Source organism: Comamonas humi (assembly GCF_054782535.1).
In genome coordinates this window covers 282504-338259 of the sequence record NZ_BAAGSH010000016.1, presented here as the reverse complement: position 1 = coordinate 338259, position 55756 = coordinate 282504, and the positions used below count along the sequence as shown (strand labels likewise).

Annotated in this window: 51 protein-coding genes (2 of these 51 only partly in view); 25 read left to right on the top strand and 26 right to left on the bottom strand. The window is 69.4% G+C overall.

The genetic code is table 11. The features are described from left to right. Positions 1-36: the end of a DMT family transporter gene (locus ACYVKR_RS17400; RefSeq protein WP_460482201.1), read on the top strand. Its footprint begins 828 nt before the window's first position; only the last 36 of its 864 coding nucleotides appear in the window; its start codon lies off the left edge, out of view; the stop codon is at positions 34-36. A 6-nt stretch (positions 37-42) separates the two neighbouring features. On the opposite strand, the gene ACYVKR_RS17395 is transcribed toward ACYVKR_RS17400, so the two are convergent. From ACYVKR_RS17395 to ACYVKR_RS17385, 3 genes are all read right to left on the bottom strand, one after another. Continuing rightward, positions 43-2112 carry a bifunctional 2',3'-cyclic-nucleotide 2'-phosphodiesterase/3'-nucleotidase gene (locus tag ACYVKR_RS17395; protein ID WP_460482200.1) on the bottom strand — a complete coding sequence of 690 codons (2070 nt, stop codon included), beginning with the start codon at positions 2110-2112 and terminating at the stop codon, positions 43-45. A 135-nt stretch (positions 2113-2247) separates the two neighbouring features. Further along, on the bottom strand, positions 2248-2937 hold the full coding sequence (locus ACYVKR_RS17390) for a dienelactone hydrolase family protein (protein WP_460482199.1): 690 nt from the start codon (positions 2935-2937) through the stop codon (positions 2248-2250). Between the two features lie 49 nt (positions 2938-2986). Then, on the bottom strand, positions 2987-4204 hold the full coding sequence (locus ACYVKR_RS17385) for an MFS transporter (protein WP_460482198.1): 1218 nt from the start codon (positions 4202-4204) through the stop codon (positions 2987-2989). Between the two features lie 129 nt (positions 4205-4333). On the opposite strand from ACYVKR_RS17385, the gene ACYVKR_RS17380 reads away from it, so the two are divergent. The 9 genes from ACYVKR_RS17380 (at position 4334) to ACYVKR_RS17340 (ending at position 12817) form a co-directional block, all read left to right on the top strand. Continuing rightward, positions 4334-5215 (top strand): helix-turn-helix transcriptional regulator, encoded by an 882-nt coding sequence (locus ACYVKR_RS17380; protein ID WP_460482197.1) that lies wholly within the window; start codon positions 4334-4336, stop codon positions 5213-5215. Between the two features lie 36 nt (positions 5216-5251). Further along, positions 5252-5998 (top strand): Rossmann-fold NAD(P)-binding domain-containing protein, encoded by a 747-nt coding sequence (locus ACYVKR_RS17375; protein WP_460482196.1) that lies wholly within the window; start codon positions 5252-5254, stop codon positions 5996-5998. An 11-nt stretch (positions 5999-6009) separates the two neighbouring features. Next, positions 6010-6726, top strand: a complete 717-nt coding sequence (gene creB, locus ACYVKR_RS17370; protein WP_460482195.1) for a two-component system response regulator CreB — start codon at positions 6010-6012, stop codon at positions 6724-6726. A gap of 3 nt (positions 6727-6729) precedes the next feature. Next, positions 6730-8181 (top strand): sensor histidine kinase, encoded by a 1452-nt coding sequence (gene creC, locus ACYVKR_RS17365; RefSeq protein WP_460482194.1) that lies wholly within the window; start codon positions 6730-6732, stop codon positions 8179-8181. Positions 8182-9034: 853 nt separating this feature from the next. Further along, on the top strand, positions 9035-10462 hold the full coding sequence (creD, locus tag ACYVKR_RS17360; RefSeq protein ID WP_460482193.1) for a cell envelope integrity protein CreD: 1428 nt from the start codon (positions 9035-9037) through the stop codon (positions 10460-10462). A gap of 2 nt (positions 10463-10464) precedes the next feature. Continuing rightward, positions 10465-10653: a hypothetical protein gene (locus tag ACYVKR_RS17355; RefSeq protein ID WP_460482192.1), complete on the top strand. Its 189-nt coding sequence runs from the start codon at positions 10465-10467 to the stop codon at positions 10651-10653. A 98-nt stretch (positions 10654-10751) separates the two neighbouring features. Then, on the top strand, positions 10752-11150 hold the full coding sequence (locus tag ACYVKR_RS17350; RefSeq protein WP_460482191.1) for a hypothetical protein: 399 nt from the start codon (positions 10752-10754) through the stop codon (positions 11148-11150). 129 nt (positions 11151-11279) lie between these two features. After that, positions 11280-11840 carry a cysteine hydrolase family protein gene (locus ACYVKR_RS17345; RefSeq protein WP_460482190.1) on the top strand — a complete coding sequence of 187 codons (561 nt, stop codon included), beginning with the start codon at positions 11280-11282 and terminating at the stop codon, positions 11838-11840. Further along, a complete protein-coding gene (locus ACYVKR_RS17340; RefSeq protein WP_460482189.1) occupies positions 11837-12817 on the top strand; it encodes a GlxA family transcriptional regulator in 981 nt (326 codons plus the stop codon). The genes ACYVKR_RS17345 and ACYVKR_RS17340 overlap by 4 nt, the downstream gene beginning before the upstream one ends. Positions 12818-12830: 13 nt before the next feature. On the opposite strand, the gene ACYVKR_RS17335 is transcribed toward ACYVKR_RS17340, so the two are convergent. From ACYVKR_RS17335 to ACYVKR_RS17310, 6 genes are all read right to left on the bottom strand, one after another. After that, positions 12831-13442, bottom strand: coding sequence for a hypothetical protein (locus ACYVKR_RS17335; protein WP_460482188.1), 612 nt, complete (start codon positions 13440-13442; stop codon positions 12831-12833). Between the two features lie 5 nt (positions 13443-13447). After that, complete coding sequence (locus ACYVKR_RS17330) at positions 13448-14098, bottom strand: ABC-type transport auxiliary lipoprotein family protein (RefSeq protein ID WP_460482187.1); 651 nt, start codon at positions 14096-14098, stop codon at positions 13448-13450. After that, complete coding sequence (locus ACYVKR_RS17325) at positions 14095-15069, bottom strand: MlaD family protein (RefSeq protein WP_460482186.1); 975 nt, start codon at positions 15067-15069, stop codon at positions 14095-14097. Before ACYVKR_RS17325 ends, ACYVKR_RS17330 begins: the two co-directional genes overlap by 4 nt. A gap of 3 nt (positions 15070-15072) precedes the next feature. Continuing rightward, positions 15073-15882, bottom strand: coding sequence for an ABC transporter ATP-binding protein (locus tag ACYVKR_RS17320; protein ID WP_460482185.1), 810 nt, complete (start codon positions 15880-15882; stop codon positions 15073-15075). Continuing rightward, entirely contained in the window at positions 15882-17006 is a 1125-nt protein-coding gene (locus ACYVKR_RS17315) for an MlaE family ABC transporter permease (protein WP_460482184.1), read from the bottom strand. Before ACYVKR_RS17315 ends, ACYVKR_RS17320 begins: the two co-directional genes overlap by 1 nt. A gap of 66 nt (positions 17007-17072) precedes the next feature. Beyond that, positions 17073-18242: an MFS transporter gene (locus ACYVKR_RS17310; protein ID WP_460482224.1), complete on the bottom strand. Its 1170-nt coding sequence runs from the start codon at positions 18240-18242 to the stop codon at positions 17073-17075. A 332-nt stretch (positions 18243-18574) separates the two neighbouring features. Between ACYVKR_RS17310 and uvrA the strand changes: the two genes are divergently transcribed. Both uvrA and ACYVKR_RS17300 read left to right on the top strand, forming a co-directional pair. Further along, positions 18575-21640: an excinuclease ABC subunit UvrA gene (gene uvrA, locus ACYVKR_RS17305; RefSeq protein ID WP_460482183.1), complete on the top strand. Its 3066-nt coding sequence runs from the start codon at positions 18575-18577 to the stop codon at positions 21638-21640. A 130-nt stretch (positions 21641-21770) separates the two neighbouring features. Continuing rightward, a complete protein-coding gene (locus ACYVKR_RS17300) occupies positions 21771-22928 on the top strand; it encodes an NAD(P)/FAD-dependent oxidoreductase (RefSeq protein WP_460482182.1) in 1158 nt (385 codons plus the stop codon). On the opposite strand, the gene ACYVKR_RS17295 is transcribed toward ACYVKR_RS17300, so the two are convergent. From ACYVKR_RS17295 to ACYVKR_RS17240, 12 genes are all read right to left on the bottom strand, one after another. After that, positions 22923-24458 carry a class I adenylate-forming enzyme family protein gene (locus tag ACYVKR_RS17295; RefSeq protein ID WP_460482181.1) on the bottom strand — a complete coding sequence of 512 codons (1536 nt, stop codon included), beginning with the start codon at positions 24456-24458 and terminating at the stop codon, positions 22923-22925. The genes ACYVKR_RS17300 and ACYVKR_RS17295 overlap by 6 nt on opposite strands. A gap of 26 nt (positions 24459-24484) precedes the next feature. After that, the gene (locus ACYVKR_RS17290; protein WP_460482180.1) at positions 24485-25444 is read right to left on the bottom strand and encodes a tripartite tricarboxylate transporter substrate binding protein; all 960 of its coding nucleotides are present in this window, start codon (positions 25442-25444) and stop codon (positions 24485-24487) included. Positions 25445-25539: 95 nt separating this feature from the next. After that, positions 25540-26508, bottom strand: coding sequence for a tripartite tricarboxylate transporter substrate binding protein (locus ACYVKR_RS17285; RefSeq protein WP_460482179.1), 969 nt, complete (start codon positions 26506-26508; stop codon positions 25540-25542). Between the two features lie 28 nt (positions 26509-26536). Further along, positions 26537-27511: an NAD(P)H-dependent flavin oxidoreductase gene (locus ACYVKR_RS17280; protein WP_460482178.1), complete on the bottom strand. Its 975-nt coding sequence runs from the start codon at positions 27509-27511 to the stop codon at positions 26537-26539. 27 nt (positions 27512-27538) lie between these two features. Beyond that, the gene (locus tag ACYVKR_RS17275) at positions 27539-28531 is read right to left on the bottom strand and encodes a Bug family tripartite tricarboxylate transporter substrate binding protein (protein WP_460482177.1); all 993 of its coding nucleotides are present in this window, start codon (positions 28529-28531) and stop codon (positions 27539-27541) included. Positions 28532-28643: 112 nt separating this feature from the next. Then, positions 28644-29651, bottom strand: a complete 1008-nt coding sequence (locus ACYVKR_RS17270; RefSeq protein ID WP_460482176.1) for a Bug family tripartite tricarboxylate transporter substrate binding protein — start codon at positions 29649-29651, stop codon at positions 28644-28646. A 71-nt stretch (positions 29652-29722) separates the two neighbouring features. Continuing rightward, positions 29723-30979 (bottom strand): CaiB/BaiF CoA transferase family protein, encoded by a 1257-nt coding sequence (locus tag ACYVKR_RS17265; RefSeq protein WP_460482175.1) that lies wholly within the window; start codon positions 30977-30979, stop codon positions 29723-29725. A 22-nt stretch (positions 30980-31001) separates the two neighbouring features. Further along, positions 31002-31793 carry an enoyl-CoA hydratase gene (locus ACYVKR_RS17260; protein WP_460482174.1) on the bottom strand — a complete coding sequence of 264 codons (792 nt, stop codon included), beginning with the start codon at positions 31791-31793 and terminating at the stop codon, positions 31002-31004. An 80-nt stretch (positions 31794-31873) separates the two neighbouring features. After that, positions 31874-33007, bottom strand: a complete 1134-nt coding sequence (locus ACYVKR_RS17255; RefSeq protein ID WP_460482173.1) for an acyl-CoA dehydrogenase family protein — start codon at positions 33005-33007, stop codon at positions 31874-31876. A gap of 10 nt (positions 33008-33017) precedes the next feature. Beyond that, positions 33018-34214 carry an acyl-CoA dehydrogenase family protein gene (locus ACYVKR_RS17250; protein WP_460482172.1) on the bottom strand — a complete coding sequence of 399 codons (1197 nt, stop codon included), beginning with the start codon at positions 34212-34214 and terminating at the stop codon, positions 33018-33020. Between the two features lie 10 nt (positions 34215-34224). After that, on the bottom strand, positions 34225-35409 hold the full coding sequence (locus ACYVKR_RS17245) for a thiolase family protein (RefSeq protein ID WP_460482171.1): 1185 nt from the start codon (positions 35407-35409) through the stop codon (positions 34225-34227). Between the two features lie 121 nt (positions 35410-35530). Next, positions 35531-37639, bottom strand: coding sequence for a fatty acid beta-oxidation multifunctional protein (locus ACYVKR_RS17240; protein ID WP_460482170.1), 2109 nt, complete (start codon positions 37637-37639; stop codon positions 35531-35533). Between the two features lie 115 nt (positions 37640-37754). On the opposite strand from ACYVKR_RS17240, the gene ACYVKR_RS17235 reads away from it, so the two are divergent. The 4 genes from ACYVKR_RS17235 (at position 37755) to ACYVKR_RS17220 (ending at position 41534) form a co-directional block, all read left to right on the top strand. After that, complete coding sequence (locus tag ACYVKR_RS17235; RefSeq protein WP_460482169.1) at positions 37755-38666, top strand: LysR family transcriptional regulator; 912 nt, start codon at positions 37755-37757, stop codon at positions 38664-38666. Between the two features lie 46 nt (positions 38667-38712). Further along, positions 38713-39654: a DMT family transporter gene (locus ACYVKR_RS17230; protein WP_460482168.1), complete on the top strand. Its 942-nt coding sequence runs from the start codon at positions 38713-38715 to the stop codon at positions 39652-39654. A gap of 7 nt (positions 39655-39661) precedes the next feature. Continuing rightward, the gene (locus ACYVKR_RS17225) at positions 39662-40483 is read left to right on the top strand and encodes a M48 family metallopeptidase (protein ID WP_460482167.1); all 822 of its coding nucleotides are present in this window, start codon (positions 39662-39664) and stop codon (positions 40481-40483) included. Between the two features lie 193 nt (positions 40484-40676). Next, on the top strand, positions 40677-41534 hold the full coding sequence (locus tag ACYVKR_RS17220; protein ID WP_460482166.1) for a hypothetical protein: 858 nt from the start codon (positions 40677-40679) through the stop codon (positions 41532-41534). Between the two features lie 46 nt (positions 41535-41580). Here ACYVKR_RS17220 and ACYVKR_RS17215 read toward each other — a convergent pair whose 3' ends face one another. Further along, positions 41581-42219, bottom strand: a complete 639-nt coding sequence (locus ACYVKR_RS17215) for an MBL fold metallo-hydrolase (RefSeq protein WP_460482165.1) — start codon at positions 42217-42219, stop codon at positions 41581-41583. 206 nt (positions 42220-42425) lie between these two features. On the opposite strand from ACYVKR_RS17215, the gene ACYVKR_RS17210 reads away from it, so the two are divergent. The 6 genes from ACYVKR_RS17210 to ACYVKR_RS17185 all read left to right on the top strand — a co-directional run bounded on the left by ACYVKR_RS17210 (position 42426) and on the right by ACYVKR_RS17185 (position 51227). Beyond that, the gene (locus ACYVKR_RS17210; RefSeq protein ID WP_460482164.1) at positions 42426-44063 is read left to right on the top strand and encodes an NAD(P) transhydrogenase subunit alpha; all 1638 of its coding nucleotides are present in this window, start codon (positions 42426-42428) and stop codon (positions 44061-44063) included. Between the two features lie 32 nt (positions 44064-44095). After that, positions 44096-45511, top strand: coding sequence for an NAD(P)(+) transhydrogenase (Re/Si-specific) subunit beta (gene pntB / locus ACYVKR_RS17205; protein WP_460482163.1), 1416 nt, complete (start codon positions 44096-44098; stop codon positions 45509-45511). A gap of 406 nt (positions 45512-45917) precedes the next feature. Beyond that, positions 45918-48734 carry a xanthine dehydrogenase family protein molybdopterin-binding subunit gene (locus tag ACYVKR_RS17200; protein ID WP_460482162.1) on the top strand — a complete coding sequence of 939 codons (2817 nt, stop codon included), beginning with the start codon at positions 45918-45920 and terminating at the stop codon, positions 48732-48734. Beyond that, entirely contained in the window at positions 48734-49303 is a 570-nt protein-coding gene (locus ACYVKR_RS17195; protein ID WP_460482161.1) for a (2Fe-2S)-binding protein, read from the top strand. Before ACYVKR_RS17200 ends, ACYVKR_RS17195 begins: the two co-directional genes overlap by 1 nt. Next, positions 49296-50582 carry a c-type cytochrome gene (locus ACYVKR_RS17190; protein ID WP_460482160.1) on the top strand — a complete coding sequence of 429 codons (1287 nt, stop codon included), beginning with the start codon at positions 49296-49298 and terminating at the stop codon, positions 50580-50582. The genes ACYVKR_RS17195 and ACYVKR_RS17190 overlap by 8 nt, the downstream gene beginning before the upstream one ends. 108 nt (positions 50583-50690) lie before the next feature. Further along, positions 50691-51227, top strand: coding sequence for a dihydrofolate reductase family protein (locus ACYVKR_RS17185; RefSeq protein WP_460482159.1), 537 nt, complete (start codon positions 50691-50693; stop codon positions 51225-51227). A gap of 10 nt (positions 51228-51237) precedes the next feature. Here the strand turns inward: ACYVKR_RS17185 and ACYVKR_RS17180 are convergent, their stop codons facing one another. Both ACYVKR_RS17180 and ACYVKR_RS17175 read right to left on the bottom strand, forming a co-directional pair. Then, positions 51238-52050 (bottom strand): class I SAM-dependent methyltransferase, encoded by an 813-nt coding sequence (locus ACYVKR_RS17180; RefSeq protein WP_460482158.1) that lies wholly within the window; start codon positions 52048-52050, stop codon positions 51238-51240. A gap of 204 nt (positions 52051-52254) precedes the next feature. Then, positions 52255-53058 carry an exodeoxyribonuclease III gene (locus ACYVKR_RS17175; protein ID WP_460482223.1) on the bottom strand — a complete coding sequence of 268 codons (804 nt, stop codon included), beginning with the start codon at positions 53056-53058 and terminating at the stop codon, positions 52255-52257. 10 nt (positions 53059-53068) lie between these two features. Here ACYVKR_RS17175 and pyrE point away from each other — a divergent pair, with 10 nt between their 5' ends. From pyrE to ACYVKR_RS17160, 3 genes are read left to right on the top strand one after another with little or no spacing between them, the layout of a single operon-like run. Then, positions 53069-53749 carry an orotate phosphoribosyltransferase gene (gene pyrE, locus ACYVKR_RS17170; RefSeq protein ID WP_460482157.1) on the top strand — a complete coding sequence of 227 codons (681 nt, stop codon included), beginning with the start codon at positions 53069-53071 and terminating at the stop codon, positions 53747-53749. A 34-nt stretch (positions 53750-53783) separates the two neighbouring features. Further along, positions 53784-54428: a DUF4124 domain-containing protein gene (locus ACYVKR_RS17165; RefSeq protein ID WP_460482156.1), complete on the top strand. Its 645-nt coding sequence runs from the start codon at positions 53784-53786 to the stop codon at positions 54426-54428. Then, positions 54425-55042, top strand: a complete 618-nt coding sequence (locus ACYVKR_RS17160) for a DNA-3-methyladenine glycosylase I (protein WP_460482155.1) — start codon at positions 54425-54427, stop codon at positions 55040-55042. Before ACYVKR_RS17165 ends, ACYVKR_RS17160 begins: the two co-directional genes overlap by 4 nt. Here the strand turns inward: ACYVKR_RS17160 and ACYVKR_RS17155 are convergent, their stop codons facing one another. Together ACYVKR_RS17155 and ACYVKR_RS17150 are read right to left on the bottom strand one after the other, a co-directional pair. Next, a complete protein-coding gene (locus ACYVKR_RS17155) occupies positions 55043-55591 on the bottom strand; it encodes a GNAT family N-acetyltransferase (protein WP_460482154.1) in 549 nt (182 codons plus the stop codon). Positions 55592-55649: 58 nt separating this feature from the next. Beyond that, positions 55650-55756, bottom strand: the final stretch of a protein-coding gene (locus tag ACYVKR_RS17150) for a hypothetical protein (protein WP_460482153.1). It continues 148 nt past the right edge of the window; 107 of the gene's 255 nt are visible here — the last part of the coding sequence; its start codon lies off the right edge, out of view; its stop codon occupies positions 55650-55652.

Here is a 55756-nt window from a genome sequence, read left to right as displayed (position 1 = left end):
ATTGCGCTGGTGTTCCGCCGGCGCGATGCCGCCTGACGGCCTTCACTGCCCCAGGTCGATGCGGTAGACGGCGCGCTGCGTGCCGCTGCCATCGTCGGCCTGGTCCAGCGACACATTGGCCAGCTGCGCGGCCTGGGCCACCGGCAATGCGTTGGCAGCCGAGGTGAACAGCACCTTGCCCGCTGTCGGCGTCTTGGCGAAGCGCCAGCTGCGGGCCGCGCCGTTGGCGGCGCGCGTGACCTGCGGGTGCGCCTTGATGTAGGCGATCACCACGTCGCGGTTCGCGTCGGGCGAGGCGTAGATGGTGGCGCGGCCGTCCAGCTCGGGCAGGAAGCTCTTGCCGCTGGTGGCGCGGTAGTTGTTGGTGGCGATGACGAAGTCCTGCGCAGGAGCTATGGGCTTGCCCAGGTAGGTCAGCGACTTGATGCGGCTGCCCACCGGCTGGGTCACGTCGATCTCGTACTGCATGTCGGGCGTGGTGAACATGTCGAAGTTGTAGCCCGGAAAGCTGCCGATGAGCTGCTGGTCGGCGGTGGCGGCCGGGTCGATGCGGTTGAAGCGCTGCGCGGCCGCCTCCAGCCAGCGCCTGACCTGGTCGCCGTTGACCTTCACCGCGTACACCGTGTTCGGGTACAGGTACAGGTCGGCGGCGTTGGAGATGGCCAGCGGCCCCGCGGCCACGTCGGTGTAGTCGCCGCCGCCCTGGAAGCCCGACTTGAACGGCGCGCTGACCGACAGCACCGGCAGGCCGGCGTACTGCGGCAGGTTGGCCTTCACGTAGCTGGCCACATAGTCCTGCTGGGCCTGGTTGACCAGCTGGATCGCACCCGGGTCGCCCACGTCGGCGAACTGCGTGCCCATGCGGAAGTCGGTCTGGCCGATGGGCGTCTTCACGTACTGGATCGCGGCCTGGTGCTGCGGCTCGACGGCGGGCGCGATGGTGCCGTCCGCCGCCACGTAGGTGGCCTTGCCCGCCGCGTCCTTGCCGGTGGCGGTCGAGCGCAGGCCCACCTGGGTGCCCGAGGGGTTCACCGCCCACTGCTTGCCGTCCCAGCGCAGCGACAGCGCCACCACGCCCAGCGCCTTGCCCCAGGAGCTGGCCATCACCGCCGGCACGCCGTTGACCGTGCCCGCCTGGTGGTCCACGCCGGGCAGGGTGAAGCCCGGCTTGTCCGAACGGTCGGGGAACACGCCGTGCTGGTGGCCCATCACCATCGCGTCGATGCCCGGCACCTGGCTCAGGTACAGGCCGGGGTTCTCCATGTCGGCGCTGTAGGCCGCGCCGTCGAGGCCGCCGTGCAGCAGCGCCACCACGATGTCGGCGCCCTTGGCGCGCAGCTCGGGCACATACTTCTGCGCCGCCTCGACCGCGCCGCTCACGCGCAGCTTGCCTTCCAGGTGGCGCTTGTCCCAGCCCATGATGCCGGGCGTGGTGAAGCCGATCACGCCGATCTTGATCGGCAGCGTCACCGGCTTGCCACCGGCATCGGTGGCGGCGACCTGGCGCTCCAGCAGCGTGTAGGGCTGCACCAGCGGCTGGTTGGTCTTGAGGCTGTATACATTGGCCAGCGCCATCGGGTAGCCCGGGCCGGCGCACTTCAGCGCGGCATCGACGCCATCGACCTGCAGGCCGCCGCCCAGCACCTGGTTCAGGAAGGGCAGGCCGTAGTTGAACTCGTGGTTGCCCAGCGTGCCGGCATCGAACTTCAGCACGCCCATGGCCTTGTACATGGCCAGCTGCTGCTGGCAGGGGATGGGCGCGACCTGGGCCTCGTAGTCGGCCAGCGCCGTGCCCTGGATGGTGTCGCCGTTGTCCACCAGCACGGTGTTGGCGAACTCCTGGCGCGCCTGGCGGATCAGCGTGGCCGTGCGCTCGAAGCCATACGAGGGATCCTCGGCCAGCTTGAAGTAGTCGTAGCTGCGCACGTTGAAGTGCAGGTCGGTGGTCTCCAGCACCGCCAGCGTGGCCGTGGCCGACTTGGGCGTGCTGTCACCGCCACCGCAGGCGGCCACCAGGGCCGACACCGCCAGGGCAAAGGCGCTGGCGCGCAGGGTGGATCGGTTCGGGGCAAGGCAAACCGCGGCGGGGCGCAGGACGATGGGCTGGGACATGGTGCGTGGGCGCGAGTGAAAAAGTGCGCCGCATCATGGCTTTCAGCGATGACGACCCCATGACATGCCGGTAAGCAAATGAAAAAGCCTTGCGGGCCGCAGCGCCGCAAGGCTTTTGCCATGGCAAGTGCCGGATCAGCCCACGTGCTGGTTGAAGAAGCCGATCGTGCGCGCCCAGGCCACAACGGCCGAGGCCGCGTCGAACGAGCCGCGCTGGTCGCAGTTGAAGCCGTGGTCGGCCTCGTAGACATGCACCTCGACCTCGGGGTGCGCCTGCTCGAAGGCCTTGACGCTGTCCAGCGAGATCCAGTGGTCCTTCTCGCCGAAGTGGGCCATCACCGGGCACTGGGGCTGGCGCGCCACCTCGGCCGGCGTGGTCATGCCGCCGCCGTAGTACGGCACGGCGGCGGACAGCCCCTTGAGCTCGGCGGCCGCGCGCCAGGCCAGCAGGCCGCCCCAGCAGAAGCCGGTGATGCCGACCTTGCCGCCGCCGCGCTTGGCAGCCTCGTCGATGGCGGCCTGGATGTCCAGCAGCACGCCGGGGGCGCGCAGCTCTTCCACGGCGGTCTTCAGCTCGAAGCCCGCGCCCATGTCGGCCTCGGTGTAGCCCAGCTCCACGTTCGACTTGACGCGCGCGAAGGTCGACGGCGCGATCGCCAGGTAGCCGCCCGCGGCCACGCGGTCGGCCACCGAGCGGATGTGCGAGTTGACGCCGAAGATCTCCTGCACCACCACGATGGCGCCGCGCGGCTTGCCCGCGGGCTCCGCGATGTAGGCCGGAAACACCTGGCCGTCGGCGGCCTTCAGATCCACGAAATTACCCATTGCGATCACTCCTTGCTGAAACAGATTCGTTGGCGGGGATTCGGCCCGATTATGGCGCCGTCCACCGCGCCGCCGGTGCCGGGCGAGTCACCATGGAGAGCAGCGCCGCCACGAGGACCAGCGCCAGCCCGCCATACACCGCGGCCATGCCCAGCGCCGACTGCGGATTCACCAGGCGCGTGCCCAGCGACGAGAAGAGCGAGGTCAGCAAAAAGGCCAGGCCGCCCGCCAGCCCGCCCGACAGCGCCGCGCTCTGCGGGAACATGGACAGCACGTTCGCGAAGTGGACGTTGAACACCAGGCCCGCCGCCACGTGGATGCCGAAGGCCACGGCGGCCATGATCTCCAGCGAGGGCCACGAGGCCGGCAGCCACGCCGTCAGCGCCAGCAGCGCGATGCCGCCGGCCATGCCCACCAGCGCGATGCGGTGCTTGCTTACCAGCGAGCGCGCCATCATGGCCCGCGCGATGAGGCCGCCGGCCATCCAAGCCAGGCCCATCAGCAGCGCCAGCGCGCCGGTGGTGGTGGGCGGGCGGTGGTACACGGTCTCGACGATGAAGGGCGAGGCCATGCTCCAGCCCATCACCATCGCGTAGGCCGCGCTCACGCACAGCACGCCGCGCGCGAAGGCGCCATGCCGCAGGATCTCGCCGGCCCGCGCGGCCACCTCGCGCGGCCGGATGGGCTGGGGCCGGGCCAGCGTCTCGCCGCCGCCCAGGCACTCCAGCACCAGCGCCACGACCGAGAACGCCGCCAGCACGACGAAATTGGCGCGCCAGCCCCAGTGCGTCTGCACGAAGCCGCCGATAAAGGGCGCGCAGATCGGCCCCAGCGACCACACCACGGTCATCCAGGTCAGGTAGCGCTGCAGCGCGGCGCCCTGGAACACGTCGACGAAGAAGGTGCGCTTGCCCACCACGGCCACCGCGCCCAGCAGCCCCTGCAGCAGGCGCAGCGCGCAGATCAGCCGGATGTCGTCGCTCGCGGCGATGGCCGCGCTCGACAGCGCGAACAGCGCCAGCGCCACCAGCGTGGGCCGCCAGCGGCCGAAGCGGTCGAGCAACACGCCCACCACCAGCTGCCCCAGGCCGTAGCCGGCGATGAACAGCGTCAGCGTGAGCTGGATCTGCGCCGCCGTGGCGCCCAGGCTCTGGGCCATGGTTGGCATGGACGGGAGGTAGATGTCGGTGCCTATGCCCGACAGCGGGATCAGCAGAAAGGCCAGGAAAACGCCGAACGTGGCGTTGTCAGCAGTGATTCTTCGCATGGGAGTGCCTGCGCCGGAAATGAACAGGGCGCCAGTGTGGAGGTGTTTTTAGACTGGTACAAGATTCTTCGTAGCCTAGGCTTGAAAGGCCTATACTGCGTTGCACCAGCCCCTCCACAGTACCTCTCCATGCCTTCCTTTGCAGCGCCCGCGCCCCATGCCCCGCCATCCCCTGCGGACTCCAGTCCCTCGCAGGAGCTGGGCCGCTTCCTGCGCGCGCGCCGCGAGAGCCTGGCCGCCGCCGCCATGGGCCTGGCGCGGCACGGCCGCGTGCGCACCCCCGGCCTGCGCCGCGAGGAGGTCGCCCAGCTCGCCGGCATCGGCGTGACCTGGTACACCAAGCTCGAGCAGGGCCGCGAGGTGCAGCCCTCGCGCCAGGCCATCGAATCCATCGCCCGGGCGCTGCAGTGCAACGACGACGAACTGCGCCACCTGCTGGCGCTGGCCGGCATCAAGCTCGACCAGCCCGGCCCCGCCTCCACCGACGAGCCGGACTGCCTGCACATGCAGCTGCTGGACAAGCTGCTGCCCTACCCGGCCCAGATGCAGAGCGCGGCCTTCGACCTGCTGGCGGTCAATTCGGCCTATGAGCGCCTGATGGGCATCTCGCTGCAGCGCCTGCCCGCGCTGCAGCGCAACTGCCTGCACATGAGCCTGTTCGACGCCCGCTGGCAACGCGTGGTGCGCCACGAGCCGCAGACCATCGAGCGCATGGTCGCCATGCTGCGCGCGGCGTCCACCCAGCAAAGCGGCGACCGGGCCATCGCCGAGCGGATCGACTACTTCCTCGCGCATTCGCCGGCCTTTCGCAACGCCTGGGAGCGCTACCAGGTGCGCAGCCCCGAGAACCAGGAGAAGACCTTCGACCACCCCGAGATCGGCCTGATCCACCTGCGCCAGACCTACTGGTGGTCCGCGCCGCGCAGCGGCTCGCGCATGGTCGTCTACCTGCCGATCGGCGAGGCCGACGCCCGCGCGCTGGAGCGGCTGGCCGCGCTGCCCGCTCCTTGACTAAGATAGGCCCTCCGCCCTCCCGACCTTCGCCGCATGAACCCCATCGTCCTCATCACCGGTGCCAGCCGCGGCATCGGCGCCGCCACCGCCCTGCTCGCCGCCCGCCATGGCTGGGATGTCGCCGTCAACTACAGCGCCAACGAGGGCGCCGCCCGCGCGGTGGTGCAGGCCGTGCAGGCCCTGGGCCGGCGCGCCATCGCCGTGCAGGCCGATGTGGCCGACGAGGCCCAGGTGCTGGCCATGTTCGCGCGCGTCGATGCCGAGCTCGGGCGCCTGCGCGCGCTGGTCAACAACGCCGGCGTGGTGGACCGCGCCCAGCGCCTGCAGGACATGGACCTGGCCCGCTGGCGCCGCATGTTCGACATCAACGTGATCGGCAGCTTCCTTTGCGCGCGCGAGGCCGTGCGCCGCATGAGCACCGCCGAGGGCGGCCAGGGCGGCAGCATCGTCAACGTGTCCAGTTCGGCCGCGCGCCTGGGCGCCGCCCACCAGTACGTGGACTACGCGGCCGCCAAGGGCGCGATCGACGTGATGACCGTGGGCCTGGCGCACGAGGTGGGCCCGCAGGGCATCCGCGTCAACGCCGTGCGGCCGGGCCTGATCGACACCGACATCCACGCCAGCGGCGGCCAGCCCGACCGCGTGGCGCGCCTCGCGGCCTCGCTGCCACTGCAGCGCGGCGGCACCGCCGAGGAGGCGGCCGAGGCCATCTACTGGCTGATGTCGGAGCACAGCAGCTACTCCACCGCCGCGATCATCGACTGCTCGGGCGGCCGCTGAAGCCCACGCTCATGCCAACCGCCCTGCCCCATCTGCTGCTGGTCGAGGACGACCCGGCCATCGCCCGCACCGTCTGCTACGCGCTGGAGCGCGACGGCATCCGCGTGACGCACTGCCTGCAGCTCGCCGATGCCCGGCGCCAGTGGCAGGCCGCGGCCTACGATGCGCTGCTGCTCGACGTGGGCCTGCCCGACGGCAACGGCCTGGACTGGTGCCGCGAGCTGCGCGCCGCCGGCAGCGCCGTGCCGCTGCTGGTGCTGAGCGCGCGCGGCGAGGAGATGGACCGCGTGCTCGGCCTGGAGCTGGGCGCCGACGACTACCTGACCAAGCCCTTCAGCCCGCGCGAGCTGGTGGCCCGCGCCAAGGCGCTGCTGCGGCGCTCGCAACGGTCATTTCAGCCCAATCAGGCTCCAGCGCCCGTCCAACAAGCGCCAATAGCTCCTGTTTTTGAAGTGGATGCCGCCGGCCAGCGCGTGCGCCTGCAGGGCCAGCTGCTGGACCTGACGCGGCGCGAGTACCAGCTGCTGTGCTGCCTGCTCGACGGCGCGGGCCGCATCCTCAGCCGAGAGTGGCTGCTTGACCGCGTCTGGGGCCTGGACAGCGACAGCACCGACCGCACCGTCGACACCCACATCAAGACCCTGCGCGCCAAGCTGCGCGCCGTGGCGCCGGCGCAGGAGTTCATCGCCACGCACCGCGGCATGGGCTACAGCCTGCAAACGGACTGAGCCATGCGCCTCGGCCTGCGCCTGTTCTTCGCGTTCTTCCTCATCAACGGCCTGGCCGCGTTCTTCGTGCTGCGCGTCTTCATGGTCGAGGTCAAGCCCAGCGTGCGCAAGGTGACCGAGGACACCCTGGTCGACACCGCCTACCTGCTTGCCGCGCTGGCCAGCGACGACCTCGCCAGCGGCGCGCTGGCCGGCGGCACCAGCCGCTTCGCCGAGACCGTCGACGCCTACGCACGCCAGCCCGTCAAGGTCTGGATCTGGGACGCGCGCAAGAACAGCCTGGACCTGCGCGTCACCGTCACCGACGAACACGGCCGCGTGCTGTTCGACTCCCGGCAGACCGACACCGGCGCTGACTACTCGCAGTGGCGCGACGTGTACCGCACGCTGCGCGGCGAATACGGCGCCCGCACCACGCGCGAGGTGGCCGGCGACGAGGCCAGCAGCGTGATGTATGTGTCCGCGCCCATCGTCGTGCAGGGCCGGATCGCCGGCGTGCTCACCGCCTCCAAGCCCGCCAGCTCGGTGCAGCGCATCATCGACAGCGCCGAGCGCAAGATGCTGCGCGGCGGCCTGCTGTTCCTGCTGCTGTCGGCCGCCGTGGGCCTGGCCGTCACCTTCTGGCTGGTGCACAACGTGCGCCGCCTGCGCGACTACGCCCAGCACGTGCAGGCGCCGGCGCTGCAAGGCGAGGCCAGCCCGGCGCCGCCGCCCATGCCGCGGGTGCCCGGCGAGCTGGGCGACCTGGCCCAGGCCATGGACAACATGCGCCTGCGGCTCGAAGGGCGCGACTACATCGAGGACTACGTGCGCGCGCTGACGCACGAGCTCAAGAGCCCGGTGGCCGCCATCCGCGGCGCCGGCGAGCTGCTGCAGGACCCGCTGCCCGACGCCGACCGCGAGCGGTTCGCCCAGCAGGTGGTGCAGCAGAGCGAGCGCCTGCAGAACCTGGTGGACCAGCTGCTGCGCCTGAGCCGGCTGGAGCAGCGCCAACACCTGCAGGCCCAGGCCCACTGCGACCTGCGCGACTGCGCGCAGCAGGCCATCGCGCAGCTCACGCCGTCGGCGCAGCAGCGCGGCATCCGCCTCGCGCTGCACGGCGGCGCGAGCACCGGGCCCTGGGAGCGCGACCTGGTGGTGCTGGCCCTCAGCAACCTGCTGCAGAACGCCATCGACTTCGCGCCGCCCGGCAGCACGGTGGAGGTCACGCTCGGCCCGAACCACGTCGCCGTGCAGGACACCGGCCCCGGCGTACCCGAGGCCCTGCTCGCGCGCCTGGGCGAGCGCTTCTTCACCACGCCCAGGCCCGATGGCGAGCGCAGCGGCACGGGGCTGGGGCTGTCGATCGTGAGGCGCATCATGCAGTTGCATGGGGGGAGCATGCGGGTGGCCAATGGGCAACCGGGGTTGCGGGTGGAGCTGGAGTTTGGCGGGGATGAGGCTCTATCGAATTGATAGCTGGTAGCGCTTTCCACTCAATGGTTATAGGTTTATAGCGCTTTAAATCACTTATTTGGCAAGCGCGGGCAGCTCTCTTTTTTGATTTCCGAGGCCGGGATTTCGCCCCGGCGGGCGACCTACTTTTCTTGCGCGCGCAAGAAAAGTAGGCAAAAGAAAGCGCCCCTGCTGTCTGCGACCCCAACGCCTTGCGTTGGGGCAACCTGCGGCGTGGCGTTTGCGGGGTGCGCCGCAGAACTCTCTTCGCGCCAAGGCGCTCCGTTCGAACAACCGCGGCGAGTCAGATAACGAAGCATGCGCGCTCCGACGCGCATGCCCACCCCGCAAACGCCACGCCACAGGCGCAGGCAGAAGGGGGTGGCAAACCAATCGGGCCATCGCTGCGCTCGGCCTCGCCTTGTGGGGCCGAGCAAAGCGACGGCCCGGGTGGCTGTTGCTGGGTTCCCTTCTGTCCGTGCCGAGAAGCACAGGGCGCGGGGCCGCATGCGCGTCGGAGCGCGCATGCTTCGTGGTCTGACTTGCTGCGGTTGTCCGAGCGGAGCGCGCCTTGGCGCGCGCAGTCGAGTTCCGCAGCAGGCCCCGCGCCCGAGCATCGCAGGTTGCCCCAGCGCCTGCGGCGCTGGGGTCACGGACAGCAGGGTCGCCTTTTCTTTGGTGACTTTCTTTTGGCGAAGCAAAAGAAAGTTACTGCGCCGCCGGGCGCACATCCCGGCTCCTGCAAGGAAATGCACAGCGGGCTCCAGAAAAGGCCAAACCTCAAACGCACCACTTCACCCTCACTTCACCCACTTCATCCCCACCACACCCACCCCTCGCAGACTCGGCCCACCACCCCTTCCGAGAAAGCAAGATGTTCAAGAACCGATTCCTGGTGAAAGCCGCCGCGCTGCTGATCACCTTCCTGCTGCTGATGAGCGGCCTCACCCTCGTGCAGGACGTGGTGCAGGACCGCATCCGCAACCGCGACAACGCCGTGCAAGGCATCGTCGGCAGCCTGGCCGGCCCGCAGACGCTGATGGGGCCGGTGGTGGTGCAGCGCTGCACCGAGAGCTGGACCACCACCAACGCCGACAAGAAGCCCGAGGCGTCCACCCGCGTCTTCCGCCGCTACGCCATGCCCGACACGCTGGAGCACCAGGCCGAGCTGCAGATGGACCAGCGCGCCCGCGGGCTGCACAAGGTCAGCACCTATGTGCTGGGCAACCGCATCGAGGCGCGTTTTTCCGCGCTACCCGACCTGCTGCAGCCCGCACCGGCCCGCATGCCCCAGGCCCGGGTGAGCTGCGAGGCGCCGCGGCTGATCCTCGCGCTCAGCGATCCGCGCGGCATCCGCAATGCCAACCTGGCGCTCAACGGCGACGCCATCGCGCTGCAGCCCGGCACCCGCCACCCGGCGTACCCGCAGGGCCTGAGCGCCGAGCTGCCGCCCGCGCTGCTGAAGGCGCCGCTCGCCGTGGCGCTGACGCTGGAGCTGCTCGGCACCGAGCGCCTGGCCTTCGTGCCGCTGGCCGACAGCAACCAGGTCAGCCTGGCCGGCAACTGGCCGCACCCCTCGTTCGGCGGCAGCTTCCTGCCGTCGCAGCGCAGCGTCAGCGACAGCAGCTTCAGCGCCAGCTGGAACCTGTCGGCGCTGGCCTCGTCGGCGCAGCAGAGCTTTGCCGACAGCAAGCCCCTGTGCCCGGCCAGCGATGTCTGGCGCGACTACGCCATCGGCCCCACGGCCGCCGCCGTCGAGGTGGCCGCCACGGCGGCCGATGCTGCCGCGGCAGCCAGCACCGCGTCCGGCCAGCGCTGCCTGGAGTCGTTCAGCACCACCTTCGTCGACCCGGTGAACCCCTATGCGCTCAGCGACCGCGCCACCAAGTACGGCCTGCTCTTCATCGTGCTGACCTTCGTGGCCGTGGCCATGTTCGAGGTGCTCAAGCAGCTGCGCGTGCACCCGGTGCAGTACCTGCTGGTGGGCTCGGCGCTGTGCAGCTTCTTCCTGCTGCTGATCGGCCTGTCCGAGCACATCGGCTTCAGCCCGGCCTACGGCGTGGCCGCCAGCGCCTGCGTGCTGCTGCTGGCCTTCTACGCCAGCCACATCCTCGGCAGCGCGCGGCGCGGCCTGCCCTTCGCCGGCTGGATCGCGCTGCTGTACGGCCTGCTCTTCGTGCTGCTGCAGCTGGAGCAGACCGCGCTGGTCGTGGGCTCGATCGCGCTGTTCGCGGTGCTGGCCATCGTCATGGTCGCCACGCGCAAGGTCGACTGGTACGCCTTCGGCAAATCGGGGGCCTGAGCATGGCGATCTCTGCCAACACGGTGCGCCAGGCCTGGCAACAGGCCGAGCAGGCCCGCGACCGCGGCGCGCTGCAGGCGCTGCGCGCCCAGGTCACGGCGCAGCTGCAGCTGGCTCGCGCCAGCCGCGAGGAGCGCCAGCGCTGGCTGGCCCTGCGCTGCGCGCTGGTGCTGCGCCGCAGCCGGTTCTGAGCGCGGCGCGTGTGCCCGCGAGCCGGGCCGGGCCGGGCCGGGCCGGGGAAGGGAGACGGTACACTCGTCCGCACCTCCATTCCCGGGTTCCCATCGCCATGAAAACTGCCTCATTCCTGCTGTCCGCAGCGGCCCTGGCCAGCGCCCTGTCGGCCCTGCCCTCCGCCGCCCAGGCCGCGTCGGCCACCTTCCTCAACCGCACCATTGCCGCGCGCATTCCGGCCCAGGACCTGCCTGCCTTCCGCACCGCGGTCGGCAACGTGCTGAACAGCGCCGCCGACGGCTCCACCACGCCGTGGACCAGCAGCCAGGGCCCGCGCCGCCAGCCGCCGGTGGAGGTCGCGCTCACGCCGCTGCAGACCACGCAGACCCGCGGCGGCGCCTGCCGCCTGCTCGACGCCAAGGTGAGCCAGCGCAGCCTGTCGGAGCAGTGGCAGTTCTGGTTCTGCAAGCAAGGCGACGGCAGCTGGAAGGCCAGCAGCGGCGGCGCGCGCTGAACCGGCGCTGCCCACCGGGCGGCACACCATGTCCCAAAATGACCTGATCCTGTCTGCTTCCGGCAGGACACCAGGCCCTGCCGCAGGCACCATGAGCGCTACCTACCAACCCTGTTTGTGGAGCACCTCATGAAAACATGTCTGATAGTGATTGATGTCCAGGAGTCCTTCCGGCACCGCCCGTTCTTCACCGAGCACGACCTGCCCGCCTACCTGGCGGCGCAGAACGCGCTGATCGAAGGCTGCGCGGCGCAGGGCATTCCCCTGGTTCGCGTGCTGCACTGCGCCGGGCCGGAAGAGGCCGCCAACCCCTTCTCGCAGGCCTCGCGCCACCTCCGCCCGCTCGATGGGCTGGCCGCATTCGACGCCGCCGCCAGCTTCACCAAGTCGCGCCACAGTGCGCTGGTGGGCACGGGGCTCGATGTGTGGCTCACGCAGCACGGCATCCAGCGCCTCATCGTCAGCGGCATCCGCACCGAGCAGTGCTGCGAAACCACCACGCGCCACGCCAGCGACCTGGGCTGGGCCGTGGACTTCGTGCCCGATGCGACCCTGACCTGGGACATGACGCAGCCCGACGGCCGCACCCTGGGCGCCGCCGACATCAAGGCCCGCACCGCCACCGTGCTGGCCGGCCGCTTCGCCACGCTGTGCACGGTGGAGCAGGCCCTGGAGCGCGCCCGCGCATGACAGGCGCCGTGCCCATCCGCGTCGTCTTCGTGCTGCTGCCCGGCAGCCTGGCGCTGGACTGGGCCGGCCCCGCCGAGGCGCTGCGCATCGCCAACCAGTGGCTGCAGGCGCGCGGCGAGGCGCCCCGCTTCACCCTCGAATTCACCGGTCCCGACGCCGCCACCGACAGCTCGGTGGGCCTGCGGCTCGCGGGCCTGGCGCCGCTGCCCGTGCTCGACGGCGGCGCGCCCACCTGGGTCGTGCTGCCCGGACTGGCCGGCCACGGCCCCGAGCTGGACCACCCACCCACACGCGCGCTGCTGCACTGGCTGCGCGGCCTGCGCCCGGCCGAAGGGCGGCTGGAACTGCTGACGATCTGCGCCGGCGCACTGCTGGCCGCGCATGCGGGCCACCTGGCGGGGCGCCGCGCCACCACGCACCACCAGCACCTCGGTGAACTGCAGGCCGCCGAGCCGCGCTGCGACGTGCAGGCCAACCGCGTCTTCGTCTCCGACGGGCCGCTGCACAGCAGCGCCGGCGTGACTACGGGCATAGACCTCATGCTCGAACGCATCGCCCAGGCCTGCGGCCCCGCGCTGGCCGCGCAAGTGGCGCAGACCATGGTGGTGGCGCTGCGGCGCGGCCCGCACGATCCGGCGCTGTCGCCCTTCCTGCACCACCGCAACCATTTGCATGCCGCGCTGCACCGCGTGCAGGACGCCGTGAGCCAGCGGCCCGCCGCCGGCTGGACCGTGCCCGCGATGGCCGAGGTGGCCCACGTCACGCCGCGGCACCTGGCGCGGCTGTTCCTGGAGCATGCGGGCATCGCGCCGCTGCAGTACCTGCGCCGCATCCGCCTGGCCACGGCCGAGGCGGCGCTGCGCTCGGGCAGCGGCGTCACGCAGGCGGCGCTGCTGGCGGGCTTTGCCTCGGACACGCAATTGCGCCGCGCCTGGCGGCATTTCGGGCTGGCGGGCACGCCGTCGGGCGGGCGCTGACTTCAGCGCAGCCTCAGGGCGCCGCGCCATCCTTGCGCTTGGCGACCTCGGGCGGCAGCTCGCGCATGCACTGCAGGTTGGCCTCGCCGAGCAGGCTATCGCACTTGCGCAGGGCGGTTTCGGGCGCCTCCTCGCGCTCGCGCACGGCCCGGCCCTTGGGCGGCTCGGCCAGCGAGGCCGACTGGGCCGCCTGCTTCTGGGCCTCGTGCAGGGCGCGCTGGTGCCGCGCGCGCGCCTGCTCCTTGCACTGCGCCAGTGCCTTGGCGCGCTCGGGGTGCTTGCCCGGCGCCTCGGCCTGCTGCCTGCACTGCAGCAGCGCCAGTTCGTAGTCCAGGTCTACCCGCGCCGCATCGGCCTTGTAGCGGTTGTTGCCACTGGGATGGTGCCGCGCATCGAGCGCGGCCACGTCGATTTTCTGCTGCCCCTCGGCCTGCAGCCGGCAGCGGTGGGCCTGGGCCTCGGGCAGGGCCCGGCAGCGTTGCAGCGCCTGTTCGAGCTGCGCGGCAATGCGCTCGCGCTCGGCCCGCGTGGGTGCATCGGCCATGAAGGCGACGGCCCCGGCGGCCAGCGCCAGCAGCACGGCCGGCACCAGCCAGCGCAGCCAGGCAGGGCGCTTGCGGCGCATGGGCTTCAGCGGCCCTGCCGCAGCAGCCAGGCGTCGATCTGGCGGCCGGCTTCCTCGGTCGCAGCGCCCAGCGCCTGCGTACCGCCCGCGGCGTCGGGCGTGGGCGCGGGGCGCTGCACGGTGAACACCTGCTGGGCCAGCCATTTCTCGCCCCGCGGCGTGACCTCGGTCAGCGTGGCGCGCAGGCGCAGCAGGCCCTGGCTGGTGGCGGTGTCGCTGAAGACCTGGCTGAACTCTTCCACGTCCAGCCGCAGCATCGCCGGGTTCGCGCCCGTGGCCAGCGCGCGCACCACGCCGCTCTGGCCTTCGAGCACGGCGCGGCCGTCGCTGAGCTGGGTGTACAGGCTCTGCTGGATGAGCTGGGCCGCGGGCCGCGCCCAGCGCGCCTGGGCGTAGGGCCGCAGCTGCTGCGCATCGGCGTAGGCCAGGCGGTAGAAGATGGGCGTGCTGCCGTCCGGCAGGCCCGAGGTGCGGATGCCGGCCAGCACCAGCGGCGCCTGCGTCTCGATCGCGGTGCGCGCGGGATCGGCCTGGCGCTGCTCGAAGCTCGGCTGCGGGCCGAAGTCGTACAGCGCCTGCAAGGCCGGCGCCTGCGGCAGCGACGAGCAGCCGGCCAGCACCAGGACGGCGGCGGTGGTGAGGAGGAGTTTCTTCATGGCTTGGCTCCAGGGGCGGCGGCCGGCTGCGGCGGCACGAAGCCGGGCTCGCCGGGGCCGGGCGGCACGACGCCCGTGCCGAACAGCAGCGATTGCGGGTTGCTCTGCAGCGAATCGGCCATGCCGCCCAGGCGGCGCGCGGCGCTGCCCATGTCGCTCAGCGCGCGGTTCATCGTGGGCACGGTGGCGCGGCCGAAGGCATCGGCCGCGTCGCTCACGCCCTGCACCGCCGTGCCCATCTGCTGCACCGGCCCGCCCTGGGCCGACAGGGTGTTGACGGCCTTGCCCACATCCTCGCTGGTCTTCTGCACGGCGAGCAGGGTCTTGCGCGCGTCCTGCGCCACGGCGGGCAGCGCGGCCAGCGCCGGGTCGAGCTTGGTGTCCACGGTGGTCTGCAGCTTGCTGCTCAGCGCCTGCAGGCTGCGCGCGGCCTCGCCCACGCTGTGCAGCGCGGCGGTGATCTCGCGCTGGTTCTCGTCGCCCAGCAGCTGGTTCACGCGGCGCGTGGCGTCCTCGACCTGCTGCATGATGACCGGGCCCTGCTCGGCGATCTGGCCGAAGGGCGAGGGACGCAGCGCCAGGCGCGGCGTGCCGTCCTCGCTGGGCGGCAGCGGCATGCCGGGGATCTCGTCGTCGTCGAGCTGGATGTGGGCCAGCCCCGTCACGCCCTGGTAGCCGAGCATGGCGTAGGTGGTCTGCGAGAGCGGCGCATGCTCGTTGACGGCGATGCGGATCAGCACGTTGCCGTCCTTCTTGGGGTCGAAGCCGATGCGCGTCACGCGGCCCACGGCCACGCCCTTGTAGCGCACCGCCGCCTGCTCCTGCAGGCCGCTGATGCTGGCGCGCGTGGACATCTCGTAGTACTCGTACTTGGTGTTGTCGCGGCCCATCCACATCGACAGGCCGATCACCAGCGCCGTCAGGAAGACGACGAACAGGCCCGCCGCCAACGCGTGCGATTTGTTTTCCATAAGTTATCCCCCTGCTGCGGCCACCGGCACCGGCGCCAATGCGCGCCGCCCCCGCTCGCCCAGGAAAAAGTGCTGGATGAATGGGTGCTCGAACTGCACCACCTCGCGCGGCGGTGCGGTCACGATCACCCGTTTCTCGGCCAGCACGGCCACCCGCGTGGACAGCGCGTACAGCGTGTCCAGGTCGTGCGTCACCATCACCACCGTCAGGCCCAGCTCCTGGTGCAGCTTGCTGAGCAGTTCGCAGAATTCGTCCGAGCTGTTCGGGTCCAGCCCCGCCGTCGGCTCGTCGAGCAGCAGCAGCGGCGGGTCCATGATGAGCGAGCGCGCCAGCGCCACCCGCTTGATCATGCCGCCCGACAGGTCGGAGGGCATGCGCGTCGCGTGCTCAGGCTTGAGGCCCACCATCTGCAGCTTGACCATGGCCGCGTCGCGCACCACGTCCTTCGGCAGCGTGCCCTGCTCGCGCAGCGGAAAGGCAATGTTCTCGAGCACGTTGAAGGCCGAGAACAGCGCGCCCTGCTGGAACAGCATGCCGATCAGCGTGGCCGCGCCCGAGCGGGCGATCTCGGGCAGCGGCCGGCCCAGCACGCGCACCTCGCCTTTCGCGGGCGAGAGCAGGCCCAGCATCTGGCGCAGCAGCACCGACTTGCCGGTGCCCGAGCCGCCGACCAGCGTGAGGATCTCGCCGCGGTAGACGGTCAGGTCCAGGTCCTGGTGGATGGAAAACGCCTTGTCGCCCGAGCCGAACACGGTCCACAGCTTGCGGATCTCGACCACCGGCTCCTGGGACACAAGCGGTGCACCGTTCATCAGAACCCCACGCTGCGGAAGGCCACCGCGAAGATCGCGTCCAGCACGATCACTGCGGTGATCGAGGTCACCACCGAGGCCGTGGTACCCGCGCCCAGGCTCTGCGTGTTGGGCTCGACCTCCAGCCCCCAGTGGCAGGCGATCAGCGCGATTGCGACGCCGAACGACACCGACTTGGCCATCGCCAGGTACAGGTTGGCGATGGACACCGCCCCCGGCATGGCCTGGATGAAATAGGCCGGCGCGATGCCCATGGCCAGGTTGGCCGCCAGCATGCCGCCGACCAGCGCGCAGACCGTGGTCCACACGGCCACCAGCGGCATCGCGAAGGCCAGCGCCAGCGCGCGCGGCATCACCAGCCGGAAGCCGCTGGAGATGCCCATGACCTGCATCGCGTCCAGTTCCTCGTTGACCCGCATCACGCCGATCTGCGCGGTGATGGCCGAGCCCGAGCGGCCCGCCACCAGGATGGCCGCGAGCAGCGGCCCCAGCTCACGCACCAGCGAGATGCCCAGGATGTTGACGATGAAGGCCTCGGCGCCGAACTGCCGCAGCTGCAGCGACATCAGGTAGGCCAGCACCACGCCGATCAGGAAGCCCACCAGCGCGGTGATGGGCAGCGCGGTCGCGCCCATCGAATACAGGTGTCCCGACACATCGCGCCACGGCCCGCTGGCCGGGTTCTTCAGCAGCCGCAGGCAGTCCAGCATCAGCTGCCCGACCAGCTCGATCGTGGCGCGCGTATGGCGCATCACAGCCAGCAGCACATTGCCGAGCTGGATCAGCCAGCCCAGCCAATTGACCTTGCGCTCGGGCGGGCAGGGCATGGTCAGCGCGGCCACGCGCTCCAGCATCTGGCGCTGCGTATCCTGCATCGCCAGCCGGGCCGGCCACTGCCGGCCCCAGTGGTCCCACAGCAATTGGGCACCCACGTGGTCGAGCCAGTCGGCCTCGCGCAGGTCCCAGCCCAGCTCGGCCTGGCCGCTGGTCGAGGCCAGCTGCGCCTTCAGCGCCTTCCAGTCCTGGCGGCGGCCCAGCTCGGCCGCGCCCCAACGCCCGCGCAGCTGCGCCCAGCGGCCGGAGCCGTCCTGCGTGTCTGCGATGCTGGGGGGGTTTGCTGCCATGGAGTCTCGGTGGATGGACACGGAGCACTATACCTTGCTCCAACCCCATGGATCGTATGTATCGTCCTACGCCCGGGCCACCGGCCGCAGCGGCCAGCTGATGAGCAGCCACAGGGCCGTGAGCGCCGCCGTGGCGGCAAAAAGGCCGCCCGGCCCGGCCCATTTGGCCAGCAGCCCGCCCAGCGCGCCACCGGCAAAAAGGCCCAGCGACTGCAGCGTGTTGTAGGCCCCCAGCGCCGCGCCGCGCAGCGGCGCCGGCGCCATGCGCGACACCAGGCTGGGCTGGCTGGCTTCCAGCGCATTGAAGCCGCAGAAGAAGACGAACATCAGCACCGCCATCCACCACAGCTGCGGCACGGCGCCCGACGCGGCCACCGCGCCCAGACCCACCTGCACCGCCAGCACCAGCGCGATGGCGCCGAGCAGCGCCGCGCGCAGCCGGCCGCGGCGCTCCAGCGCGAACAGCCCGCCCATCATCACGAACGACAGCACCACCGCCGGCAGGTAGACCTGCCAGTGCTCGGCCTTGGCCAGGCCGGCCTGCACCAGCATGGCCGGCACGGCCACCCACATGGACATCTGCACCGTGTGCAGCACGAACACGCCGGCGTTCAGGCGCAGCAGGTCGGCGTGGCCGAGCAGGTCGCGCAGGCGCCCGCGCTCGGCGGCGGCATGCACCGGCTCGGGCGGCACCACCCACAGCACCACGGCGATGCCGGCCAGCGCCAGCGCGCAGGTCAGCCCGAACAGGCCCGACAGGCCGATCTGCGCCGCCAGCCAGGGGCTGGCCACCAGCGCCACGGCGAACATCAGGCCGATGCTGCCGCCCACCAGCGCCATGGCCTTGGTGCGCACGGCGTCGCGGGTCTGGTCGGCCAGCAGCGCCGTCACCGCGGCCGACACCGCGCCCGCGCCCTGCAGCGCGCGCCCGAGCAGCAGCAGGTGCAGGCTGCCGGCCAGCGCCGCCACCAGGCTGCCGGCGGCAAACACCAGCAGGCCGGCGACGATGACCTTCTTGCGCCCCAGCCGGTCCGAGGCCAGGCCCAGCGGCAGCTGGCACAGCGCCTGCGTGAGGCCGTAGATGCCCATGGCCAGCCCCACCAGGGCCGGGTCGTCGCCGCCGGGGTACTTGCGCGCCTCGAGCGCGAACACCGGTAGCACCAGGAACAGGCCCAGCATGCGCAGCGCGAAGATCAGCGCCAGGCTCACGCTGGCGCGGCGCTCGGTGCCCGTCATCGCGGACGCCGGGCGGGCGGCCTGGGAAAGGGTGGAATCGGGAGAAGTAGCCAAGGTATGCAGTCAGTCGCCAACTCATGGCACGCCCGGGTGCCGGGCGCGCGAAAACAGGCGTTAGTGTAGATCGGCCCCGCCGCCGCCGGGGCGCCCCGGGATTGCCGGGCGAGTGACCATCAATTTTGATAGCTGCTTGCGCAATACCAGCAAGCCGTGCATGCCAATTTGGCTTAAAACCATCCGCCACCGCCCGCCGGCGGGCACGGCCGGCCATACGCCGCTATCATGGGGAGTTTTGGTTTTTGCCACCCACCGTGAATCCTGACCTGCCCGCCATGCCCCCCGCCGCTCCGAGCCAGCCCACCGAGGGCCGCTACCTGGGCGCGGCGCTCGCGCACAGCCGCATCGCGATCCGCGGCGCGCGCACGCACAACCTCAAGAACATCGACCTCGACATCCCGCGCCACCAGCTGGTGGTGATCACCGGGCTGTCGGGCTCGGGCAAGTCCAGCCTGGCCTTCGACACGCTGTACGCCGAGGGCCAGCGCCGCTATGTCGAGAGCCTGTCGGCCTATGCGCGCCAGTTCCTGGGCCGGCTCGACAAGCCTGACGTGGACCTGATCGAGGGCCTGTCGCCGGCCATCAGCATCGAGCAAAAGGCCACCAGCCACAACCCGCGCTCCACCGTGGGCACGGTCACCGAGATCCACGACTACCTGCGCCTGCTCTACGCCCGCGCCGGCACGCCGCACTGCCCCGACCACGACCTGCCGCTGGCCGCGCAGACGGTGAGCCAGATGGTGGACGCCATCCTCGCGCTGCCCGAGGACACCAAGCTGATGATCCTCGCGCCGGTGGCGCGCGGCAAGAAGGGCGAGTTCGTCGAGCTGTTCGCGCAGATGCAGGCCCAGGGCTACGTGCGCTTCCGCGTGGACGGCCAGATGCATGAGCACGAGCACCTGCCGCCGCTGGCCAAGAACGACAAGCACGACATCGACGTAGTGATCGACCGCGTGAAGGTGCGCCCCGGCCTGCAGCAGCGCCTGGCCGAGAGCATCGAGGCGGCGCTGCGCGTGGGCGGCCACGACGGCAACGGCCGCGTGCTGGCCGTCGAGATGGACGGCGGCCGCGAGCACCTGTACAGCAGCAAGTTCTCGTGCCCGGTGTGCAGCTACGCGCTGCCCGAGCTGGAGCCGCGGCTGTTCTCGTTCAACTCGCCCCAGGGCGCCTGCCCGGCCTGCGACGGCCTGGGCGTGCACGAGGTGTTCGACGTGGACCGCGTCGTGGCCTTCCCCACGCTGAGCCTGGCCAGCGGCGCCATCAAGGGCTGGGACCGGCGCAACGGCTACTACTTCGCGATGCTCGAAAGCCTGGGCCGGCACTACCGCTTCGACATCGAGGCGCCGTTCGAGGGCCTGCCCGAGCGCGTGCGCCAGGTGGTGCTCTACGGCTCGGGCGACGAGGAGATCGCCTTCCGCTACGAACTCGCCAGCGGCGAGAACGCGGGCAAGGCGGTGACCAAGGAGCACCCCTTCGAGGGCATCATCCCCAACATGCAGCGCCGCTACCGCGAGACCGATTCGAGCGTGGTGCGCGACGAGCTGGCCCGCTACCAGAGCGTGCAGCCCTGCCCCGACTGCCACGGCGCGCGCCTGCGCCGCGAGGCGCTGTTCGTGCGCGTGGGCGAAGGCCCGCAGGCCCGCGCCATCCAGGACGTGAGCCGCGTCACGCTGGCCGAGGCGCACGACTGGTTCAGCCAGCTGCAGCTGCACGGCGCCAAGGCCGACATCGCCGCGCGCGTGGTGCACGAGATCCGCACGCGGCTGCAGTTCCTCAACGACGTGGGCCTCACCTACCTGAGCCTCGCGCGCAGCGCCGAGACCCTGTCCGGCGGCGAGGCCCAGCGCATCCGCCTGGCCAGCCAGATCGGCTCGGGCCTCACGGGCGTGATGTACGTGCTCGACGAGCCCAGCATCGGCCTGCACCAGCGCGACAACGACCGCCTCATCGCCACGCTGCAGCACCTGCGCGACATCGGCAACAGCGTGATCGTCGTCGAGCACGACGAGGACATGATGCGCGCCGCCGACCAGATCATCGACATGGGCCCCGGCGCCGGCGTGCATGGCGGGCGCGTGATGGCCCAGGGCAGCTATGCCGACATCTGCGCCAGCGCCGAATCGCTGACCGGCCAGTACCTCAGCGGCAAGAAGACCATCCCCGTGCCCGCGCGGCGCACGCCCTGGCTTCCGGTGCTGGCCGGTGCCGCCGGCGGCAGCGCCGCGCCGGCGGAAAGCGGCTTCTCGGCCATCGCCGCCAAGGCCGGCCCGGGCAAGAAGGCCGCGAAGAAGGCGGCGACCGGCGCACCGGAAGCCAAGGCCGCCCAGGCCAGCGCCATGCACGCGGTGCAGGCGCTGCGCATCGTCGGCGCCAGCGGCCACAACCTGCGCCAGGTGACGGTGGACTTCCCGGTCGGCCTGCTCACCTGTGTGACCGGCGTGTCCGGTTCGGGCAAGTCCACGCTGGTCAACGACACGCTGTACGCGGCGGCGGCGCACCAGATCAACCGCGCGCAGGACGAGGCCGCGCCCTACGAGAGCATCGAGGGGCTGGACTATTTCGACAAGGTCATCAACGTCGACCAGTCGCCCATCGGCCGCACGCCGCGCAGCAACCCGGCCACCTACACCGGCCTGTTCACGCCCATCCGCGAGCTGATGGCCGAGACCAACACCGCGCGCGAGCGCGGCTACGGCCCGGGGCGCTTCTCGTTCAACGTGGCGGGCGGGCGCTGCGAGGCCTGCCAGGGCGACGGCGTGGTCAAGGTCGAGATGCACTTCCTGCCCGACGTCTACGTGCCCTGCGACATCTGCCACGGCCAGCGCTACAACCGCGAGACGCTGGAAGTGCTGTGGAAGGGCCAGAACATCGCGCAGATCTTGGACATGACGGTGGAGGACGCGCACGCCTTCTTCAAGGACGTGCCCACGCTCGCGCGCAAGCTGCAGACCCTGCTGGACGTGGGCCTGTCGTACATCCGCCTGGGCCAGAGCGCGACCACGCTGTCGGGCGGCGAGGCGCAACGCGTCAAGCTCGCGCAGGAGCTGTCCAAGCGCGACACCGGCCGCACGCTCTACATCCTGGACGAGCCCACCACCGGCCTGCACTTCGCCGACATCGCGCTGCTGCTCCAGGTGCTGCACCAGCTGCGCGACGCGGGCAACACCATCGTCGTCATCGAGCACAACCTCGACGTCATCAAGACCGCCGACTGGGTCATCGACATGGGCCCCGAGGGCGGCGCCGGCGGCGGCCAGGTGGTGGCGGCCGGCACGCCCGAGCAGGTCGCGGCGCATGCGGCCAGCCATACGGGGCGCTACCTGGCGCCGTATTTGCGCTAAGGCTCTTCGTCAAAAACAGGAGCTGCTCGCGTTCATCCCTGCTTGATTGCATATAGTTTTCCTATCAAAATCGAGAATGGATGAGCGCCAGCAGCTCTTTTTTCCATAGCTACCAACCTATTTCCACACCATGACCGAGCACCGCCAACCGCCCCTCTGGGACTTCGCCGTCGTCGGCGCCGGCATGGCCGGCGCGTCCACCGCCTGGCAGCTCGCCGATGCCGCCTCGGTGCTGGTGCTGGAGCGCGAATCGCAGCCCGGCTACCACACCACCGGCCGCTCGGCCGCGCTGTTCGAGGAGCACTACGGCCCCGCCCAGGTGCAGGCGCTGACCCGCGCCAGCCGCGCCTTCTACGAGCAGCCGCCCGCCGGCTTCGCCGACCACGCGCTGATCGCGCCGCGCGGCGTGCTCTACGTGGCCACCGAGGCACAGCTGCCGCAGCTGCGCGCCGCCTACGACGAGGCGCTGGTGCACTCGCCCGGCGCCACCTGGCTCGACCAGGACGGCCTGGCCCGGCTGCTGCCGGCGCTGAACACCGAGGTGCTGGTGGCAGGCTTCACTGATGGCGGCGCGCTCGACATCGACGTGCACGGCCTGCACCAGGGCTTTCTGCGCGGGCTGCGCCAGCGCGGCGGCGCGCTGTGGACCCATGCCGAGGTCGGCGGCCTGCAGTGGGATGCGGCCGAGGGCTGCTGGCACATCGCGCTGGCCGACGGCCGCGCGGCGCGTGCGCGGCACATCGTCAACGCCGCCGGCGCCTGGGCCGACGTGCTGGGGCAGCTGGCCGGCGCCGACGCCATCCAGCTCGTGCCCAAGCGCCGCAGCGCCTTCACCTTTGCCGCGCCCGCCGGGCTGCAGGCGCAGGCCGCGCACTGGCCGGCGGTGATCGACATCGACGAGCAGTGGTACTTCAAGCCCGATGCCGGCCAGCTGCTGGGCTCGCCCGCCAATGCCGACGCCACCGTGCCGCACGACGTGGCGCCCGAGGAGCTGGACATCGCCATCGGCATCGACCGCATCAGCCAGGCCACGCACTTCGAGATCCGCCGCCCCAGCCACACCTGGGCCGGGCTGCGCTCCTTCGTCGCCGACGGCGAAATGGTGATCGGCTGGGACGGCGCGGCGCCGAACTTCCTGTGGGTCGCGGCGCAGGGCGGCTACGGCATCCAGAGCGCCTTCGGCTACTCGCTGCTGGCGCGCAACCTGGCGCTGCGCGAGCCGCTGGACGCACGCCTCGCGGCGCAGGGCGTGGCGCCCGAGAAACTGTCGCCGCAGCGGCCGCTATGAGGCCAGGTACTGGTCGCGCAGCTCGCGCTTGAGCACCTTGCCGATGGCGCTGCGCGGCAGCTCGGCGATGAAGCGCAGGTCGGACAGGCGCTGGGTCTTGCCGGCGCGCTGGTTGTACCAGGCCATCAGCTCTGCCGGCGGCTCGCCGTGCCCGGCGCGCGGCACGACGAAGGCCACCGGCGTCTCGCCCCACTGCTCGGACGGCACGCCGATCACCGACACGTCCTCGACGACCGGGTGCGCGCGCAGCTGGTCCTCCAGGTCGCTGGGGTAGATGTTGAAGCCGCCGCTGATGATCATGTCCTTGCGGCGGTCGATCAGCGTGAGGAAGCCGTCGGCGTCGAAGCGGCCCACGTCGCCGGTGCGGATGAAGCGCTTGCCCGCCGGGTCGAACCACTCGGCCTCGCGCGTCTTGGCGGGCTGGTTGTGGTAGCCCGTCATCATGCTGGGCGAATGGCCCACCACCTCGCCCGCCTCGCCGGGCGCAACCTCGCGGCCCTCCTCGTCGATCAGGCGGATATCGTGGCCCGGTGCGGGCCGGCCCACGGTGTGCAGCTTGTCGGGGTGCCGATGCGCTTCGAGGATGCAGGTGCCGCCGCCCTCGGTCATGCCATACAGCTCGATCAGCGCGCCGGGCCAGCGCGCCAGCACGTCGGCCTTGAGCGCGGCCTTGAACGGCGCGCTGGTGCAGAACTTGAAGCGGAACGACGACAGGTCGTGGGCGCCGAACTGCGGCAGCGCCATGATGCGCTGGTACTGCACCGGCACCAGCATGGCGTGCGTCACGCGCTGCTGCTGGGCCAGTTGCAGGTAGCGCGCGGCATCGAACTTGCCCATCAGCTGCACGCAGCCGCCGAAGGCCAGCGTGGGGAAGAACACCACCAGCGTGGTGTTGGAGTACAGCGGCGTGGCCAGCAGCGTCGTGCCCTGCGGGCCGTAGTCGTACAGCGTGCCGCGGCGGATGTGGCCCCAGCGCATGGCGTGCGACTGCACGATGCCCTTGGGCACGCCGGTGGTGCCCGACGAGTAGATGATGTTGAACGCCGCCTCGGGCGCGATCGCCACCGGCGCGGGCGGCGCGCCCTCGGGCGTCAGCCAGTCGCCCCAGGCCTGGCCGGGGGCGATGCCGTCGAGCGAGACGCAGGGCAGGCCCGGCGGCGCGAGGTCCTGCACGGCCTGGTCGATGAAGAGCAGGCGCGCATCGGCGTCGCGCAGCATCGAGGCCAGGCTCTCGGCCGTGGACGAGGGCGCGAGCGGCGCCACCACCACGCCGGCGCGCAGCGCGCCAAGGAACAGCGCGGCATAGCGCACCGAGTTCAGCGCGCAGATGGCGATGGCCTGGCCCGGCGCCACGCCGCCCTGCTGCAGCGCCGCGGCCACGCGGTCCATCAGCGCGTCGAGCTGGGCGTAGTCCAGCGCCTGCGTTTCGTCGCGCAGCGCCGGGTGGCCGGGCTGCTGGCGCGCCTGCGCGCGGATCAGCTCGCCCAGCGGGGTAAAGGGCGTGTCGGCCGTGATGGTGAAGGTGCTCATGGGGCGCTCCGTGGCAACGCGGTGGATCAGTCGTTCAGGCCCAGCGACTGCACGATGGTCTTCTCCGCCGCGAAGTTCTTGCGCGCGAACTCGGCGTAGGCCTGGTGGTCGCGGTAGTCGGTGCGGATGCCGTAGGTCTTGATGACGCGCTGCATGTCCGGGTCGTCGAGCGAGGCCTTGACCGCGGCGTCGAGCTTCTCGACGATGGCCTGCGGCAGGCCCTTGGGGCCGGCCAGGCCCAGCGGCGACGGCACGACCACGTCGTAGCCAGCCTCCTTGAAGGTGGGCACGTCCGCAAAGGCCGGCGTGCGCTTCTCGGCCGCGATGGCCAGCGCGCGCACCTTGCCCGACTCCAGGAAGCTCAGGATGCCGTTGGTGACCACGATGGTCTTCACGTGGCCGCCGAGCAGCGCGGTGGTGGCCTCGGAGTCGCCCTTGTAGGGCACGTGCGTGAACGACACGCCCGCGGCCTTGCCGAGCAGCGCCATCGTCACCTGGTTGCCGGTGAACTTGCCGGGCGTGCCGTAGTCCACGCCGCCCTTGCTGGCCTTGGCGTCTTCCACCACATCCTTCACGGTCTTGTACGGCGAGTCGGCCGGCACCACCAGCAGGAAGTCATAGGCGCTGAACGAGGCGATGTAGCTCAGGTCGCGGATCGGGTCGTACTGGGTCTTCTGCACGTAGGGCTGGCGGAAGATGCCCACCGGCGACAGCGTGAGCCGGTAGCCGTCGGGCTTGGCGCGCATCATATCGACCACGCCCTGGGTGCCGCCGGCGCCGGGCTTGTTCTCGACGATCACCGATTGCTTGAGCTGCTTGGACAGGCTGGTGGCCAGCGCGCGGCCCATCACGTCGGTGGTGCCGCCGGGCGCGAAAGGCACGACGATGGTGATGGGCTGGCTCGGGTAGGCGGCCTGCGCCTGGGCGCCCACGCCGGCCAGGGCGGCGGTGCAGACGATGGCGGCGGTGAGAAGGCGGCGTTGCATGGGGATAACTCCTGGGAAGGCGCGGAAACAATCAACAACCATAGCAACTTGCGCTTGCTGTATAACGGTTTCCGCCGGTTTTCATATAAAACGCCTTATTTGGCGGCCAGGCCCAGGCGCTCGATGAGCACCTTGTCCTTGGCGAAGGCGTCCTTGGCCCACTGGGCGTAGTCGGGGCCGGAACGGTACCAGACATCCTGGTTGAGCTGGGCCAGCACCTCGGCATGGCGCGGGTCGTCCATGGCCAGCTTGAAGGCGTCGTGCAGCTTCTTCACGATGGCGGGGTCCATGCCCTTGGGGCCGACCAGGCCGTAGGGCGAGGTGGAGACCACGCCATAGCCCAGCTCCTTGGCCGTGGGCACCTCGGGCCAGCGCTTGGTGCGCTTGTCGCCAAAGGTGAGCAGCAGGCGCATCTGGCCGCCGTCCACGTACTTGTCCCAGCCGGTGGCGTCGCTCTGCGCCGACACATGGCCGCCCAGCAGCGCCTGCTGCAGGTCGGCGTTGCCCTTGAACGGCACGTGGTTGAGCTTGACCTTGGCGTTCTCGGCCAGCTCCTCCATCAGCAGGTGCGGCGACGAGCCCGCGCCGGTGGAGCCGTAGTCCACCGCGCCGGGGTTCTTGCGCGCGGCGGCGATGTAGTCGTTGAAGCTTTTGTACGGCGAGTCGGCCCGCACGGTGAAGCCGAAGGTGTAGCCCGACACGCCGATGATGTACGTGAAGTCGGTCACCGGGTTCCACGCGGTCTTCTGCATGTGGGCCATGCGCAGCATGGACATGGGGAACTGCGTGATGGTGTAGCCGTCGGGCCGGCCCGTGCGCGCCAGCGTGCCCGGGCCCAGCGTGCCGCCGGCGCCGGGCTTGTTCTCGACGATCACCGGCTGGCCCAGGTGCTTGCCGGCGATATCGGCCAGCAGGCGCATGTGGCGGTCGGTGGAGCCGCCGGCCGGGAACGGCACCTGCAGCGTGATCGGGCGGTTGGGGAAATGGCTCTGCGCGGCCGCCGGCAGCGCCGCGGCCAGCGTGGTGGTGCAGACGAGTGCAGCGGAGAAAAGGCGGCGTTGCATGGGGGTCTCCAAAAGAATGGTGGTTGGATCAGGCGATGCTGCGGGCCAGGCGCTGGCGGATGATGGCCTCGGCCTGCGCCATGATGCCGTCGATCAGTTGCTGCACCGTGGGCACGTCGCGCACCAGGCCGGCGACCATGCCGCAGGACCAGACGCCCGCGTCCATCTCGCCGCCCTGCATGATGCGCGGGTAGACGCCGGCCACCTCGGGCGCGATGTCGGCGAAGCTGATGGCCGCGCCCAGCTCGCGCTCCTTGAGCAGCAGGCGCTCGGTGGCGGGGTTGGTGAGCACGCGCTCGGTGTTGCGCAGCGGGCGCATCACCAGGCGCGTGTCGAGTTCGCTGGCCGCGACGATGGCCTGCTTGACGTTGTCGTGCACCGGCGCCTCCTGCGTGGCGATGAAGCGCGTGCCCATGTTCATGCCGTCGGCGCCCAGCGCCATCGCCGCCACCAGCGAGCGGCCGTCGGCCATGCCGCCCGAGGCGACGAAGGGCACCTTCAGTTCCTCGGCCGCGCGCGGCAGCAGGATGAAGTTGGGGATGTCGTCCTCGCCCGGGTGGCCGCCGCACTCGAAGCCGTCCACGCTGATCGCGTCGCAGCCTATGGCCTCGGCCTTGAGCGCGTGGCGCACCGAGGTGCACTTGTGGATGACCTTGATGCCGGCCTCCTTCAGCGCGGGCAGCCATTTCTGCGGGTTGTTGCCCGCGGTCTCGACGATCTTCACGCCGCCGTCGATGATGGCCTTGACGTAGCCGGGGTAGTCGGGCGGGTTGACCGAGGGCAGGAAGGTCAGGTTCACGCCGAAGGGTTTGTCGGTCATCTCGCGGCAGCGCGCGATCTCCTTGGCCAGCAGCTCGGGCGTGCGCTGCGTGAGGCCGGTGATGATGCCCAGCCCGCCGGCGTTGGAGACGGCCGCGGCCAGCTCGGCGTAGCCCACGTGGTGCATGCCGCCCTGGATGATGGGGTGCTCGATGCCGAAGAGTTCGGTGATGCGTGTCTTCATGGTGTCCTGCTTTGCTGTGTGCTGTGCTTACTCGGCCGCGATGCCCTTGTCGCGGATCAACTGGCCCCACTTGGCATAGTCCTGCTTGATGCGCTCGCCGAACGCGGCCGGCGCCAGGTAGTGGGCGAAGGCGCCGGCGCCCAGGATCTTGTCCTGCACCTCTTTCTCGGCCAGGACCCTCTGCACCTCGGCGGCCACGCGGTCGATGATGGCCTGGGGCGTGCCCGGCGGCGCGACGAAGCCGCCCCACGACACGGCCTCATAGCCCTTGAAGCCCTGCTCGGCCACGGTCTTGACCTCGGGCAGCGTGCTCACGCGCTGGGGCGAGCCCACGGCGATGGCCCGCAGCTTGCCGGCCTTGATGTGCGGCAGCGCGGCGACCAGGTCGGAGAACATCACCGGCACCTGGCCGCCGATGGTGTCGGTGATGGCCGGCGCGCTGCCCTTGTAGGGCACGTGCTGCATGTCGAAGCCGCCCATCTGCTTGAGCAGTTCCATGCTCAGGTGGCCGAAGCTGCCGTTGCCCGCGCTGGTGTAGTTCATCGCCACCTTCTCGGCCTTGGCATGCGCGATGAGCTTGGGCAGGTCGGTCACCTCGGGCAGCAGCCTGGGGTTGACCACGATGACGATGGGCAGGTCGTAGACCATGGCGATCGGCACGAAGTCCTTGGCGCTGTCGTAGCCCGCGTTCTTGTATAGGTGCGGGGCCAGCAGCGTGGGCGTGGCCAGCGTCATCAGCGTGTAGCCGTCGGGCGTGGTCTTGACGATCTGGGCCGCCGCGATCGAGCCCGAGGCGCCGGCGCGGTTGTCCACGATCACCGATTGCTTGAGCCGCTCGCCGAGCTTCTGCGCCACGATGCGCGAGGCCGTGTCGGTAGGCCCGCCGGCCGGGAACGGCACGACCAGCTTGACCAGCTTGCCGGGCCAGGCCGGCTGCGCGAAGGCGGTTCCGGCCAGGCCGGCCACCAGGGGCGTGGCGGCCAGCGCCAGCATGGCGCGCCGGGTACGGGGTTGGTGCATCACAAGGGGTCCTCTCATCAGCAGTTGGTTCCGGCGCCGCGGCCCCATGGCAATGGCTCCGCCCTTCCCCCGCCGGGCGAGGGGGACGGCGCGCAGCGGCGCGGGAAAGGGTTCAGTCCAGTTTGGCGCCGGCCGATTCGACCAGCGCCTTCCATACCGGCATTTCGCGCTGGTAGCTCTCGCGGAAGGCCTGCGGGCTGCCCATCACGAGCTGGAAGCCGGCGCCCACCATGCGCTCCTGCACCTTGGCGTCCTTGGCCACTTCGCGCAGGTGGGCCGCGATCTGTTCGACCAGAGGCGCGGGCATGCCGGCGGGGCCGGCCATGCCGACCCAGCCGGTGATGGTGTACGCATCGTCCTGCACGCCCTGCTCGTGGATCGTGGGCACCTGCGGCAGGATGGCCATGCGCTGGCGGCCCGTGACGCCGATGGCCTTGAGCCGGCCGGCATCGAGGAAGGGCTTGGTGCTCAGCGCGCTGGCAAAGCACAGCTGCAGCTGGCCGCCGACCAGGTCCTGCAGCATCGGCGATTCGCCCTTGTAGGCCACGTGGGTCATCTCGGCGTCCATGGCCTTGCTCATGTACGAGCCCGACAGGTGCGCCTGCGAGCCGGCGCCCCAGGAGCCATACGACAGCTTGCCGCGGTTGGCCTTGATGTAGGCCAGCAGCTCCTTCATGTTGCCCGCCGGCACCGAGGGATTCACCGCCAGCACGATGGGTGCGGTCGCCACCTGCGACAGCAGCGTCAGGTCCTTCTGCGGGTTGTAGGGCAGCTTGGTGTAGAGGAACTGGTTGATCAGCATCGAGGTGCTGAGCGACAGCAGCAGGGTATGGCCGTCGGGCTGCGCCTTGGCCACGGTGTCCGTGCCCAGGATGCCGCCGGCGCCGCCCTTGTTGTCGACCACCACCGGTTGGGCTATGCGCTTGGACAGCACCTCGGCGATGACGCGGGCCACCGCATCGGTGGCGCCGCCCGCGTTGTAGGGCACGACCAGCCGCACCGGCCGGGCCGGCCACGCGGCCTTGTCGGCCTGGGCCCAGGCCCCGCCCCACAGCCCGCCGCCGCCCAGCGCGGCCACGGTGCGCAGCGCGCCACGTCGATTCATCGGCGAAAAGCTCATTGCGGTCTCCTTGGTATAAAAACAGCCTGCAGCGCTTATACACCAAGCGCCAGCAGCTATTATTTTTACACTTACTCGGTCGAAGGCAGGGTCAGCACGCCCTTGTCGCGCAGGGCCTGCAGCTCCGCTTCGGACAGCTGCAGCAGCTGCTGCAGCACCTCGCGCGTGCCCTCGCCCAGCGTGGGCGGCGCATGGCGGATGGGCAGGCGCTGGCCGTCCAGGCGGTACGGCGGCGCGAACACCGGCGTGGTGCCGACCACGGGGTGCGGCATGTCCTGCAGCAGGCCTCCCTGGCGGGTGCGCTCGCTGGAGAGCGCCTCGTGCAGGCCGGCGACGCGGCCGCAGGGGATGCCCGCCGCCGTCAGGCGTTCGAGCAGCTGCTCGCGCGGGAAGCTGCGGATCAGGTCCTTGAGCATCGCGCCCAGCTCGTGGCGGTTCTGCGTGCGGTTCACGTTGGTGGCAAAGCGCGGGTCCTCGACGATGTCGGGCCGCTGGATCACCTGGCGGCAGAACTTCTCGAACTGCGCGTTGTTGCCCACGGCGATGATCATCGGGCCGTCGGCCGACTCGTACATGCCGTAGGGCACGATGGACGGGTGGGCGTTGCCGTAGCGCTCGGGGTCGTGGCCGAGCTTGAGCGCGTCGAGCCCGTAGTAGCCGGTGACCATGATGCCGCTGTCGTACAGCGCCATCTCCACCAGCCGGCCCTGGCCGGTGCGGCTGCGGCGGTACAGCGCCGCCAGGATGGCCTGGGCCGCGTACATGCCGGTCATCAGGTCGACCACGGCCACGCCGAACTTGAGCGGCGGCATGCTGGCGTCGCCGTTCAGCGCCATCAGGCCGGCCTCGCCCTGGATCACCAGGTCGTAGCCCGGGCGCTTGGCCTCGGGGCCGCTGCTGTTGTAGCCAGAGACAGCGCAGTAGATCAGGTCGGGCTTGATCGCCTTGAGCTGCTCGTAGCCCAGGCCCAGCTTCTCGGCGCCGCCGGTCTTGAAGTTGTGGATCACCACGTCGAATTGCGGCAGCAGGTCGTGGATGAGCTTCAGGCCCTCGGGGCTCTGCAGGTCGATGGTGATGGACCGCTTGTTGCGGTTCATGCTGTTGTAGTAGGTGGTCTCGGTCTTGCCGATGCGGATGCCCCAGTCGCGCGTGTCGTCGCCGCGGCCCGGGTGCTCCACCTTCACGACCTCGGCGCCGAAGTCGGCCAGCACCATGCCGCACAGCGGGCCGGCGAACACGCGCGACAGGTCGAGCACACGCACGCCCTCCAGCGGAAAGTCCATGCCATCCGTGCCATCCTTGCCATTCGGGCGGTCATTGCCTGCCATTGCTTGTCTCCTTGGGTTTGGTTTACTTGCGCAATTTCGCGTAGTCCGCCGCGCGCTTGTCGAGGAAAGCGCCGATGCCTTCGCGCGACTCGGCCGTCTCCTGCGACTGGATCATGAACTGCGCCTCCTGCTCGAGCTGCTGCTCCAGCGTGTTGTGCGGCGCCATGCGGCACAGCTGCTTGATGCGCGCCATGGCCAGCTCGGGGCCCTCGCCCACCTGCTGCGCCAGGGCGATCGCGGCCTGCAGCGCCTGGCCGGGCTCGGCCAGGCGGTTGACCGCGCCCAGCGCGTGCAGGCGCTCGCCGCTCAGGCGCTCGCCCGTCAGGCACAGCTCGGTCAGCACCTGGCGCGAGACAAACTCGGCCAGGAAGGCCGTGGCGCCGCCGTCGGGCGTGAGGCCGACCTTCACGTAGGCCACCGAGAACACCGCGTTCTTGGCCGCCACCAGCATGTCGCAGGCCAGGGCCACCGACAGGCCGGCGCCGGCGGCCGCGCCCTCGACGGCGGCGATCACCGGCTTGGGGCAGTCGCGCAGCGCGCGCACCAGGTTGTGCAGGCCTTCGAGCTTGATGCGGCGCTCGATGATCGGCAGGTCGCGGCGCGTGGCCAGCTGGCGCAGGTCGCCGCCGGCACAGAAGTGCCCGCCCTCGCCGGTGAGCACGATGGCCGTGACCGTGGGGTCCAGCGCCGCCTCGTTCAGCGCGGCCGTCACGCCCGCGTAGAACGCGGGCGACAGCGCATTGCGTGCTTCCGGGTTGTTGTTGGACAGCACCAGCACGCCGCCTTCGCGGCGCGTCAGCAGCGCATCATTCATAGCCCCCACGCTCGGCACTGCGTGTCCTTCGCTGCCCCCCGAGGGGGCGCGAGCTTGCTGGGGGCGGCCCGGCGCTGCGCTCATGCCAGCCCCAGCGCCATGTAGCGGGCGAGGTGGTGGTCCATGTCGCCGAGCTGGTGGTCGATCATCACGATGCGCTTGGCGTAGTGCGCCAGCGGCAGCTCCCAGGTCACGCCGATGCCGCCGTGCATCTGGATGGATTCCTCGGCGATCAGCGTGCCGATCTGGCCCACGGTGTACTTGGCGGCCGACAGCGCCTTCTCGCGCGCGGTGCGGTCGGCTTCGTCGATGGCGGCGGCGGCATTGATGACCGCCGAACGCGCCTGCTCGACTTCGAGCAGCATGTCGGCCATGCGGTGCTGCAGGGCCTGGAAGCTGCCGATCGGCACGCCGAACTGCTTGCGCGTGCGCAGGTATTCCAGCGTGTGGTTCTTGGCCACGTCCATCGCGCCCAGCGATTCGGCGGCCAGCGCCAGCAGGCCGAAGCCGCTCACGCGCTCGAGCAGCGCATGGCCCTGGCCCTCGCCGCCCAGCAGCGCGTCGGCGCCGACCTTCACATCCTTGAGCACCAGCTCGGCGGCGTGGCCGCCGTCGATGCGGCCGTAGCCGCGGCTCGTGATGCCGACGGCATCGCCCGGCACCAGGAACAGCGAGATGCCAGCCTCGTCGCCCACGGCGCCCGAGGTGCGCGCGCTCACCAGCAGCAACTGCGCCTGGTCGCCGAACAGCACCACGGCCTTGCTGCCGTTGAGCACCCAGCCGTCGCCATCCTTCTTGGCCGTCGTGGCCACGCGGTTCAGCTCGTAGTGGTTGGCGGGCTCGTCGTGCGCCAGCGCGCACACCGTCTCGCCGCCGATGATGCCTTCGAGCCTGGCCTTCTGCGCGTCGGTGCCCACCTCGGTCAGCGCGCGGCCGACCAGGAAGGCGCCCAGCACCGGCTCGGCCACGAGGTGCGTGCCCAGGGCCTCGAACACCACGCTGATGTCCACGCCCGCGCCGCCGAAGCCGCCGTCGGACTCCTTGAACAGCGCGCCGATGGCGCCCAGCTCGGCCAGCTTGGCGTAGGTGTCGGCGCTGTAGCCGGCCTCGCCATAGGCCATCTTGTTGCGGTACTCGGTGGCGTACTGCTCGCTGAGGTAGCGGTTCAGCGCATCCGCCAGCATGCGGCGGTCTTCGTCCAGTTGGAAGTTCATGGAGGTCTCCTTACAGGCCCAGGATCATCTTGGAGATGATGTTGCGCTGGATTTCGTTCGAGCCGCCGAAGATCGACAGCTTGCGGTAGTTGAAGTACGCGGCCGCCGCGGTGGCGGCCTCTTTCGGGCCCACCGGCTCGTCGGCGTACTCGGCGTACTGGGCTTCCTCGATGAAGGGCAGCGCATACGGGCCCATGGCGCGGCGGATCAGCGACAGCAGCTCCTGGCGGATCACCGTGCCCTTGATCTTGAGCATGGAGCTTTCCGCGCCCGGCACGCCGCCGTGCGCCACCGACGCGATCACGCGCAGGTTGGTGGTGGCCATGTTCAGCAGCTCGATCTCGACCTTGGCCATGCGGGTGGCGAACTGCGGGTCCTCGATCAGCGGCTTGCCGTTGCGCTGCACGCGCTGGGCGATGACCTTGAGCTTTTCCAGCCCGGCCATCGAGAAGCCCACGCCGGCGATGCCGGTGCGCTCGTAGGTCAGCAGGTACTTGGCGTAGGTCCAGCCCTTGTTCTCCTCGCCCACCAGGTTTTCCAGCGGCACCTTCACGTCGGTCAGGAAGACTTCGTTGACTTCCTTGTCGCCGTCCAGCGTGCGGATGGGGCGCACTTCCACGCCGGGCTGGTTCATGTCGATCAGCACGAAGCTGATGCCCTGCTGCGACTTCACGTCCTTGTTGGTGCGCACCAGGCAGAACATCATGTTCGCGTGCTGGCCCTGGGTGGTCCAGGTCTTCTGGCCGTTGACGATGTAGTGGTCGCCATTGCGCACGGCCGTCGTCTTGAGCGAGGCCAGATCGGAGCCGGCGCCCGGCTCGGAGTAGCCCTGGCACCACCAGTCGGCGCCGTTCAGGATGCGCGGCAGCCAGTGCTGCTTCTGTTCCTCGTTGCCGTACTTGATCAGCACCGGGCCGAGCATGGACAGGCCGAAGGGCACCAGGCGCGGGCCGCCGGCGAGCGCGCATTCATCGTCGAAGATGAACTTCTGCACCGCCGACCAGCCGGTGCCGCCGTGCTCCTTGGGCCAGTGGTAGGCCAGCCAGCCTTTGTCGTTGAGGATGGCGTGCCAGCCTTCCTGGTCGGCGCGCGTCAGGCGCTGGCCGTTCTTGCCCTTGGCGGCCAGCGCCGGGGGCAGCTTGTCTTGCAGGAAGGCCCGCACCTCGGCGCGGAAGGCTTCCTCTTCGGGGGTGAATTGCAGATCCATTGCGGTCTCCTCAGAAAATTTCGAACAGTCCGGCCGCGCCCATGCCGCCGCCGATGCACATGGTGACCACGCCCCATTTGGCCTTGCGGCGCTGGCCTTCGAGCAGGATGTGTCCCGCCAGGCGCGCGCCCGTCATGCCGAAGGGGTGGCCGATGGAGATGGCGCCGCCGTTGACGTTCAGGCGCTCGTTGGGGATGCCCAGCTTGCGCTGGCAGTACAGGGCCTGCGAGGCGAAGGCCTCGTTCAGCTCCCACAGGTCGATGTCGTCGACCTTCAGGCCCGCGCGCTCGAGCAGGCGCGGCACGGCGAACACCGGGCCGATGCCCATCTCGTCGGGCTCGCAGCCGCCGATGGCGAAGCCGCGGAAGGCGCCCAGCGGCGACAGGCCGCGGCGCTCGGCCTCCTTGGCCTCCATCATCACGCAGGCGGCCGAGCCGTCGGACAGCTGCGAGGCGTTGCCGGCGGTGACGAACTTGCCCTCGCCCTTTACCGGCTCGAGCTTGGCCAGGCCTTCGATGGTGGTCGAGGGGCGGTTGCAGTTGTCCATGGTGGCGACCACGTCCTTGTACGTGACCTCGCCGGTTTCCTTGTTCTTCTCGGCCATGCGCGCGGCGCAGGGCACGATCTCGTCCTTGAACACGCCGGAGGCCTGCGCGGCCGCCGTGCGCTGCTGGCTCTGCAGCGCGAAGGCGTCCTGGTCTTCGCGGCTGATGCCATAGCGCTGGGCCACGATGTCGGCGGTGTCGATCATCTCCAGGAACAGGCCGGGCTTGTGCTCGACCAGCCAGGGATCGAGGTCGGCCGTGCCGTTGCGGCCGGCCGGGCGCAGCAGCGAGATGCTTTCCATGCCCCCGGCCACGAGGGCGGGTACGCCTTCGACCACGATGCGGCCGGCGGCCACGGCGATGGCCTGCAGGCCCGAGGAGCAGAAGCGGTTGATGACCGTGCCACCCACCGACACCGGCAGGCCCGCGCGCAGCGCCGCCTGGCGGCCGATGTTGCGGCCGGCCGTGCCTTCGGGAAAGCCGCAGCCCAGGATCAGGTCCTCGAGCAGGGCCGGGTCCACGCCCGAGCGCTCGACGGCAGCCTTGACCGAGTAGGCCGCGAGTTGCGCGCCCGGGGTGACGTTGAACTCGCCGCGGTGGGACTTGGCCAGCGGCGTGCGGGCGGTGGATACGATGACGGCTTCGCGCATGTTTGCTCCTGGGGTGATTGTTGGAATATGCTTTTGATAGCTTCTAGCGCTTGTCACACCTTATTTTCAATATGTTTTCATATTGAAAACCTTGTTGAACAAGCGCCAGCAGCTCCTGTTTTTACTTGGCAGCCTGGTTCAGGCTGTCGAAGTTCTTGCCTTCGGCGACGAGCTTCTGCAGCAGCGGCGCGGGCTGCCAGAACAGCGGGTCTTCCTTGGCGAAGGCCTGCACGTCGGCCAGCACCTTGTCGAGGCCGACCATGTCGGCGTACTTCATCGGGCCGCCGCGGAAGCGCGGGAAGCCGTAGCCGGACAGGAAGGTCACGTCGATATCAAGCGGGCGCAGCGCGATGCCCTCTTCCAGCACCTTGGCGCCTTCGTTGATCATCGCGGCCATGTAGCGGCGCATGATTTCCTCGGCGCCGAACTTGCGCGGCGCCACGCCCTTCTTGGCGCGCTCGGCGTCGACGATGGCCAGCACCTCGGGGTCGGGCTGGCCCACGCGGGCACCCTGCGGGTAGAGGTAGAAGCCGCGGCCCGTCTTCTGGCCGAACCAGCCGTTCTCGCAGATGCGGTCGGCGATCTCGACGTAGCGCGCCTTGGGGTCGCGCGTGGCGGCCTTGCGCTTGCGCGTGGCCCAGCCAATGTCGCCGCCGGCCAGGTCGGTCACCTGGAACGGACCCATCGGGTAGCCAAAGCCGCGCACGGCCTCGTCGATCTCGTACGGCGAGGCGCCGTCTTCCATGATGTAGTCGGCCACCTGCTTGTACACGGCCAGGATGCGGTTGCCGATGAAGCCGTCGCACACGCCGGCGCGCACGGGGATCTTCTTCATCTTCTTGGCCAGCTCGAAGGCCGTGGTCACCACGTCGGGCGCGACCTTGGCGGGCACCACGATCTCCAGCAGCTTCATGATGTTGGCCGGGCTGAAGAAGTGCAGGCCGATCACGTCCTGCGGCCGCGAGGTGACGGCGGCGATGGCATCGATGTCGAGGTACGAGGTGTTGGTGGCCAGCACGGCGCCCGGCTTGCAGACGCGGTCCAGCTCCTTGAACACGGCCTTCTTGACCTCGATGTCCTCGAACACGGCCTCGATCACCAGGTCGACATCCTTGATGGAATCGTAGGAAGTGCTGGGCGTGTAGCGCGCCAGGATGGCGGCCTTGGCCTCCTCGGTCATGCGGCCCTTGGCGATCAGGCCGTTGTAGACCTTTTCCACATTGGCCTGGCCGCGCGCGATGGAGTCGGCGTCGCGCTCGATCATCACCACCGGCAGGCCGGCGTCCAGCGCCGCCACGGTGATGCCGGCGCCCATGGTGCCGCCGCCGATCACGGCGATCTTGCCCAGCGCGCGGGGCTGGGCCGCCTTGGCCTCGGGGATCTTGGCCGTCTCGCGCTCGGAGAAGAAGGCATGGATCAGGCCCTGGCGCTGCGGGCTGTTCAGGCATTCGACGAAGAGCGCGCGCTCCTTGGCGATGCCCTCGTCGAACGGCAGCTCGACGGCGGCGCGCACGCACTCAACGATCTTCAGAGGCGAGAACAGGCCGCGGCTCTTCTTGGCGGTGTCGGCGGCCAGCGCATCCAGCTCGGCGAGCGCGGCGGCCTTGTCGGCGATCACGATGTCGCGCGTGCGGCGCGGCTGGGCGCCCTGCGCCAGCAGTTGGTTGGCATAGGCCAGGCCGGCGGCCACGGGGTCGTCGCCCTCGGCGAGCTGGTCCACCAGGCCCGAGGCCAGCGCGGCCTTGGCCGACAGGTGCTTGCCGCTGAGCATCAGCTCGGTGGCGGCCTTCACGCCCATCAGGCGCGGTGCGCGCTGCGTGCCGCCGGCGCCGGGCAGCAGGCCCAGGTTCACTTCGGGCAGGCCGAGCTTGGCGCCGGCCAGGGCCACGCGGTAGTGGGCCGAGATGGCCACTTCCAGTCCACCGCCCAGTGCGGGGCCGTGGATGGCGGCGACCACGATCTTGTCCGAAGCCTCGAGCCGGTTCAGCACCTCGGGCAGCGACGGCGCCATCGGCGGCTTGCCGAACTCGCGGATGTCGGCGCCGGCGATGAAGGCCTTGCCCTCGCCCACGATCAGCACGGCCCGGGCGGCAGCATCGGCCTCGGCCTGCTCGATGGCGGCCAACAGGCCGGCACGCACGGCCTGGCCCAGGGCATTCACGGGGGGATTGTTGATGCTGACGACCAGGACCTGGCCGTGAAGATGCGTTTGGACAGCGGCTGCGGACATGCGGGAGTCTCCTGGGTGGATTTTGAGGAAAAACCTCTGCATTGTGTGGATGACAATGCACTTTGACAATCCTAGAATTTATTGACAAACTGTCATATATATTTGGACAGTTGCCATGGATCTGCAGTCTCTCACCTTGCTCGTGGAAATCATAGACTGCGGCAACCTCAGCCAGGTGGCCCGCAAGTTCAACATGACGCGCGCCAACGTGAGCTACCACCTGTCGCAGCTCGAGAAATCGGTGGGCGCGCAGCTGGTGCGCCGCACCACGCGGCGGGTCGAGGCCACCGAGGTGGGCCTGCGCCTGTACGAGCACGGCCGCAATATCCAGAACGAAATCCTGGCCGCGCGCGAGACCGTGGAGCAGCTCGGCCAGGGCCTGCAGGGGCGCGTGGGCATCAGCGTGCCCAGCGGCTTCGGCGACCTGGTCATGGCCGACTGGCTGATCGAGTTCAAGCACCTGTACCCCGGCATCGTGCTCGACGTGCTGTTCGAGAACCGCACCGACCACCTGCGCGACGAGGTGGACCTGGCCATCCGCGTGATGAACGAGCCGCCGCCGTCGCTGGTGGCGCGCCGCCTGGGCGACGTGCGCTGCATCGTCTGCGCCTCGCGTGAGTACGCCGAGGCCCACGGCATGCCACGCACGCCGCAGGAGCTGTGCGAGGCGCCGATCATCTCGGTGGGCGCGCTGGGCCGGCAGATCCGCATGTGCGCCGAAGACGCCACCACGCGCCACGAGGTGGTGCTGGAGCCCACGCTGATCTCGGACCACTTCCCCTTCCTGCGCAAGGGCATCCTGGCCGGCCTGGGCGTGGGCCTGGTGCCCGACTACGTGCTGCCCGACAAGCTGGCCAGCGGCGAGATCGTCACCGCGCTGGACGACTACCGGCTGAGCATCTACGGCGAGCACATGTACCTGCTGTACATGCCCAGCCGCCACCGCACCAAGGCCATGCGCACCTGCATCGACTTCCTGCTCGAAAAGGCCGGCGCGGCCCAGCCCGCCTCCGGGCACGCACCCTGAGCGTTTCTCGACAATCGCCATCCCCCGGCGGCCGCACCATGCTGGCATGAGCCAACCATTCGCTTCTTCTTCCGCCTTCGGCATCGCGCTGGTGTCGGTGGCCGGCGTGCTCTGGGGCACCAGCGGCACAGCGCAGCACCTGGGCGCGGCCGGGCTGTCGCCGTTCTGGGTGGGCGCGGCCCAGTTGGCGGCGGCCAGCGTGTTCCTGCTGGCGGCGCTGCTGCTGTCGCTGCGCCGGCGTCCACCCGACTTCACGCTCGATCCACGCCAGGCCGGCCTGCGCTGGTCGTGGTTCGCCTGGGCGTCGCTGGGCATCGGTGGCTACAGCGTGTTCTTCTACGAGGGCGTCAAGCTCGCCGGCGTGGGCGTGGGCACGGCGGTGGCCATAGGCAGCAGCCCGATCTGGGCCGGGCTGCTGCAGGCCCTGGTGCTGCGCGCGCCGCTCGCCCTGCTGTGGTGGGCGGGCACGCTCATCAGCGTGGCCGGCGGCGCGGCCATGGTCATGGGCAAGGGCGCCGGCGGCGCCGTCTCGTGGCCCGGGCTGGGCCTGTGCCTGCTGGCGGGGCTGTCGTACGCGGGCTATGCGCTGATCAACAAGCGCCTGGTCGGCCACATGCCGCCCAAGGTGGTCAACTTCTATGTGTTCACCGGCGCCGCGCTGTTCGCCGCGCCCATCGCCTGGCTGCAGAGCGGCCCGCCTGCGTTCACGCTGTCGGCCCTGCTCGTCGTGGTCTACCTGGGCGCGGTGGTGTCCGGCATCGCGCACATGCTGTTCTCCATCGGGCTGCGCCACATCTCCGGCCCCACCGGCGTGGCGCTGAGCCTGGTCGAGCCGGTGGCCGCCTTCGTGCTGGCGGTGTGGATCGTGGGCGAGCACCAGCCGCTGAGCGCCTGGCTGGGCCTGGCCGCGGTGCTTGCCGGCCTGCTGGTGGTGGTGCAGGCCGAGATGCGGGCGCAGCGCAACAGCACGCAAGCGCAGGTCACATAATGTGAGGATGCATCGCGCCGCATCCTCCCCCTCTTCCTTCCGCCACCTGTTGTTCGCGCTGGCCACCGCGGCTGCCATGGCCCCCGCGCTGGCCCAGGTGGACGTGGGCAAGTCCTCCAGCCTGCGCACCCTGGTGCCGGCCGAAACGCTGGAGCAGGCCGCGCAGCAGCAGTACGGGCAGATGCTGCAGCAGGCCGCGGCCAAGGGCGCGCTGGCCAAGGCCGGCGACCCGCAGCTGGAACGGCTGCGCGCCATCGCCCAGCGCCTGATCCCGCAGGCCATGGCCTGGAACCCGCGCGCCCGCGACTGGAAATGGGAGGTGAACCTCATCGGCAGCAAGGACGTGAACGCCTTCTGCATGCCCGGCGGCAAGATCGCCTTCTTCACCGGGCTGCTGGCCCAGATCCAGCCCAGCGACGACGAGATCGCCATGGTGATGGGCCACGAGATGGCCCACGCGCTGCGCGAGCATTCGCGCGAGCAGTTGGCCAAGAACCAGGCCACGAGCATCGGCATCCGGCTGGGCGCCTCGCTGCTGGGCCTGGGCGACGTGGGCACCGCCGCGGCCAACCTGGGCGGGCAACTGCTGTCGCTCAAGTTCAGCCGCAGCGACGAGACCGATGCCGACCTCGTCGGCCTGGAGTTGGCCGCCCGCGCCGGCTACAACCCGCAGGCCGCGGTCAGCCTGTGGGAGAAGATGGGCCGCGTCACCGGCAGCGGCGGCGTGGGCTTTCTCTCCACCCACCCCACCGGCCCGGACCGCATCCGCATCCTACAAAGCAATGTGCCCAAGGTGCAGGGTTTATACCAACAGGCCCGGCGCAACTGAATCCAAGAAACTATCTTTTAGATAGCAGAACATCCTTACCTTTTCTTGAAAAAAATCACTTCCCACTGCACATCTCATTGATTTGATCGATGAGCTTATACATACAAAAATTACAAAAGTACGCATATGTACATGTAGCATTCAAAGTCCGCCAATGGCGGATTTTGTTTTTACACATAGAGGGACAGGGTATATGTTGAAGAAATGGACGGCAGCAGCGCTGCTGCTGGGAACCAGTGCGGCCTATGCTTTCATGCCGCAGGCAGGCACCTGGGTGATGAACGACGAACTCAACGGCAAGCCGGGCCGGGGCCTGAGCATCGACGTGCAGAACAACACGCTGGTGATGCAGATGTATGCCTACGAGAGCAGCGGCAAGCCCACGTTCTACCTGGCAACGGGCAGCGTGGTGGACAACCAGGTTTCTGCAGAGCTGAAGCACTACGAAGGCGGCCGCTATCTCGGCAGCGGCGACCGCTCCGGCGAGGAAAAAGGCTCGGCCGGCCTGGTGCGCATCCGCTTCGTGGATGGCACCAACGGCTTCATCACCTTCCCCGGCGAGCCCGAGAAAGCCATCACGCGCTTCAGCTTCGGCTACCAGCCGGTGCCGGACAGCCTCAAGGGTGCGTGGTTCTTCACCACCTATTCACCCACGCTGGGCTGGCAGGTGGAGATCCCCGAGTTCACCACCACCGGTCCCGCGACCGACATGGGCTCCGGCATCGTCGTCTCCTCGAACAAGCGCTTCGTCTGCGAGCACCAGGTGCGGGGCGACCTGGCCGGGACCGTCATTTGCATCAAGACGCTGTCCGGCAGCACCACGCCGCAGCACGGCTATATCTTCAAGTACAGCGTCAATGATGGCGAAGGCGACTGGACACCCTACCTGGGCAAGACGTCCTATGGCTTCTATCCCCGGCGCCTGGGCCTGCCCAATGGCCAGCTGACCGGCATCGTCCGCAAGGACGAGGAGGCCGCGCCGAGCCCCGCCGCGCTGGAGGATCTGGCAGCATCCCTCAACGAAGCCGCGCTGGTGCTGCAGCAGCGCTGATGGACTGCCGTGCGCCACCGCCCGCGATGGCGCATGGCCCGGCGGATCAGGTGCCGCCGACGTAGGGATTGCTCTGGCGCTCGCGGCCGAAGCTGCTCTCGGGCCCGTGACCGGGGATGAACACCGTCTGGTCGCCCATGGGCCACAGCCGCCCGGTGATGCTGTCGATCAGCTGCTGGTGGTTGCCGCGCGGGAAATCGGTGCGGCCGATGCTGCCGGCGAACAGCACGTCGCCGACGAAGCAGCGCTCGATCTGCGGCGCATGGAACACCACATGGCCTGGCGTATGGCCCGGCGTGTGGCGCACCTGCAGCGTCTCGCGGCCGATCTGCACGGTGTCGCCGTCATGCAGCCAGCGCGTGGGCGTGAACGGCAGCACCTCGGGAAAGCCGAACATCGCGCTTTGCTGCGGCAGACCGTCGATCCAGAACTGGTCCTCCTCCTGCGGCCCGACGATGGGCAATTGCAGCTTCTGCGCCAGCTCGCCCGTGCCGCCGGCATGGTCGATGTGCGCGTGCGTCAGCCAGATGGCCTTGAGCGTGAGGCCCAGGCGCTCCAGCTCCCACTCGATCTGCTCCAGGTCGCCGCCCGGATCGATGACGGCGGCCTCCATCGTCTGGTCGCACCAGACCAGGGAGCAGTTCTGCTGGAAGGGGGTGACGGGGACCGTGTGGTACTGGAGCATGGAAATGGTTGAACAAAGAAACGCCGGGCACGACCATAACACGGGCACCGGCGTCCTATTCTGACCACAGGGTGACTGCGCCGACGTTTTCCCTCTGGCCCGCACCACAAGCCTGTGCTACAAGTCTGCCCAACCATCTGGCAACACAGCCGCAGCCAAGCGGCGAGCCCGACGCAACGATTCCAAAACTCCAGGAGAGATCCTTCATGCAGACTAGTCCAAATCCAGCGGCGCCGCCCAACAGCGCCCAGCCCAGCGCTGCCCAACGCATAGGCGTGCCGCGCGAAACCTTCCCGCTGGAAAAACGTGTCGCCACCGTGCCCGATGTGGTCGAGAAGCTCGTCAAGCTGGGCTTCACGGTCGCCATCGAATCCGGCGCCGGCGAGGCCGCCAACTTCAGCGATGACGCCTACCGCGCCGCCGGTGCCGAGATCCTGCCCGATGCGGCAGCGCTGTGGTCCGCCTCGGACATCGTGCTCAAGGTGCGCCCGCCGAGCGCTGACGAAGTCGGCCTGATGCGCGAAGGCGGAACGCTGATCGACTTCATCTGGCCCGCGCAGAACCCCGAGCTGATGCAGCAGCTGGCCGCCAAGAAGGCCACGGTGCTGGCCATCGACTGCCTGCCGCGCACGCTTTCGCGCGCGCAGAAGATGGATGCGCTGACCTCCACGGCCGGCGTCTCCGGCTACCGCGCCGTGATCGAGGCGGCCAATGCCTTCGGCCGCTACTTCAACGGCCAGATCACGGCTGCGGGCAAGGTGCCTCCGGCCAAGGTGTTCATCGCCGGTGCCGGCGTGGCGGGCCTCGCGGCCATCGGCACGGCGGCCAACCTGGGCGCCATCGTGCGCGCCAACGACACGCGCGCCGAGGTGGCCGACCAGGTCAAGTCGCTGGGCGGCGAGTTCGTCAAGGTGGACTACGAGGAAGACGGCTCGGGCGGCGGCGGCTACGCCAAGGTCATGAGCGAGGGCTTCCAGGCCGCGCAGCGCCAGATGTATGCCGCGCAGGCCAAGGATGCCGACATCATCATCACCACCGCGCTGATCCCCGGCAAGCCGGCGCCCAAGCTCATCACCGCCGAGATGGTGCAGAGCATGAAGCCCGGCAGCGTGATCGTGGACATGGCCGCCGAACAGGGCGGCAACTGCGAGCTGACCGTGCCCGGCGAGGCCGTGGTGCGCCATGGCGTGACCATCATCGGCTACACCGACCTGGCCTCGCGCCTGGCCAAGCAGTCGTCCACGCTGTACGCCACCAACCTGCTGCGCCTGACCGAAGAGCTGTGCAAGGCCAAGGATGGCGTGGCCGTGGTCAACATGGAGGACGACGCGATCCGCGGCCTCACCGTCATCAAGGACGGCGAGATCACCTGGCCCGCACCGCCGCTCAAGCAGGCCCCGGTGCCCGCACCCAAGGCAGCGGCCGCACCCGTGGCCGAGAAGAAGAGCGGCCACGGCCATGGCGCCGGCGCGCCCATGTCGGTCAAGTCGCTGGTCATCGTGTTTGCCGTGGCGGCCGTGCTGTTCGCGCTGATCGGCGCCTATGCGCCCGCGGCGTTCCTCGGCCACTTCACGGTGTTCGTGCTGGCCTGCTTCATCGGCTACATGGTGGTGTGGAACGTGACGCCCGCGCTGCACACGCCGCTGATGAGCGTGACCAACGCCATCTCCAGCATCATCGCCATCGGCGCGCTGGTGCAGATCGCGCCGCCCGAGGCGGGCACGAACGGCAGGCCTGACGGACTGATCATGTGGCTGGCGTTCGCTGCGCTGGTGCTCACGGCCGTCAACATGTTCGGCGGCTTTGCCGTCACGCGTCGCATGCTGGCCATGTTCCGCAAGTAAGCCATAACAAGAACAAGCAAGGAAAGACGCACATGTCCCAAAGTCTCGCTACCGTCGCCTACCTGGGCGCGGCCATCCTGTTCATCCTCAGCCTGGGTGGATTGTCCAACCCGGAAACCTCGCGCCGCGGCAACCTGTTCGGCATGATCGGCATGGCGCTGGCCGTGCTGGCCACCGTGTTCGGCCCGCGCGTCAGCCCGTCCGGCATCGCCTGGATCGTGATCGCGCTGGTCATCGGCGGCGGCATTGGCCTGTATGCGGCCAAGATCGTCAAGATGACGCAGATGCCCGAGCTGGTCGCGCTCATGCACAGCCTGGTGGGCTTGGCGGCCTGCCTGGTGGGCTTTGCCAGCTATGTCGATACCTCGGTGCAGTTCAGCGGCGCCGAGAAGGCCATCCACGAGGTGGAGATCTACATCGGCATCCTGATCGGCGCGGTCACCTTCAGCGGCTCGCTGATCGCCTTCGGCAAGCTCGCCGGCCGCATTGGCGGCAAGCCGCTGCTGCTGCCCGGCCGCCACTGGCTCAACCTGGCCGCGCTGTTGGTGGTGATCTGGTTCGGCAAGCAGTTCCTGAACGCGCACGACGTGCAGGCCGGCATGACGCCGCTGGTCGTGATGACCGTGATCGCGCTGCTGTTCGGCGTGCACATGGTGATGGCCATCGGCGGCGCCGACATGCCGGTGGTGGTGTCCATGCTCAACAGCTACTCGGGCTGGGCGGCGGCGGCCACGGGTTTCATGCTGAACAATGACCTCTTGATCGTCACCGGCGCGCTGGTGGGCTCGTCGGGTGCCATCCTGTCGTACATCATGTGCCAGGCGATGAACCGCAACTTCATCAGCGTGATCGCCGGCGGCTTCGGCTCGGGCGCGCCCAAGAAGGCGGCCACGGGCGACAAGGCGGCCGAACCGCAGGGCGAAGTGGTGCCGGTGAGCGCCGCCGAGACCGCCGAGATGCTGCGCGAAGCCAAGAGCGTGATCATCGTGCCCGGCTACGGCATGGCCGTGGCCCAGGCCCAGCACACCGTGTACGAGATCACCAAGACACTGCGCGAGAAGGGCGTGGAGGTGCGCTTCGCCATCCACCCGGTGGCCGGCCGCATGCCGGGCCACATGAACGTGCTGCTGGCCGAGGCCAAGGTGCCCTACGACATCGTGATGGAGATGGACGAGATCAACGAGGACTTCCCGGATGCGGACGTGGCCATGGTGATCGGCGCCAACGACATCGTGAACCCCAGCGCCATGGAAGACCCCGACAGCCCCATCGCCGGCATGCCGGTGCTCGAGGTCTGGAAGGCCAAGCACTCCATCGTGATGAAGCGCTCCATGGCCTCGGGCTACGCCGGCGTGGACAACCCGCTGTTCTACAAGGACAACAACCGCATGCTGTTCGGCGACGCCAAGAAGATGCTGGACGAGGTGCTCTCGGTGCTGAGAGGCTGATCCGGCCCCGACCAACGCTCCTGAAATAGAAGCGGCTGGCGCTTACATATCAAGTGTTTCAAATGCAAAACCATTTGAAAATTAGATATAACAAGCGCCAGCCGCTCTCTTTTTTGCAAGCTGCCGGATGGGCCGCGGGTTCCCGAGTAATTAGCTGGCGTTTGCGTGTAACAACTCGCCGGCTCATGGTTTTTACCTATACTCCGCGCCTCTTTGTCTTGTCAAAGACCAAAGCGTGGCGGACGGCCGGGCTGCTGGCATGTAGGCGAAAGCCGACAGCAGCAGCCGTTATCACCTGCTTTTTGACTCTTGGGCGTATAACCGCCCGGGGAATACATAGTCATCTAGCGATGTGCCCACGCCAGCCCTTGCTGCCGCCTGTGCGCATTGCAGTGAGGAGTGAACCGTGTCCAAACTGGACTTGAACCGGCGAGGTTTCCTGAAAGCCGCCGCCGCCATGGGCGTGATTGCAAGCGTACGCCCGGTCAAAGACGCGCTCGCGGAATTGATCACGCCCGCCGGGGGTCAGGAGACCCACTGGATCAGCGGCAACACGCTCAACTACCGCCGCGACGGCCTGGCCAAGGTCACCGGGCAGAAGGTCTTTGCCATCGACCTGCGCGCCCGGGACATGCAAGGCTGGCCCGAGCAGCAGTCGCATGCGCTGACCATCCACATCCCGCGCGCCGACCGCATCTACGAGGGCCTCGACCTGTCGGTGCTGGGCAGCGAGTACCAGCCCGACGTGCTGATCGACGCCGAGTCCATCGCCGCCGACGGCGTGGGCATGCCCGAGCCCGGCTTCTACGGCGAATTCTTCGTCAAGAAGGGCCAGGTCTCGCCCATGCTGGGCCACCCGGTGGCCGTGGCCATCTGGCATGACTACGAGAAGTTCCGCGTGGCCAACCAGCGCCTGCGCTTCAACGACGCGATCTTCCGCTTCGGCGCCGAGGCCGCCCAGCCGCCGCGCGCGCCCTACGTGGCCGCGCGCTATGTGCGGGTGCAGGGCGATAACGATGCTGGCGGCTACGGCGAGGACAAGTTCTCGCCGATGAAGAACACCGTCGTCTGGCCGCAGCTCGACGAAAAGGGCGTGCACTGGCCCGACCGCAGCCATCCGGCCTTCGGCGCGCTGATGGGCGAGTCGGCCCGCATCCAGGCCGAGATGAAGCAGCCCAAGGAAGGCCTGCGCGCCTTTGCCCGCAAGTACTACAGCCAGTCCATCGAGCACATGTCCATGGAAATGGAAAACGGCCTGGCCTGGTACGAGCGGCACAGCGGCACGCTGCACATGGTGGCCGCCGCCCAGGCGCCCTATGGCACGGCCGAGCATGTGCTGCACATGCTCAAGGACAGCAAGCTGCCGCTGAACAAGCTCGACTACATCAGCTCCTACACCGTGGGCTACGGCCAGAAGGAGCACCACCCCTTCCCGTTCTACGTGGCGCTGGCCTCGCTGTACGCCCAGGGCCGCCCGGTGCGGCTGGCGCTGGACCGCTGGAAGCACTTCCAGTTCGCGCTCAAGCGCCACCCCTTCGACGTGGAGACCGCGATCTCGGTGGACAAGGACGGCAAGTTCCACGCGCTGACCTGCCACATGGTGGGCGACGGCGGCGGCGTGACCAACTTCAGCCCCTCGGTGGGCACGGTGGCCGTGACGGCGGCGCAGTCCATCTACTACTTCCCCGAGAGCGACCTGTCGACCGAGGTCTATCCCTCGATCGGCGTGACGGCCGGCTCCATGCGCGGCTACGGCACGGTGCAGTCCATGGCCTACACCGAGATGCTGGTCGACGAGATCGCCCAGGAGATCGGCCTCGACGCCATCGAGCTGCGCCAGCGCAACGTGCTCAAGAGCAGCATGAAGAACACCCAAGGCGCCTCGCCCTCGGGCCACCTGCGCATCGGAGAAATCCTCGAGATGGCCGCCAAGGACCCGATGTGGACCGAGCGCGCCAAGCGCAAGGCCGACTTCGAGGCGGCCAACCCCGGCCTGCGCTACGGCATAGGTTTCGGCGCGGTGCAGAAGGACTTCGGCACGGGCGCGGAAGCCTCGATCGCACAGCTCGAGATCACGCCCGAGGGCCGCATCAAGATGCGCCACATCGCCACCGAGATCGGCACCGGCAGCACCACGTCGCAAATGGTGGCGGTGGAGCCTTTCCTCGGCCACCCGGCGGACGACGTGGACTTCGCGGTGAACCAGTGGGACAACCTGCCGCTGCACACCAAGGACGAGCCCTACACCACGCCCCAGGCCAAGGAAGACGAGCTGGCCAAGGACCCGACCTGGGTGCCGCGCCTGGTGTCGCCGGTGTCGGCCTCGAACTCGGCCTACTACTTCCGCCACGCCACGCAGCAGGCCGCGCAGCTGCTGCTCAAGCTCTGCCTGTGGCCCGCGGCCCAGTCCATCTGGTCCAGCAAGGAAGGCGGCGGCCAGCTGCTGCCCAGCACCGTCACCGAGGACATGCTGGAGTGGCGCGACCGCCTGCTCGTGGCCGAAGGCCTGGAGCCGCTGAGCCTGGAGCGCCTGGCCGCCCGCGCCCACGAGCTGGGCCTGGTGACCGGCGTGTGCGTGCACGCCTTCAACCGCTGGGCCTGGGCCAAGGCGGACTTCACCGTCGATGGCAGGAAGTTCCAGGCCATGATCGACGCCCTGTCCGTGCAGTACGGCAAGGGTGCCGGCGAGGCCAAGAAGGCCACGATGAAATCCGACGGCTACGCCTTCATCGCGCGCGACAAGGTCTACTACCCGCCGGTACAGCGCACCAACGCGGGCACGGTGTACTACGCGCCTTGCGCCACCATGGTGGAGCTGTCGGTGTCGCCGGGCACGGGCAAGGTGAGCCTCCTGTCGCACAAGACCTGGCTGGAGTGCGGCACGCAGATCGTGCCCGAGCTGGTCTCGGGCCAGATCCAGGGCGGCGTGGCCATGGGCATCGGCCATGCGTTGTACGAAGACCTGCCGCGCCACGAGACCGGCCCGGGCAACGGCCAGTGGAGCCTGAACCGCTACCACGTGCCGCGCGCCAGCGAAGTGGCCGTGTGGAAGGCCGAGGGCGTGGTGCTGCCGCCGCTGTCGCGTACCGACCCGCCCAAGGGCATGGCCGAGGTGGTGATGATCCCGGTGGTCGCCGCCTGCGTCAACGCCATCGCCCACGCCACCGGCAAGCGCTTCCATGCCACCCCCGTGACCCCCGACAAGATCAAAGAGGTACTGTGATGCAGGACCGTATCCAATTCTCCGCCACCATCAACCGCAAAAAAGTAGGCCCCGTCGACGTTCCCAAGGACTTGATGATGATCGAGTTCCTGCAGGAATACGTGGGCATGAACGGCACCCGACTGGGCTGCGGCCAGGGCGTGTGCCGCGCCTGCACCATCATCGTGGACGACCCGGAAAAGGGCTCCATCACCGTGCCCGCCTGCGTGACCGGCGTGACCTGGCTCAACGGCAAGACCATCCGCACCGTCGAGGGCATCGCCTCGGTGGACGACAAGGGCGTGGTCCATCCGTCGCCCGTGCAGAAGGCCTTCCTGGAGCACTACTCCTTCCAGTGCGGCTACTGCACGCCGGGCTTCGTGAACTCGGCCACCGTGCTGGTGGAAAAGCTCGAGAAGCATCCCGTGCCCGCCGACGACGTGGAGAAGGCCATCGAGCAGCAGCTCGAACCCCACATCTGCCGCTGCACCGGCTACGTGCGCTACTACAACGCCGTGCGCGACGTGATCCTCAAGACGCCGGGCCTGACCACGGGCAAGCGCACCAAGGAGGTTGTCAGCAATGGCTAAACGCAGCTGGATCAAGGGCCTGGGCCTGGCCGTGGTGGCCGGCGTGCTGGTGGCTGGCGGCATGTACTGGTATGGCAGCTCCAGCAGCGTGCCGCCAGCGACGGTGGACTTCACCAAGCTGGACGCCAAGGAGTTCGACGCGCTGTACAAGCGCGGCGAGCAGGTGTTCCGCGCCGGCGACTGCGCGGCCTGCCACAGCTCTCCGACGACCGGCGCCGAGCTGGCGGGCGGCGTGCCGATGGTCACGCCCATGGGCACGCTCTACGGCACCAACATCTCGCCGTCCAAGGAGCACGGCATCGGCAACTGGACGGCCGACGACCTGTACCGCGCAGTGGCCGCCGGCATCGCCCCGGGCCGCAAGATCCTGTACCCGGCCATGCCGTACGCCAGCTACCACCAGATCACGCGCGGCGACGTCGATGCGCTGTGGGTGTGGCTGATGAAGCAGCCCGCGGTCGAGGTGGCCAACCAGCCGAGCGGCATGCACTTCCCGTTCAACATCCGCCCGGCCGTGGCGGCGTGGAACGTGCTCAACCGCCCCGCCGCCAAGGAGTTCGATCCGTCGATGGACGAGCTGGCGCGCGGCAAGTACCTGGTGGACGTGCTGGGCCACTGCGCCGAGTGCCACAGCCCGCGCACCAAGGCGACCTTCGCCATGGATGCCGCGCACTACCTGGAAGGCAACACCATCGAGGGCTCGTACGCCCCCGCCATCACGCCCGATGCGCTCGGCGAGCGCGGCTGGAACAAGGCCGACCTGGTGCAGTTCTTCCGCAGCGGCGTGTCGCCGCAGGGCGTGATGACCTTCCGCATGGCCTCGGTGCTCGAGCATTCCACCTCGCGCATGGCCGAGGCGGACGTGCGCGCCATGGCCGCCTACCTGACCCAGAACCGCGAGATGCCCGGCCCCAAGGTGAAGGCGCCCGAGGGCCAGGTCAACGTCAAGGGCGAGCACCTGTACCTGGGCCTGTGCGCGGGCTGCCACGGCGCGCAGGGCGCGGGCCAGCCGCATTCGTCGCTGCCCATGAGCACCAACACCACGGCCATGTTCCCCACGCCGATCAACCTGATCCGCGTGGTGCGCGAAGGCGTGCACGAGCGCGACCTGGCCCAGGGCGAGCGCATGCAGACCATGCCCGGCTTTGCCGACAAGCTCAGCAACGAGGAGATGGCCGACCTGGTCAACTACATGCGCCAGACCTGGGGCGGCCGCCCCGGCGACGTGACCGCCGCGCAGGTGGCCGAGCATGTGAAGACCATCGACAGCAGCCACTGAGCGGTACTTTCGCAGCGGCTGAAAAGGCCACGGACGCCCGGCGTCCGTGGCCTTTTTTTGCGCCCGCTCCGGCGATGCTCTAATGCCCGTTTGCCCCAGGAGCCCCGCATGGTCACCGCCCACGTCTTCATCGCCACCAGCCTCGACGGCTTCATCGCCCGCGCCGACGGCGACATCGCCTGGCTGCTGCAGCGCGACGATCCCGCCGAGGACCACGGCTACCCGGCCTTCATCGCCGACAAGGACCTGATCGTGATGGGCCGCGGCACCTACGAGGCCGTGGCCGGCTTCGATCCCTGGCCCTACGACCGCCTCGTCGTCGTGCTGTCGCGGCAGTTGGCCGGTACGGCCGTACCCGAGGCGCTGCGCGGCAGGCTGCGGTTTTCGGCGCAGACGCCCCAGGAGCTGCTCGCCGAACTGGCGCGGCAGAACGTGCGCCGCATCTATGTGGACGGCGGGCAGCTGATCCAGTCCTTTCTGCGCGAGGGCCTGGTCAGCGACATGGTCGTCACCACCGTGCCGGTGCTGCTGGGCGCGGGTCGCCCGCTGTTCGGCGCCGTGCCGCACGACATTGACTGGACGCTGGTGGCCAGCCGCAGCTTTGCCTCGGGCCTGGTGCAGTCCACCTACCGGCTGGCGCGCTGACTGCGGCCGGTTAGCGGCCGGCCACGATCACATGCGCCTGGATCTTGCCGGCCACCGGGCCGTTGCCATGGCGGCGGGCGATGGCCTCGGCGGCGCGCTCGGTCGCCAGCGGCAGCAGGCCGGCGTCGCGCGCCTCGATCTCGCCGCGCAGCGGCGTGCCCTGGCAGTAGGCGATGGCCACCTCGCGGGCCGATGGCGCGCGGCTCTGTTTCTCGTGCGTGGCGATCGCGATGTCGGCGAAGCCGGCGCGCTGCACGTCCTCGCGGATCCGCTCCACGTCGTGGTAGCCGTGCGGCGTGCGGGCGAGAAAGCGTGGCGGGTCGGCGGGGAACAGCGCGGCCATGGCCGTCGTGACCTCGTCGGCGAAGGCATTGTCCTCGATGCGGTCCCAGACGCTGAAGAGCAGGTGCCCGCCGGGCCGCAGCACGCGCCGCGCCTCGGCGTAGCCGGCCACCCGGTCGGGGAAGAACATGGCGCCGAACTGGCAGCAGACGATGTCGAACGAAGCGTCGCCGAACGGCAGCGCCAGCGCGTCGGCCTGCTGCCATGCGATGCGGCTGTCCGCCGGCTGGCGGCCGATGGCGTAGTCGAGCATGGGCTGGTTCAGGTCGGTGACCACGTAGCGCGCATCGGCGCGCAGCTGCGGCGCCAGCGCCCGGGTGACGGCGCCGCTGCCGGCCGCCGTCTCCAGCACCGCGCCGGGCGCAAAGGCGGCCACCAGGCCCGCCATGTCGGCCGCATAGTCCGCGAAGATCAGCGGCACCATCAGCGTGTCGTAGAACTGCGGCAGCGAGCCCGCGAACACCTTGTCTTGCTCAGCCATGGCGTGCTCCTTTCGGAAAGACCACCTGCCATGGTGAACCGGGCCGCCGGCCCCGTCAATGGCCCGAAAGGCCGCTGCCGGCCAGGCGAAGACCGCTCCTATAAAAGGAGCTTCTACCGCTTGACTCCATTGATTTTCAAATAGTTTTCCATTTGAAAACCAATGACAATGAGCGCCAGCAGCTCCTGTTTTTGAAGACCCCGCTTACAGCGCCAGCTCGTAGTCGATGGTGATCGGCGCGTGGTCGGAGAACTTCTGCTCCTTGTAGATGTGCTCGGCGCGCGCCAGCGCCGCAATCGCCGGCGTGGCCAGGTGGTAGTCCAGGCGCCACCCCACGTTGTTCGCGTAGGCCTGGCCGCGGTTGCTCCACCACGTGTAGCAGGCGTCGGTGGTGTCGGGCTGCAGCAGGCGGTAGACGTCGATCAGGCCGCCGGCCTCGGCTTCTTTTTCGAGCACCCCGGTCATCCAGGCGCGCTCCTCGGGCAGGAAGCCGCTGTTCTTCTGGTTGCTGCGCCAGTTCTTCAGGTCGGCATTCTGGTGGGCGATGTTCACGTCGCCGCAGAGGATGAAGTCGCGCTCGCCCTTGAGCCGCATCAGCTGCGGGTGCAGCTCGGCCAGGAAGCGGTACTTGGCCAGCTGCCGGTCCTCGCCCGAGCTGCCGCTCGGGAAGTAGCAGCTGATGATGGACAGCTTGCGCCCCGGCTTGTCGAAGCGCAGCTCCACGTAGCGGCCCTCGGCGTCGAACTCGGTGGGCGAGAAGCCGATGACCACGTCGCTGGGCTCGTGGCGGGTGTACACGCCCACGCCCGAGTAACCCTTCTTCTCGGCAAACTGGAAGTAGCCGTGCATGCCGTCGATCTGCTCGAACTTGCCCTGCATGTCCGCATGCTGCGCCTTGATTTCCTGGACGCAAATACAATCGGGCCGGGTCGCCTCGACCCAGGGAATCACCCCTTTGTTGGCCGCCGAGCGGATGCCATTCAGGTTGAGGCTGGTTAATTTGAACAAGGATTGGGTCATGGTGGATAGTCTCCCACAGTCGGCCGGTGCCGGCGAGCTGGCGCAGGCATTCGTGCGTTTTGCCGTGGAAGCGGGGGTCTTGCGGTTTGGCGAATTCAAGACCAAGGCCGGGCGCATGAGCCCGTACTTCTTCAACGCCGGGCTGTTCGACGACGGCGCCAAGATGGGCCGGCTGGCGGCCTTCTATGCCAACGCCATCGTGGACAGCGGCATCGAGTTCGACATGGTCTTCGGCCCCGCGTACAAGGGCATCCCGCTGGCCGCCACGGTGGCCGTCGAGTTGGCCCGCCTGGGCCGGAACGTGCCCTTCGCCTACAACCGCAAGGAAGCCAAGGACCACGGCGAAGGCGGCAGCCTGGTGGGCGCGCCGCTGAAGGGCCGGGTGCTCATCATCGACGACGTGATGTCCGCCGGCACCGCCGCGCGCGAGTCCATCGCGCTGATCAAGGCCGCAGGCGCCGTGCCGCACGCCATGGCGATCGCGCTCGACCGCCAGGAAAAAGCCACCGAGAATGGCCAGGACGTGCCCTACAGCGCCGTACAGTATGTGCAGAGCCAGTTGGGCATGCAGGTCTGCACGATCGCCAGGCTCGAAGACCTGCTGCGCTACCTGGGCGACGGCGCGGCCAGCGAGCACCACGCGCGGGTGCAGGCCTACCGCGAGCGCTACGGGGTATAACGACAAGACAGAACGAACAGGGGACCGGGAACGCATGGCGGCACAAGACATTCGGTGGGTGGCTACGGCAGCGCTGGCGCTGGGCATGGCGGCAACGGGCATGGCCCAGCCCAAGCCGGGCGCCACCGCGACGGTCTATGCCTGCGTGGACGCCCAGGGCCGCCACCTCACTGCCGACCGCCCCATCGCCGCCTGCGCCGATCGCGAGCAGCAGGTGATCTCGCCCACGGGCGCGGTGCGCACCATCGGCCCCAACACCTCCGAATACGAGCGCGCCGAGCAGGCCGCGCGCCAGCGCCGCGAGGCCGAGGAGCGCAGCCGCGCGGGCGAGGGCAAGCGGCGCGAACGCGCGCTGGCCGCGCGCTACCCCAGCAAGGCCGTGCACGACGCCGAGCGCTCGGCCAACCTGGTGCTGCTGCAGGAGCAGGCCCGAACCGTGCAGGTGCGCAAGCGCATCATCGAGTCGGAGCGCGCCAAGCTTGACGAGGAGATGGAGTTCTACCGCAAGGACCCGGCCAAGGCCCCCGCGTCGCTGCGCGAGCGCGTCGGCACCAACACGCAGGACCAGCAGGAGGCCGACAAGCAGACCGCCGTGCTGGCCGACGAGACCCGCCGCGTCAACGAGCGCTTCGATGCCGAGGCGCAGGTCCTCAAGCCCTACTGGGCCGCCCCCAAATGAGTGCCGCCCCGCCCGAAGGACTGTTCGCCGGCGACGACGGCGCCCTGCGCTGCGCCTGGTGCGCCGCCACGCCGCTGTACCAGCGCTACCACGACGCGGAATGGGGTTTCCCGGTGCACGACGACCGGCGGCTGTTCGAGAAAATCAGCCTCGAAGGCTTCCAGGCCGGGCTGTCGTGGCTCACCATCCTGAACAAGCGCGAGGCCTTCCGCGCGGGCTTTGCCGGCTTCGACCCCGAGCGGGTGGCGCGCTTCGGCGAGGCCGACGTGGAACGCCTGCTGCAGGATGCCGGCATCGTGCGCCACCGCGGCAAGATCGAATCCACCATCAACAACGCGCAGCGCGTGCTGGCGCTGCAGCAAGAGTTCGGCAGCTTCGACGCCTACGTCTGGCGCTGGGCCCCCGCGCCGGCCAGCCGCCCGCAGCAGCCCAGCTGGGCAACCCTGCGCGCGATGACGACCTCGGCCGAGGCCACCGCGCTGTCCAAGGATTTGAAGAAACGCGGCTTCAGCTTCGTCGGCCCCACCACGGTCTATGCCTTCATGCAGGCCATGGGCATGGTCAACGACCATGTGCATGGCTGCCATGTGCGCCATCTGTCGCCGCTGGCCTGATCAGGCCGGCGGCAGCTCGCTGCGCAGCAGCGAATAGCGCTCCAGCGACACGTAGGCCGAGCCCCGGCGCGTGCATTCGCGCAGCAGGCCCTCGTGCTGAAAGCCACAGGCCCGCAGCACCTGCGCCGAAGCGGTGTTGACCGGCTCCACATAGGCCACCAGGCTGTGCAGGCGCAGCCGTGCGAACACCCGCGGCGCAAACTGCCGCAGCGCCTGGCGCATCGCGCCCCGGCCCCAGTAGGCCGGCAGCAGCCAGAAGCCCAGGTCGGCGCTGTCGCCGTCGTCGTCGCGGTCGTAGGCGCCCAGGCCGCCCACCAGGGCTCCGTCCTCGGCCGCCACGATGGCCTGCCACCAGCCCTCCTCCAGCGCCTGCAGCTCGCGCAGCCAGTCAAGCTGCTCGCGGGCGACGGCCTGCGGCGTGCCGGCTTCGGTGGAGAGCCCGTAGTACGCGGTCACGCGCGGGTCGGTCAGGGCTTGGCCCATCGTGGGCAGGTCGGCCTCGGCAAAGTCACGCAGCCGCACGGCCAACGGGCCGGTATCTTTTTGCATCAAAAGTGGTTGCAACGCCCATTGATAGAGCGTCAATAGCTATTAAATCAGGAGTACCTCACGCCACATGCCAGCGCTTGGGGGCCAGCGCGGCCTCGCCGGGCACCGGCTGGATGCCGAGCAGCGCCGCATTGCGCAGCAGCAGTTGTTCGAACTGGATGTGGC

Coding starts and splice junctions, on each gene's coding strand:
- ACYVKR_RS17395 (WP_460482200.1), bottom strand. CDS start 2,112: ATGTCCCAGCCCATCGTCCTGCGCCCCGCCGCGGTTTGCCTTGCCCCG.
- ACYVKR_RS17390 (WP_460482199.1), bottom strand. CDS start 2,937: ATGGGTAATTTCGTGGATCTGAAGGCCGCCGACGGCCAGGTGTTTCCG.
- ACYVKR_RS17385 (WP_460482198.1), bottom strand. CDS start 4,204: ATGCGAAGAATCACTGCTGACAACGCCACGTTCGGCGTTTTCCTGGCC.
- ACYVKR_RS17380 (WP_460482197.1), top strand. CDS start 4,334: ATGCCTTCCTTTGCAGCGCCCGCGCCCCATGCCCCGCCATCCCCTGCG.
- ACYVKR_RS17375 (WP_460482196.1), top strand. CDS start 5,252: ATGAACCCCATCGTCCTCATCACCGGTGCCAGCCGCGGCATCGGCGCC.
- creB (WP_460482195.1), top strand. CDS start 6,010: ATGCCAACCGCCCTGCCCCATCTGCTGCTGGTCGAGGACGACCCGGCC.
- creC (WP_460482194.1), top strand. CDS start 6,730: ATGCGCCTCGGCCTGCGCCTGTTCTTCGCGTTCTTCCTCATCAACGGC.
- creD (WP_460482193.1), top strand. CDS start 9,035: ATGTTCAAGAACCGATTCCTGGTGAAAGCCGCCGCGCTGCTGATCACC.
- ACYVKR_RS17355 (WP_460482192.1), top strand. CDS start 10,465: ATGGCGATCTCTGCCAACACGGTGCGCCAGGCCTGGCAACAGGCCGAG.
- ACYVKR_RS17350 (WP_460482191.1), top strand. CDS start 10,752: ATGAAAACTGCCTCATTCCTGCTGTCCGCAGCGGCCCTGGCCAGCGCC.
- ACYVKR_RS17345 (WP_460482190.1), top strand. CDS start 11,280: ATGAAAACATGTCTGATAGTGATTGATGTCCAGGAGTCCTTCCGGCAC.
- ACYVKR_RS17340 (WP_460482189.1), top strand. CDS start 11,837: ATGACAGGCGCCGTGCCCATCCGCGTCGTCTTCGTGCTGCTGCCCGGC.
- ACYVKR_RS17335 (WP_460482188.1), bottom strand. CDS start 13,442: ATGCGCCGCAAGCGCCCTGCCTGGCTGCGCTGGCTGGTGCCGGCCGTG.
- ACYVKR_RS17330 (WP_460482187.1), bottom strand. CDS start 14,098: ATGAAGAAACTCCTCCTCACCACCGCCGCCGTCCTGGTGCTGGCCGGC.
- ACYVKR_RS17325 (WP_460482186.1), bottom strand. CDS start 15,069: ATGGAAAACAAATCGCACGCGTTGGCGGCGGGCCTGTTCGTCGTCTTC.
- ACYVKR_RS17320 (WP_460482185.1), bottom strand. CDS start 15,882: ATGAACGGTGCACCGCTTGTGTCCCAGGAGCCGGTGGTCGAGATCCGC.
- ACYVKR_RS17315 (WP_460482184.1), bottom strand. CDS start 17,006: ATGGCAGCAAACCCCCCCAGCATCGCAGACACGCAGGACGGCTCCGGC.
- ACYVKR_RS17310 (WP_460482224.1), bottom strand. CDS start 18,242: ATGACGGGCACCGAGCGCCGCGCCAGCGTGAGCCTGGCGCTGATCTTC.
- uvrA (WP_460482183.1), top strand. CDS start 18,575: ATGCCCCCCGCCGCTCCGAGCCAGCCCACCGAGGGCCGCTACCTGGGC.
- ACYVKR_RS17300 (WP_460482182.1), top strand. CDS start 21,771: ATGACCGAGCACCGCCAACCGCCCCTCTGGGACTTCGCCGTCGTCGGC.
- ACYVKR_RS17295 (WP_460482181.1), bottom strand. CDS start 24,458: ATGAGCACCTTCACCATCACGGCCGACACGCCCTTTACCCCGCTGGGC.
- ACYVKR_RS17290 (WP_460482180.1), bottom strand. CDS start 25,444: ATGCAACGCCGCCTTCTCACCGCCGCCATCGTCTGCACCGCCGCCCTG.
- ACYVKR_RS17285 (WP_460482179.1), bottom strand. CDS start 26,508: ATGCAACGCCGCCTTTTCTCCGCTGCACTCGTCTGCACCACCACGCTG.
- ACYVKR_RS17280 (WP_460482178.1), bottom strand. CDS start 27,511: ATGAAGACACGCATCACCGAACTCTTCGGCATCGAGCACCCCATCATC.
- ACYVKR_RS17275 (WP_460482177.1), bottom strand. CDS start 28,531: ATGCACCAACCCCGTACCCGGCGCGCCATGCTGGCGCTGGCCGCCACG.
- ACYVKR_RS17270 (WP_460482176.1), bottom strand. CDS start 29,651: ATGAGCTTTTCGCCGATGAATCGACGTGGCGCGCTGCGCACCGTGGCC.
- ACYVKR_RS17265 (WP_460482175.1), bottom strand. CDS start 30,979: ATGGCAGGCAATGACCGCCCGAATGGCAAGGATGGCACGGATGGCATG.
- ACYVKR_RS17260 (WP_460482174.1), bottom strand. CDS start 31,793: ATGAATGATGCGCTGCTGACGCGCCGCGAAGGCGGCGTGCTGGTGCTG.
- ACYVKR_RS17255 (WP_460482173.1), bottom strand. CDS start 33,007: ATGAACTTCCAACTGGACGAAGACCGCCGCATGCTGGCGGATGCGCTG.
- ACYVKR_RS17250 (WP_460482172.1), bottom strand. CDS start 34,214: ATGGATCTGCAATTCACCCCCGAAGAGGAAGCCTTCCGCGCCGAGGTG.
- ACYVKR_RS17245 (WP_460482171.1), bottom strand. CDS start 35,409: ATGCGCGAAGCCGTCATCGTATCCACCGCCCGCACGCCGCTGGCCAAG.
- ACYVKR_RS17240 (WP_460482170.1), bottom strand. CDS start 37,639: ATGTCCGCAGCCGCTGTCCAAACGCATCTTCACGGCCAGGTCCTGGTC.
- ACYVKR_RS17235 (WP_460482169.1), top strand. CDS start 37,755: ATGGATCTGCAGTCTCTCACCTTGCTCGTGGAAATCATAGACTGCGGC.
- ACYVKR_RS17230 (WP_460482168.1), top strand. CDS start 38,713: ATGAGCCAACCATTCGCTTCTTCTTCCGCCTTCGGCATCGCGCTGGTG.
- ACYVKR_RS17225 (WP_460482167.1), top strand. CDS start 39,662: ATGCATCGCGCCGCATCCTCCCCCTCTTCCTTCCGCCACCTGTTGTTC.
- ACYVKR_RS17220 (WP_460482166.1), top strand. CDS start 40,677: ATGTTGAAGAAATGGACGGCAGCAGCGCTGCTGCTGGGAACCAGTGCG.
- ACYVKR_RS17215 (WP_460482165.1), bottom strand. CDS start 42,219: ATGCTCCAGTACCACACGGTCCCCGTCACCCCCTTCCAGCAGAACTGC.
- ACYVKR_RS17210 (WP_460482164.1), top strand. CDS start 42,426: ATGCAGACTAGTCCAAATCCAGCGGCGCCGCCCAACAGCGCCCAGCCC.
- pntB (WP_460482163.1), top strand. CDS start 44,096: ATGTCCCAAAGTCTCGCTACCGTCGCCTACCTGGGCGCGGCCATCCTG.
- ACYVKR_RS17195 (WP_460482161.1), top strand. CDS start 48,734: ATGCAGGACCGTATCCAATTCTCCGCCACCATCAACCGCAAAAAAGTA.
- ACYVKR_RS17190 (WP_460482160.1), top strand. CDS start 49,296: ATGGCTAAACGCAGCTGGATCAAGGGCCTGGGCCTGGCCGTGGTGGCC.
- ACYVKR_RS17185 (WP_460482159.1), top strand. CDS start 50,691: ATGGTCACCGCCCACGTCTTCATCGCCACCAGCCTCGACGGCTTCATC.
- ACYVKR_RS17180 (WP_460482158.1), bottom strand. CDS start 52,050: ATGGCTGAGCAAGACAAGGTGTTCGCGGGCTCGCTGCCGCAGTTCTAC.
- pyrE (WP_460482157.1), top strand. CDS start 53,069: ATGGTGGATAGTCTCCCACAGTCGGCCGGTGCCGGCGAGCTGGCGCAG.
- ACYVKR_RS17165 (WP_460482156.1), top strand. CDS start 53,784: ATGGCGGCACAAGACATTCGGTGGGTGGCTACGGCAGCGCTGGCGCTG.
- ACYVKR_RS17160 (WP_460482155.1), top strand. CDS start 54,425: ATGAGTGCCGCCCCGCCCGAAGGACTGTTCGCCGGCGACGACGGCGCC.
- ACYVKR_RS17155 (WP_460482154.1), bottom strand. CDS start 55,591: ATGCAAAAAGATACCGGCCCGTTGGCCGTGCGGCTGCGTGACTTTGCC.